The organism is Streptomyces sp. NPDC050636 (genome assembly GCF_040654775.1).
Classification (GTDB): Bacteria; Actinomycetota; Actinomycetes; order Streptomycetales; family Streptomycetaceae; genus Streptomyces.
Genome location: NZ_JBFAIP010000008.1, coordinates 1 through 57,671, shown reverse-complemented (window position 1 = coordinate 57,671; position 57,671 = coordinate 1). Strand labels below are relative to the sequence as shown.

Here is a 57,671-nt window from a genome sequence, read left to right as displayed (position 1 = left end):
CTTGCGCTTGTCCGCGCCGTAGACCCGCAGGCCGGTGGGGTAGCCGGCGGGCAGTGCGTCGACGACGGTGCCGACTGCCTTGCGGGCGGAGGCGATCCGGGTGCTGCCGGAGCCGTCGTCCTCGGCCATCGAGCCGGAGGAGTCCAGCACCATCACCATCCCGGTGCCGTCAGTGGCCGGTGCCGCCGGTGCTGCCGCCGCGACCGGCGCTGTCTGGAGCGGTGCGGCAGCGAGAGCCAGCAGCCCGCCGAGCAACGCCACCGCCCCCCTGCGTGATCGTCGAGTCATGTCCCACGTCCCCCTCGCGTCCCACAAGTCACACCACACACACCGGCTTTGCTTCTGCAAGCTATTGATGTGCGATAGCAAATTCAAGAGAGCGGGCGTCACGGTCCCGCAACAACAGCCGCCGCCCCGGCGCAGGCCCGCACGGCAGCGTCCCACGCCGCCCAGCCCACCCCCGGACGCACGAAACCCCGGTCACCTGGCGGCAACCGGGGTCCGTACGAAATGCTGTGCGTTTGGTCTCACACACCCGAACCTGCGGGCACGGAGTCGGTCGCCTCCGTCCACAGATCCTGCTCGGCGCGATCCGCCTGGATCTGGCGGTACACGAGGAGCCCGCCGATGGCGGCCAGTGCGACCAGGAGAAGCTTCTTCACCGCGCGACCTCGTCTTTCGTTGACGTAGGGGACCTATGTCGGCCGATGATACACACCGGCCGATACCGATCGGTTATCTAGGCCGAACTGAGCAACGACCTGGTCCGCGCCCCGACTTCCGCCCCCGCACAACGCATCGGCCCGGCCGGAGAAATCTCCGGCCGGGCCGATGTGTGCAGTGCGGCTACCAGGACTTGAACCTGGGGCCTCTTCCTTATCAGGGAAGCGCTCTAACCGTCTGAGCTATAGCCGCGCGCTCGCTGCAACGAAAGATTAGCGCACTTCAGAGGCGTTCCCAAAATCGGTTCCGCCGGCGCCCGGACGCCCTTCCCGCCAAGGGCTCACTCATCCTCGGCGAGGGTCAGCTCCACCCCGCCGACAAAGCCCGCCGACAGGTTGTAGATAAAGGCCCCGAGCGTCGCCAGCGCCGTCGCCAGCACCACATCGATGATCGAGATGATCGAGGTGAACAGCAGCACCCGCGGCAGCGAGAGGAACGACTGCAGATCGAAGCCGCCGCCGTCGCCGGAGCCGGTCGCCTCGCTGATCGTCCCGCCGACCGTGGAGAAGACGCCCATCGCGTTCATCACCATCCACAGCACCGCGACCGCCACGACCGTGCAGATGCCCAGCGCGATGGACAGCAGGAAGCTGACCTTCATCACCGACCACGGATCGGCACGCGCCACCCGCAGCCGGGCCTTGCGCGTCCGCGGCGCCGTACGGGCCCCTGTACGCGGTTTGCGCACCGACTGCGTGCTGTACGCCTGGGGCGGCTGGTACGGCTGATGCCCGCCCTGCGGCTCGGGTTGCGGCTGCGGCTGGGAGTGCGGCTGCTGCGGATACGGCTGACGCGTATCGGTCACGGTTACCCCCTCGTAGGAGCCCTCGTCTCGGGGGCCGTCGGACGTGGCAGAGCCACGGGCGCTGACATCCGTCACGGTCGCGGGTCCGGACGGGGGACTCTTCCTGTCTCCCGGTCCACCCGCCGCAGCGCCCGTGGCTCCACTCACGACCTACTCCTCGTGCTACTCCGCCGCGGGCTGCTCGCCCTCGGCCGCCGTGGGCTCGATCCCCTCGGCCGCATCAGTCTCGTCAGGCCCCTCGGCCCCGTCCACCTCTTCGGCCTCACGACCGGCCTCGGCGTTCCGTGCGATGCCGACCACGGCATCCCGCTTGCCCAGGTTGATCAGTTGGACGCCCATGGTGTCACGGCCGGTCTCCCGGACCTCGTTGACCCGCGTACGGATCACGCCACCGCTCAGCGTGATCGCGAGAATCTCGTCGGTCTGCTCGACCACCAGCGCGCCGACCAGCGAACCCCGGTCCTCCACGATCTTGGCGGCCTTGATGCCCAGCCCGCCGCGGCCCTGGACACGGTACTCGTCGACCGGCGTCCGCTTGGCGTAGCCGCCGTCGGTGGCGGTGAACACGAACGTCCCCGCGCGCACCACGTTCATGGACAGCAGCTCATCGCCCTCGCGGAAGCTCATGCCCTTCACCCCGGACGTCGCCCGGCCCATCGGCCGCAGTGCCTCGTCCGTCGCGGTGAAGCGGATCGACTGCGCCTTCTTGCTGATCAGCAGCAGATCGTCGGTCTCCGACACCAGCTCGGCACCGATCAGCTCATCGTCCGTGCCGTCCTCCTGCTCGCGCAGGTTGATCGCGATCACACCACCGGAACGCGGCGAGTCGTAGTCCTTGAGCGGCGTCTTCTTCACCAGGCCGCCCTTGGTGGCGAGCACCAGATACGGCATGGCTTCGTAGTCACGGATCGCCAGGATCTGCGCGATCTGCTCATCCGGTTGGAAGGCGAGCAGGTTGGCCACATGCTGACCCCGCGCATCGCGGCCCGCGTCGGGCAGCTCGTACGCCTTCGCGCGGTAGACACGACCCTTGTTGGTGAAGAACAGCAGCCAGTGGTGGGTCGTGGAGACGAAGAAGTGGTCGACGATGTCGTCTTCCTTCAGCTTCGTGCCGCGCACGCCCTTGCCGCCGCGCTTCTGCGAGCGGTAGTCGTCGGTCTTCGTCCGCTTCACGTAGCCGCCACGCGAGATCGTGACGACGATGTCCTCCTCGGCGATCAGGTCCTCGATGGACATGTCGCCCTCGAAGGGCACCAGCTTGCTGCGCCGGTCGTCGCCGAACTTCTCGACAATCGCGGCGAGTTCCTCGCTGATGATCTGCCGCTGCCGCTCCGGGGAGGCCAGGATCGCGTTGTACTCGTTGATCTTCCGCTGCAGCTCGTCGTGCTCGGCGGTGATCTTCTGGCGCTCCAGGGCGGCCAGCCGGCGCAGCTGCATCTCCAGGATCGCGTTCGCCTGGATCTCGTCGATCGTCAGCAGGCCCATCAGGCCCTCGCGTGCCACATCGACCGTCTCACTGCGCCGGATCAGCGCGATGACCTCGTCGATCGCGTCCAGCGCCTTGAGCAGACCGCGCAGGATGTGCGCCCGCTCCTCGGCCTTGCGCAGCCGGAACTTCGTCCGCCGGACGATGACCTCGACCTGGTGGTTGACCCAGTTGCGGATGAACGCGTCCAGGGAGAGGGTGCGCGGCACACCGTCCACCAGGGCGAGCATGTTCGCGCCGAAGTTGGTCTGCAGGTCGGTGTGCTTGTACAGGTTGTTGAGCACGACCTTGGCGACCGCGTCCCGCTTGAGCACGATGACCAGCCGCTGACCCGTACGCGAGGACGTCTCGTCGCGGACGTCCGCGATACCGCCGATCTTGCCGTCCTTCACCAGGTCGGCGATCTTCTGCGCGAGGTTGTCCGGGTTGGTCTGGTACGGCAGCTCGGTGACCACCAGGCACTGGCGGTTCTGGATCTCCTCGACCGCGACCACGGCGCGCATCGTGATGGAGCCGCGGCCGGTGCGATACGCCTCCTCGATGCCCTTGCGGCCCACCACCAGCGCGCCGGTGGGGAAGTCCGGGCCCTTGATGCGCTCGACGAGCGCATCCAGCAGCTCCTCGTTGGATGCCTCCGGGTGGGCCAGCGCCCACTGCGCACCGTCCGCGACCTCACGCAGGTTGTGCGGCGGGATGTTCGTGGCCATACCGACCGCGATACCGGCCGAACCGTTGATCAGCAGGTTGGGGAAGCGCGCCGGCAGGACCGTCGGCTCCTGGTTGCGGCCGTCGTAGTTGTCCTGGAAGTCGACGGTCTCCTCGTCGATGTCGCGGAGCATCTCCATCGACAGCGACTTCATCTTGCACTCGGTGTACCGCATGGCGGCCGCCGGGTCGTTGCCCGGGGAGCCGAAGTTGCCGTTGGAGTCCACCAGCGGCATCCGCATCGACCACGGCTGCGCCAGGCGCACCAGGGCGTCGTAGATCGAGGAGTCGCCGTGCGGGTGGTACGTACCCATGACGTCGCCGACGACGCGGGCGCACTTGTAGAAGCCCTTCTCGGGGCGGTAGCCGCCGTCGTACATCGCGTACAGCACCCGGCGGTGGACGGGCTTGAGGCCGTCCCGTACGTCCGGCAGCGCACGCGAGACGATGACGGACATCGCGTAGTCGAGGTAGGAGCGCTGCATCTCCGTTTCGAGCCCGACGGGCTCGACGCGCATCCCGACGCCTTCAATGGCGGCGGGCGCGCCCTCGGCGGTCACACCGTCCGGGGTCACAGGGGGGTTCTCGTCGGCCATGGTGGTTCAAAGTCCTTTCGAGCTGCGGCTGTTGTAAGGGCCGACAGGGCTCAGATGTCGAGGAAGCGGACGTCCTTGGCGTTGCGCTGGATGAACGAGCGGCGTGCCTCGACGTCCTCACCCATGAGCACCGAGAACAGGTCGTCGGCGCGGGCCGCGTCGTCCAGCGAGACCTGGCCGAGGACGCGATGGTCGATGTCCATGGTCGTCACCCGCAGCTCCTCGGCGTTCATCTCACCGAGACCCTTGAACCGCTGGATCGAGTCCTCGCGGATCCGCTTGCCGTTCTGCTTGCCGAGCTCGACCAGCGCGTCCCGCTCCGCGTCGGAGTAGGCGTACTCGAAGTCGTCCCGACCCCACTTGATCTTGTACAGCGGCGGGCGGGAGAGGTAGACGTGCCCGGCCTCGACGAGCGGCCGCATGAAGCGGAACAGGAACGTGAGCAACAGGGTGTTGATGTGCTGACCGTCGACATCGGCGTCCGCCATCAGGATGATCTTGTGATAGCGGAGCTTCTCGATGTCGAAGTCCTCATGCACACCCGTGCCGAACGCCGAGATCAGCGCCTGGACCTCGTTGTTCTGCAGGATCTTGTCGACCCGTGCCTTCTCGACGTTGAGGATCTTGCCTCGGATCGGCAGGATCGCCTGGAACTCCGGGTTACGGCCGGACTTGGCCGAGCCGCCGGCGGAGTCACCCTCGACGATGAAGATCTCGCACTTCGTCGGGTCGTTGGACTGGCAGTCGCTCAGCTTGCCGGGCAGCGACGCCGTCTCCAGCAGCCCCTTGCGACGGGTCAGATCGCGCGCCTTACGGGCCGCGACCCGGGCCGTCGCCGCCTGGATCCCCTTGCGGATGATGTCCGCGGCCTCGTTGGGGTTACGGTCGAGCCAGTCCGTGAGGTACTCGTGGACGACCTTCTGCACAAAGGTCTTCGCCTCGGTGTTGCCAAGCTTCGTCTTCGTCTGACCCTCGAACTGCGGCTCGCCGAGCTTGATCGAGATGATCGCCGTCAGACCCTCGCGGATGTCCTCACCCGTGAGGTTGTCGTCCTTCTCGCGCAACAGCTTCTTGTCGCGGGCGTAGCGGTTGATCAGCCCCGTCAGCGCAGCCCGGAAGCCCTCCTCGTGCGTACCGCCCTCGTGCGTGTGGATGGTGTTCGCGAAGCTGTAGACACCCTCGCTGTACTGGGTGTTCCACTGCATCGCGATCTCGACCGAGAGCATCCGCTCCTTGTCCTCGGCCTCCACGTCGATGACCGTGGGATGCACCAGCTCACCCTTGCGGGAGTTCAGGTACTTCACGAAGTCGACGATGCCGCCCTCGTAGTGATAGCGCACCGAGAGGGGCTTGCCCTCCTCGTCCACATGGTCCGCGCGCTCGTCCGTCAGCGCGATCGTCAGACCCTTGTTGAGGAACGCCATCTCCTGGAAGCGCCGGGACAGCGTCTCGAAGCTGTACTCGGTGGTCTCGAAGATGTCGCCGTCGGCCCAGAACGTCACCGAGGTGCCGGACTCATCCGTCGCCTCCTGCTTGGCGAGCGGCGCGGTCGGCACACCGAGCTTGTACTCCTGTGTCCAGCGGTAGCCGTCCGTGCGGACCTCGACCGCCACCCGCTGCGACAGCGCGTTCACGACGGAGACACCCACGCCGTGCAGACCACCGGAGACCGCGTAGCCGCCGCCGCCGAACTTACCGCCGGCGTGCAGCACCGTCATCACGACCTCGACGGCCGGCTTGTTCTCCGACGGCACGATGCCGACCGGGATACCGCGGCCGTTGTCGACGACGCGGACGCCGCCGTCGGCCAGGATCGTCACGTCGATCGTGTCGGCATGGCCGGCCATCGCCTCGTCGACGGAGTTGTCGACGACCTCCTGCACAAGGTGGTGCAGACCGCGCTCACCCGTCGAGCCGATGTACATGCCGGGGCGCTTGCGAACCGCGTCCAGGCCTTCGAGGACGGTGATCGCGCTGGCGTCGTACGACTTCTCCGCCGAGGAGTCGCTCATGGCGCCGGCCGGAACCCCCTCTTCAGTAGAAGCCGTGATGTTCTCGTTGAGGTCGCCGGAGTCGGCCACGAAGCGCCCTTTCTGGCACAGCACGAGCCCTTCCGCGCCTGCGGGAATCACCCCAGGAAGACAGGCGGGAGCGGCTGCGTCGTTCGACATATTCCGCGAGTGGGCGGGATTGCTACCAGTCTACCGGTAGCACTGACACTCATGGGGGTTTGCAGGTGCCTGAGTCGTCACGTGCCGCCCTGAACTGACGTCCGCCGACTCCCCATATCCGAGAAGGGGCCTCAGGACGCTCACACGGGCACTCAGCGCTTCGGGCTGTCAACCGCCGGCTACCGTGAGCGGAGTCTCATACGTCACACCCGCGCCAGGAGTGGCAAGGGCAGCCGTATCCGCCGTACCGATCAGCCGTACGTATCGCCCGGGCCCTTGCTGCCGGGCGCCCGAAGCGGGCCATAACGCCGCCCGGGACCACCGGGCCCCAGCACCTTGATCAGCTTGACGGTGCCCTGCCCCAGGTCCTGGTTCAGCCGCGCCACCAGCTGCGGCGCCAGCAGCCGCAGCTGCGTCGCCCACGCCGTCGAATCGCACTGCACCGTCAGCACCCGGGCGTCCTCGTCGTACTTCTGCGGCTCGCAGTGCTGCGCCACCTCCGGCCCCACCATCTGCGGCCAGCGCCCCATCACCCCGCCGACCGCCGCCGGGGTCTCCCAGCCGCGCTCCGTGATCAGCCGGTTGATCGCCGCACCCAGCGGCAGCGGATCGCGGCCGTCCGCCCGCGCACCCGAACGCAGCCCGCCGCGCCGCGCCTGCTTCTTCTGCTGCGCGGCCGCGCCCCGCGCCCGCGCCTGCTCCTTGGCGGCCACCAGCGCCTGACGGGCGAGATCCACACCGGAGAGCTCCGGCGGTTTGGGCTGGTCGGGCCGAGCGGCACCCTCTCCGGGGCGTTCCGGTAGCTGCTCGCCGCTCACGGGTGGGCCTTCGTCACGGCCGTACCTTCGTCACGGCACCGTCCGCGACCGCATAACGCGCCCCCGCCAGCACCCCCGGCACATCGTCGTCCACCGCCGCCGTCACCAGCACCTGCTCACCCGGCGCCACCAGCTCCGCCAGCCGCTCCCGGCGCCGCGCGTCCAACTCCGCGAAAACATCGTCGAGGACGAGCACCGGCTCATTGCCCTCGGACCGCAGCAGGTCGTACGACGCCAGCCGCAGCGCCAGCGCATACGACCAGGACTCGCCGTGACTGGCGTACCCCTTTGCCGGCAGCTGCCCCAGCTTCAGCACCAGATCGTCGCGATGCGGACCGACCAGCGTCACACCACGCTCGATCTCGCCCTTCCGGGCCTCCCCGAGCGCCGCCACCAGGACGCCGTACAACTCCTCACGCGTCGACGCGGCGGCCATCGCCTCACCCGCCGACCCGCGGTACTCCAGCGCCAGCGGCCCGCCGCCCGGCGCCAGCTGCTCATACGCCTTGTCCGCCAGCGGCTGCAACGCGGCGATCAGATCGAGCCGCTGCGCCAGCAACTCGGCGCCCGCGCGCGCCAGATGCTGATCCCATACATCAAGTGTGGACAGGTCCATCTGACGCCCGCCGTGCCGCCGCGCCAGCGCCGCCGTCTTCAACAGGGTGTTCCGCTGCTTGAGAACGCGGTCGTAATCGGAACGCACCCCGGCCATCCGCGGCGCACGCGCGGTGATCAGCTCGTCCAGGAATCGCCGGCGCTCACCGGGGTCCCCCTTGACCAGCGCCAGATCCTCCGGCGCGAACAGCACCGTCCGTACGATCCCCAGCACATCCCGCGGCCTGACCTGCGACGACCGGTTGATCCTGGCGCGGTTCGCCTTGCCGGGATTGAGCTCCAGCTCCACCAGCTGCTGCCGCTCGCCCTGCACCACCGCGGCCCGGATGACCGCCCGGTCGGCGCCCATCCGCACCAGCGGGGCGTCCGAGGAGACTCGGTGGCTACCAAGGGTCGCGAGATAGCCGACGGCCTCGACCAGATTGGTCTTGCCCTGCCCGTTCGGGCCGACAAAAGCCGTGACGCCCGGGTCGAGCGGGACCTCGACCCGGGCGTACGAGCGGAAGTCGGCGAGCGACAGATGCGATACGTGCATGGCGGTGCGCCGACCTCCCCCGGCTGTTGTTCCGTGCTTTCCCTGCGGGTGTTACTTCTTGCTCTCGACCGCGTGGCCGCCGAACTGGTTGCGCAGCGCGGCGATCATCTTCATCTGCGGCGAGTCGTCCTGACGGGACGCGAAGCGGGCGAAGAGCGAGGCCGTGATCGCGGGCAGCGGCACGGCGTTGTCGATCGCGGCCTCGACCGTCCAGCGACCCTCACCGGAGTCGGCGGCGAAGCCACGCAGCTTCTCCAGGTGCTCGTCGTCGTCCAGCGCGTTGACCGCCAGGTCGAGCAGCCAGGAGCGGATGACCGTGCCCTCCTGCCAGGAGCGGAAGATCTCGCGCACATCGGTGACGGAGTCGACCTTTTCCAGCAGCTCCCAGCCCTCGGCGAACGCCTGCATCATGGCGTACTCGATGCCGTTGTGGACCATCTTCGCGAAGTGGCCGGCGCCCACCTTGCCCGCGTGCACCGAGCCGAACTCGCCCTCGGGCTTGAGCGCGTCGAAGACCGGCTGCACCTTGGCGACGTCGTCCTTGTCGCCGCCGTACATCAGCGCATAGCCGTTCTCCAGGCCCCAGACGCCACCGGAGACACCGCAGTCGACGAAGCCGATGCCCTTGGCCTTCAGCTCCTCGGCGTGCTTCTCGTCGTCGGTCCAGCGGGAGTTGCCGCCGTCCACGACGATGTCGCCGGGCGAAAGCAGCTCGGCCAGCTCATCGATCGTCGACTGGGTGGCGGCACCGGCCGGCACCATGACCCAGACGACCCGCGGACCCCGGAGCTTTTCCACCAGCTCCTGGAGGCTGTCCACATCGGCCAGGTCCGGGTTGCGGTCGTATCCGATGACGGTGTGGCCGGCGCGGCGAATACGCTCGCGCATATTGCCGCCCATCTTGCCGAGACCGACGAGACCGAGCTCCATCAGAGACCCTCTTTGCACATAGTCGTTGCTGTACCCGAGTCCGAGCCTACGCCCGCAGGTGCGTGCACACCTGTGGGCTCAGGCGCTCATCAGGAGGGTCGGGTAAGAGCTGGTCAGCCGGTTGCCACGAAGGCGTCAGCCGGCCGGCCGCAGCCCAGGTCAGCCGCTGAGCCGCACCGGCATACTGCGATCTTGCGAGGGGCGACCCTCGCGCACCCAGCCGCCGCTCAGCCGCTGAGCCGCACCGGCATGATCAGGTACTTGTAGGCGTCGTCCGCCTCGGCGTCCTTGGCCGGCCGACCGCTCAGCAGCGCGGGCTTGGTCGAGGTCGTGAAGGACAGCTGCGCCACCGGGGAGTCGATGGCGGACAGACCCTCCAGCAGGAAGCCGGGGTTGAAGGCGATCGAGATGTCGTCGCCGTCGAGATCGGCGTCCACCCGCTCCACAGCCTGTGCATCGTCGCTGGAGCCGGCCTCCAGGATCAGCACGCCCTGCTCGAAGCTCAGCCGGACCGGCGTGTTCCGCTCGGCCACCAGCGCCACACGCTTGACGGCCTCGACGAACGGCGCGGTCTCGATCACGGCGACCGAATTGAACTCGGTCGGGAACAGCGTGCGGTACTTCGGCAGGTCGCCTTCCAGCAGACGCGTCGTCGTACGCCGCCCGGCGCCCTCAAAACCGATCAGCCCCTCGCCCGCACCGGAGCCGGACAGCGCCAGCGTGACCGTGTCGCCGCTGCTCAGCGACTTGGCGGTGTCCAGCAGCGTCTTGGCGGGGACCAGCGCGACCGCGGAGGCGTCCGGGCTCTCCGGCTTCCAGAGGAACTCACGCACCGCGAAGCGGTAGCGGTCGGTGGAGGCCAGGGTGACCGTGTCGCCCTCGATCTCGATCCGTACGCCGGTGAGCACCGGGAGCGTGTCGTCGCGGCCGGCGGCGATGGCGACCTGGGCGGCGGCCGCGGCGAAGACCTCACCGGGGACGGTGCCGGTGGCGGTGGGCATGGTCGGCAGCGAGGGGTACTCCTCCACAGGCAGGGTGTGGAGTGTGAACCGGGAGGAGCCGCAGACGACGGTCACCCGTACACCGTCGGTGGAAATCTCCACCGGGCGGTTGGGGAGCGCGCGGCAGATGTCGGCGAGCAGCCGGCCGGAGACGAGGACGGTGCCCTCTTCCTCCACCTCGGCTTCCACGGAGACCCGCGCCGAGACCTCGTAGTCGAAGCCGGAGAGGCTCAGCACGCCCTCCTCCGCCTTCAGCAGCAGGCCCGCGAGGACGGGCACCGGCGGACGGGCCGGGAGGCTCTTGGCCGCCCAGGCCACTGCCTCCGCGAGTACATCGCGCTCCACCCGGATCTTCACCGGAAACCGCCTCCTGCTGTTGCTGGCTCTCGCCCTGCTGGCCTTCTCGTGGCTGATTCGCCGGAGACCAGTCTGACGTACGCCACCGACAGTCGGTGCGGCTCGGGGTCAAGTCGGCTCGACGGAGGCCGGACACCGGCCGGCCAACTTGTGCACAGGCCCCGTTTCGAAACGAGTTCCCCGGTAGATATCCGTGGTCGTAGTAGTAGGGGCTGTGGAAACCGTGGACAACTGCTTTTGCGCAGGTCAACACGGATTTTTTGTCCACCGGCCCTGTGGGTGGCGGCAGTGGATAAGCCGGGGGTTCTGTGGACCGCCCAAAGTTCTGCACACCCGATGCACAGGGCAGGGGTACTTCTCCCCAGTGCCGTCCCCAGGTTTACCCACGTTCCCCACAGCCCAACCCATCACCTTCGTGTGACCGCTTTCACTCGGCGCGGTGAGGAGGGGTGTCGCGTTGCCGAACAGTGGACAGGGGTGTGGAGAAGCTGGGGACAACACCGGCTCTTCTGTGGGCAGCCGGTGGACAAGGCGAACCCCCTCCTGTGGACGAAGCCTTCATCCACAGCCTGTGGATTCGAGTTGGCCACAAATCCACACACGGCTGACCTCGTCCGATGCCCCGTCAGCACACCGGCCTGTGGATCCCACAGGGATAACTTTGCAGTCCCCAGGGTGTGGACGGAAGAATCTTGCCCAATCTGTGGAGAGAGGCCGTGACCGGCCACGGATTCGAACAACGCCGGTGCGTGCCACAGGTTTGGGATGGCGGCGCAGTGGGCTGGGAGCGGGCGAACGAGGTCCCCGAGAGGTCCCAGAGAGGCCGCTGAGGTTTCGCGGCGTTGTCGTCAGGTGGCTTCGTGAGGCGGCCCGAGCCGCCCGCCGCCTCCGTCGCGTCCCGGAGAACGCCGTCTCCGTGCAACGCCGTCTCCGTACGTCCCCATATGGCGAAGGGCGCCCCGGGAGCGCGTCCCGGAGCGCCCTGGGCGCCTGCGGTGGCGACGTCGGCGTGGCCGGCCGTCAGCCGTTCTTGATGCGGTTGGTGAGCTCGGTGACCTGGTTGTAGATGGAGCGCCGCTCGGCCATCAGCGCGCGGATCTTGCGGTCGGCGTGCATCACGGTCGTATGGTCCCGGCCGCCGAACTGCGCGCCGATCTTCGGCAACGAGAGGTCGGTCAGCTCGCGGCACAGATACATGGCGATCTGGCGGGCCGTCACCAGCACCCGGCTGCGCGACGACCCGCACAGGTCGTCGATGGTCAGCCCGAAGTAGTCGGCGGTCGCCGCCATGATCGCGGTCGCGGTGATCTCCGGTGCGGCGTCCTCGCCACCGGGGATCAGGTCCTTGAGGACGATCTCGGTGAGCCCCAGGTCCACCGGCTGCCGGTTGAGCGACGCGAACGCCGTGACCCGGATCAGCGCGCCCTCCAGCTCGCGGATGTTGCGCGAGATCCGGGAGGCGATGAACTCCAGCACCTCGGGCGGCGCGTTCAGCTGCTCCTGTACCGCCTTCTTGCGGAGGATCGCGATCCGGGTCTCCAGCTCGGGCGGCTGGACGTCCGTGATCAGGCCCCACTCGAAGCGGTTGCGCAGCCGGTCCTCCAGGGTGACCAGCTGCTTGGGCGGCCGGTCGCTGGACAGCACGATCTGCTTGTTCGCGTTGTGCAGCGTGTTGAAGGTGTGGAAGAACTCCTCCTGCGTCGACTCCTTGCTCGCCAGGAACTGGATGTCGTCGACGAGCAGGATGTCCATGTCGCGGTAGCGCTTGCGGAATGCGTCCGCCTTGCCGTCGCGGATGGAGTTGATGAACTCGTTGGTGAACTCCTCCGAGCTCACATATCGCACACGGGTGCCCGGGTACAGGCTCCGCGCATAGTGCCCGATCGCATGCAGCAGGTGGGTCTTGCCCAGGCCGGACTCGCCGTAGATGAACAGCGGGTTGTACGCCTTGGCCGGGGCCTCGGCGACGGCGACCGCGGCGGCGTGCGCGAAGCGGTTCGAGGCACCGATGACGAAGGTGTCGAAGAGGTACTTGGGATTCAGCCGCGCCGTCGGCTCACCGGGCCCGGGTGCGGGCGCGGGCTGCGCGGCGAGCGGGCTGGGCGCACCACTGGGTGCGGGGAGCCCGGTGCCGGGCCCGGACCGCCCTGGCGGCTGATGCTCGGAGAGATCGCGGCGCGGCTGGTCGTAGGGCGAGCGCGAACCGTCGGAGTGCTGCGGTGGCCCGGAGCGCTCGGCGGCCTGCGAGCGGTAGTCGTTCTGCGCCTGCTGGTGCTGCTGTACGTGGGAGGGCGGAGGGGAGGCGTACGGGTCGCGCTCGGGGAAGCCGCCGAGGTGCTGCTGCTGCCAGCCGTAGTCGTCGCGCGGGCCGGGGCCCATGCTGGAGTGCTGCGGCCAGGCTCCGGGCTCGGGCCGGTGCTGCTGCTGGTAATCGGGATAGGCGGGCCGGACGCTGGGCAACTCGTCGCCCTGGCGTCCGTAGCCCTGCCGTCCGTCGTGCCGGTTGTCGTAGCCGTCGTACGCATCGTGCTGCTGCTGAGACTGATGCGGCGACTGGTGTTGCCGGTGCTGCTGCGGCTGTGAGTGCTGTTGCTGCGGCGACTGGTGCTGTGTCTGCTGGTGCTGCTGAGCGGCGGGCGGCCCGGACTGCGCCGGAGGCTCCTCGGAGGAGTCGTCAACGGTGATCGCGATTCGGATCGGCCGTCCGCACTCATGGCTGAGGGCTTCGCCGATCAGCGGCGCCAGCCGGCCTTCGAGCACACCCTTGGCGAATTCGTTGGGGACGGCGAGCAGTGCGGTGTCGGCGACCAGCGCCAGCGGCTGGGTGCGCTTGAGCCAGTCCTGGTCCTTGGGCTTGAGGCCATCGGCCTCGGCTCGCAGGAGATGGTCGAGTACGCGCGGCCACACTGCAGCAAGATCGGCAGGTACATCAGCCACGGGGCACGCTCTCTCAGCAGTCCCACGAATGTGTGATTCTCAGGACGGGCGGGAAGGAATCGGAGTTCAGCCACGGTAGAGGGGCCGGGCCTGGGGATTCAAGTTGTTGTCCACAGGCTGTGCATAGTGTGTCCTGACAAGGGGGCGTCGTGCTGCCAAGGAGCCGGTTTGACCGGATGCCGCAGCCGCGCGTACCGTGACCAGGTCGAGTTGTCGATGGCTGCTGCCGCCTGCCTCCGATGGGCAAAGATCGCGCTCCTGGTGATCGTGAAGCGGTGCACTCGGGCGTTGCGAGCTACTCGTGGGCGCACGGTGACAGCCAGTCGACGCCCCACATCTGTCTCGTTTGAGACAACAAGCATTCCTGGAGCCCCCGAGTGAGCAAGCGCACCTTCCAGCCGAACAACCGCCGCCGCGCGAAGACCCACGGCTTCCGTCTGCGCATGCGGACCCGCGCCGGCCGCGCGATTCTCGCGACCCGTCGTGGCAAGGGCCGCTCCCGCCTGTCGGCCTGAGCAGCCTGACCCAAGGTCCATGACGTGCTGCCTACCGAGCATCGGCTGAGGCGGCGCGAGGACTTTGCGACCGCGGTACGCCGAGGACGCAGGGCCGGGCGCCCTCTCCTTGTCGTCCATTTTCGTAGCGGTGCAACGGACCCGCACGCAGCGGGGGAATGCGTTCCCCCGACGCGTGCGGGTTTCGTCGTGAGCAAGGCCGTAGGCGTCGCCGTCGTCCGCAACAGGGTCAAGCGGCGGCTTCGCCATCTCATGCGCGACCGGCTGGACCGGCTGCCCGCCGGTAGCCTGGTTGTCGTACGGGCCCTGCCCGGCGCGGGCACCGCAGATCACGATCAGCTGGCCCGTGACCTGGATGCCGCGCTTCAGCGGCTGCTGGGAGGGGTGCCGAGAGGCTGCAATCCCCCAGGGGCTGCGACCGACAGCGGCTGCGCCGCGGGCCCCCGGAACCCCGGACGGGACCCGGGAGGGAGCGCACAGTGAAGTACCCGCTGCTTCTTTTGATCAAGATCTACCAGTGGACCATCAGCCCCCTGCTGGGCCCGGTCTGCAAGTACTACCCGTCGTGCTCGCACTATGGCTATACGGCCATCGATCGGCACGGCGCGGTGAAAGGGACCGCGCTGACCGCCTGGCGCATCCTGCGATGCAACCCGTGGTCGCTCGGTGGCGTCGACCACGTCCCTCCCCGGAAGCGTCCGGTTTGGCATCAGCGGCTGAGGAGCCGCCTGGGCGGGCCCACCGTCCCTGAGCCCGTCGCCCAGCCCGAGACTCAGCCCAACGCCCAAGGAGCCTGATTCGTGGACACGATCCTGAATCCTCTCTATTACGCTGTTTCCTGGATCATCGTCCAGTTCCACTCGTTCTACAGCCTGATCTTCGACAAGAACAGTGGCGCGGCGTGGGGTCTGTCCATCGTCTCGCTGGTGGTGCTGATCCGTATCTGCCTGATCCCGCTCTTCGTGAAGCAGATCAAGTCGACGCGGAACATGCAGGCGCTCCAGCCGAAGATGAAGGCGATCCAGGAGCGCTACAAGAGCGACAAGCAGCGCCAGTCCGAAGAGATGATGAAGCTCTACAAGGAGACGGGCACCAACCCGCTCTCGAGCTGTCTCCCGATTCTGGCCCAGTCGCCGTTCTTCATCGCGCTGTATCAGGTCCTGAACCACATCGCGAACAACGAGACCGTCGGTGTCATCAACCAGTCGCTGCTGGACAGCGCGAACAAGGCGCACATCTTCGGTGCCCCGCTGGCCGCGAAGTTCATGGACAGCGCCGAGAAGATCGAGAGCCTCGGCGCTTCCCTGACCGATGTCCGCGTCGTCACGGTCATCATGATCGTCCTGATGTCTGCGTCGCAGTTCTACACGCAGCGCCAGCTGATGACCAAGAACGTCGACCTCACGGTGAAGACGCCGTTCATGCAGCAGCAGAAGATGCTGATGTACGTCTTCCCCATCATGTTCGCCGTCTTCGGTATCAACTTCCCCGTCGGTGTTCTCGTCTACTGGCTGACCACCAACGTGTGGACCATGGGCCAGCAGATGTTCGTCATCCGTCGTAACCCCACCCCGGGCAGCAAGGCCTTCACGGAGCGCCAGGAGCGGCTGCGCGCCCAGGGCAAGCTCGTGGAGGCCCCGGCCGAGGTCGAGGCGAAGAAGGCTGCCGAGGAGGCGCGCCAGAACCGCCAGCAGCCGAAGCGCCAGCCGAAGTCCAAGCGGCAGACCACGACCGGCGCCGCGGGTGGCGCGCAGGGTCGTACGCGTGCCGGCTCCGGGCAGGATGCTTCGAAGAAGCAGTCACTGGAGAAGAAGGCCCCGCAGGACAGCAAGGCGAACGGCGGCACCCCCGCGAAGGGCGGCTCCGCCTCCGGATCCCGCAACACCAAGTCCGGACAGCGCAAGGGCCAGCAGCGTCCCAAGCACCCGTCCAAGAAGTAAGAAGGAGTCCTTTCGTGACGGACACGAACCCTGCCACCAAGGGCACCGACACCCTGACCCGCCTGGAGCAGGAAGGCGAGATCGCAGCCGACTACCTGGAGGGGCTGCTGGACATCGCGGACCTCGACGGCGACATCGACATGGATGTCGAGGCCGACCGCGCCGCCGTGTCGATCATCAGCGACTCGACCAGCCGTGATCTGCAGAAGCTGGTGGGCCGGGACGGTGAGGTGCTGGAGGCGCTGCAGGAGCTGACCCGGCTGGCCGTGCACCGCGAGACCGGTGACCGCAGCCGTCTGATGCTGGACATCGCCGGCTTCCGGGCGCGTAAGCGTGAGGAACTCGCTGAGATCGGCGCGAAGGCGGCGGAGGAGGCCAAGGGCACCGGTGAGCCGGTGAAGCTTGACCCGATGACGCCGTTCGAGCGCAAGGTCGTCCACGACGCGGTGGCCGCGGCGGGGCTGCGCAGCGAGTCGGAGGGCGAGGAGCCGCAGCGCCGCGTGGTTGTCCTCCCGGCCTGATCTCTCAGCGCTTCCGTTGCCTTTGGCCCCGTCTGCTCGCAGGCGGGGCCAAAACTTGTCAGCGTTCTGTGTTATTCCGGGCCTATCCCGGGTTCCCGGCAGGAAAAGCAGTCCCAGAGGAAGGGCGGTTCCCGTGACGGAGGCAGCAGCGGAGCTCCCTCCTGCGCCGAAAGCGGCGCAGGAGGTATTCGGTGAGCGCTTTCCCGAGGCCGTGCGGTACGGCGAACTGCTCGCCGACGCAGGCGTGAAGCGAGGCCTCATCGGCCCACGCGAGGTGCCGCGCCTGTGGGAGCGGCACCTGCTGAACTGCGCAGTGCTCTCCGAGGTGGTGCCCGAGGGCGTCTCGGTCTGCGATGTGGGATCGGGGGCCGGGCTGCCCGGTATTCCGTTGGCCCTGGTGCGTCCGGATCTGAAGATCACGCTCTTGGAGCCGCTGCTCCGGCGTACGAACTTCCTTCAGGAGGTCGTCGAGCTGCTCGGGCTGGACCATGTCACGGTCGTACGGGGGCGGGCCGAGGAGGTCATGGGCAAGCTTCCTCAGGTGCATGTGGTGACCGCGCGGGCCGTCGCTCCGCTCGATCGTCTGGCCGGCTGGGGCGTTCCCCTGCTCCGGCCCTATGGCGAGATGCTGGCGCTCAAGGGTGACGCCGCGGAGGAAGAGCTCAAGGGTGCTCGTGCGGCGCTGAGCAAGCTCGGTGTGGTGGAGACCTCGGTGGTGCATGTGGGCGAAGGGATCGTGGATCCGCCCTCCACGGTGGTGCGGGTCGAGGTGGGCGAGAGCCCGGGCGGGGTGCGCTTTGCGGCCAAGCGGGCGAAGGCTGCACGCGTCAGTCGTGGGTCGAGGGGCCGCCGGCGCTGATGCCCTGATGCCGGAGGTGTGCAGGCCGGCGCAGATGAGGTGGGCGTGTCGCCCGCGCCATCACAAAAGGGCGAATTGCAAAAGCATCATCGAAACGCCACAAGACGGAGTGTTGCGGCTTAATCGGGCGCGACGCTGGCATCGTGTTTCACGTGAAACGTCGTTCTCTGCTGCAAGGGATTATCGGCCGTGGTCGCGCGGCTGCCGCGCCGCGTGACCGCAGGCCCGCAAGGGTCACGGAAGTATCCACAGATGTGGATTCATCCACAGGAGAACGGACCTCACTGGTTCACGACACCGAAAGCATGGCAGGCTCTGCACATTGCGAGCCTGATGTCGAGGAGAGTGAATCCTTGCGGTCCGACGCCAACATCGCGGGACCGATGACCGATCCGGTCCCCGGTCCCCGTAGCCAGTCGTTCGGGGACGACGTTTCACGTGAAACGCCGCCCCCGATGGACGACACCCCGATCGGTCGTGCAGCTCAGCTGGCGGTAGAGGCACTGGGCCGCGCGGGTGAGGGGCTGCCCCGGCCCGAACTGACCCGGGTCATGGTGGTCGCCAACCAGAAGGGCGGGGTCGGCAAGACCACGACCACGGTGAACCTGGCGGCCTCACTCGCTCTGCATGGCGCACGGGTTCTCGTGATCGACCTCGACCCTCAGGGCAATGCCTCGACGGCACTGGGCATCGATCATCACGCCGAAGTGCCGTCGATCTATGACGTGCTGGTGGAGAGCAAGCCGCTCTCCGACGTGGTGCAGCCGGTGGTGGATGTGGAGGGCCTGTTCTGTGCGCCCGCCACGATCGACCTGGCCGGCGCCGAGATCGAGCTGGTCTCGCTGGTGGCACGAGAGAGCCGGCTGGACCGGGCCATCCAGGCGTATGAACAGCCGTTGGACTACATCCTCATCGACTGCCCGCCCTCGCTCGGACTGCTGACCGTTAACGCTCTGGTCGCCGGCGCCGAGGTGCTGATCCCGATCCAGTGCGAGTACTACGCACTAGAGGGCCTGGGACAACTGCTGAGGAACGTCGACCTGGTGCGGGGCCATCTCAACCCCAAGCTCCATGTCTCGACGATCCTGCTCACCATGTACGACGGGCGCACCCGGCTGGCTTCCCAGGTCGCCGACGAGGTGCGCAGTCACTTCGGCAGTGAAGTGCTCCGTACGAGCATTCCCCGCTCGGTGCGTATTTCCGAGGCTCCCAGCTATGGCCAGACGGTGCTCACCTATGACCCGGGATCCAGCGGCTCGCTCTCCTACCTCGAAGCGGCAAGAGAGATCGCGATGCGTGGGGCTTCCCAGGCCGGGAGCCAGGGCCTGGGCATCAACTATGAAGCACAGCACAGCATGTCGGAGGGGACTCAGTGAGTGAACGACGTAGAGGGCTGGGCCGCGGGCTCGGTGCGCTGATCCCTGCGGCACCGCAGAGCACGGACCATGCCGGCCCTGCGGTGGGACGGGGAGCGACGTCACCGTCGTCCGTGCCGGTATTGGACCCGGAACGAGGAGTGGCGGCGGCCAAGGTCGCCGGGCTGCCGACGCACGGTGTTTCACGTGAAACAGAGCCACCGCCGGAGCCGGAGACAACGGCTGAGGCCGTATCGGAAGTCGCGGGCGCGCATTTCGCCGAGGTGCCGCTGGACGCGATCAAGCCGAACCCGCGGCAGCCACGCAAGGTCTTCGACGGGGACGCCCTGGCAGAGCTGGTCACCTCCATCCGGGAGGTGGGCCTGCTCCAGCCGGTGGTGGTCCGTCAGACAGCGCCGGACAAGTACGAGCTCATCATGGGCGAGCGCCGCTGGCGGGCATGCCGTGAGGCCGGGCTGGAGAAGATTCCCGCCATCGTCCGGGGCACCGACGATGACAAGCTGCTGCTGGACGCGCTGCTGGAGAATCTGCACCGGGCACAGCTCAACCCGCTGGAAGAGGCCGCCGCCTACGACCAGTTGCTGAAGGACTTCAAGTGCACGCATGAAGAGCTGGCCGACCGGATCGGGCGGTCGCGTCCGCAGGTCTCCAACACGCTGCGTCTGCTGAATCTCTCGCCGTCCGTGCAGAAGCGTCTCGCGGCGGGTGTGCTCTCCGCGGGACACGCCCGTGCTCTGCTCTCCGTGGACGACTCGGAGGAGCAGGACCACCTGGCGCACCGCATCGTGGCTGAGGGTCTGTCGGTACGCACGGTCGAAGAGATCGTGAAGCTGATGGGCTCGACCCCCAAGAGCGAGAGCAAGGCGAAGGGGCCCCGTGCGGGCACCCGGGTGTCCCCTGCGCTCACCGGTCTCGCTTCCCGGCTGTCCGACCGCTTCGAGACCCGGGTGAAGGTCGACCTCGGTCAGAAGAAGGGAAAGATCGTCGTCGAGTTCGCCTCGATAGACGACCTGGAGCGCATCCTCGGCACGCTCGCACCTGGCGAAGGACGCGTTCTGGGGAAGTCGCTGGCCGAGGAGAATCAGGACGAGGAATGAGCTGATCTTTCGGCTCGGCGGCGGGCCGTGTTCTGGAGGCCATACCGGAACACGGCCCGCCCTTTGCTCTCTGGCGGTACCCGTGCCCGTAAAGGGTGGATACGATGCGATCGGGTATGGCGCGCATCCACGTGGAGACACCTCATATCGAGGAGAGGGCCATGCGATCAGTGAGCCGCACCGGACTCATGGCGGCGGGGTTCGGCCTCGCGGCCGTCGGAGGGTTCGTTGGCGGTCTGCTCAGGGAGCGGGCGGCGCTGACGGCGCTTCGTGGTGCGGCGGGCGAGGGAAGTGAGGACCTGGCTTCATGGGCCGTCAGCTCGTACCGCTCACGCTGGACAACCTTCCAGATCTCCCCAAGCGTTGTCGCTCCTGCGTCTTCTGGGAGCTCGACCCCGTCAGCGGTGAAGCCGCAGTAAAGGCGGGCCGGCCGGAGCTGGAGAAGGAAGCCTGGATCTCGGCGGTGCTGTTGGAGTGGGGATCCTGCGGGCGCGTTGTCTATGTCGACGATGTGCCGGCTGGGTTCGTGATGTATGCCCCGCCGGCCTATGTGCCGCGCTCCATGGCCTTTCCCACCAGCCCGGTGTCGCCGGATGCGGTGCAGCTGCTGACGGCCTGGCTGACGCCTGGCTACCAGGGGCAGGGGCTGGGGCGGGTGATGGTCCAGACAGTCGCCAAGGACCTTATCCAGCGCGGCTTCAAGGCCATCGAGGCGTTCGGCGATGCCCGCTGGGCCGAACCGGCATGTGTCCTGCCCGCCGACCATCTCCTTGCAGTGGGCTTCAAGACCGTACGACCCCACCCGCGCTTTCCGCGGCTGCGGCTTGAGCTGCGGACCACGATCTCGTGGAAGGAAGACGTGGAGCTGGCTCTCGACCGGCTGCTGGGCGCCGTTCAGAAGGAACCCGCGCTGCGCCCCCTGTAGGCACGGAAGAGCGAACGGGCCCGCCCCTCGAAAGGGGCGGGCCCGTTTCACGTGAAACGTGAGGGCGTGACTCAGGCGAGGTAGTCCGCGAGGTCCCGCTCGATCGCAGCCTTCGGCTTGGCGCCGACGATGGTCTTCACGACCTCGCCGCCCTGGTAGACGTTCATGGTCGGGATCGACATGACGCCGTACTTGGCGGTGGTCGCCGGGTTCTCGTCGGTGTTGAGCTTGGCGATAACGATCTCGTCGTGCTCGGCGGCAATGGCCTCCAAGGACGGGGCGACCTGGCGGCACGGGCCGCACCAGGTGGCCCAGAAGTCCACGAGGACGGGCTTGTCGCTCTTGAGGACGACCTCTTCGAAGTTGTCGTCCGTCACGGTCACCGTGGCGCCGGCCATGGCAATCTCCTTATTGGGTGGGTGGTGGGAAGGCTGTGGGGTACGAGGGTCAGGCGGAAGCGGTCTTCTCCGGCTCGGCAACAGACTCGCCGTCCGACAGCGCCGCAAGGAATCGCTCGGCGTCGAGGGCGGCGGAGCAGCCCGTGCCGGCCGCGGTGATCGCCTGGCGGTAGGTGTGGTCGACGACGTCACCGGCGGCGAAGACGCCCGCCAGGTTCGTACGCGTGCTGGGAGCATCGACCTTGAGGTAACCCTCGTCGTCCAGATTCAGCTGGCCCTTGAACAGCTCGGTCCGCGGGTCGTGGCCGATCGCGATGAACAGGCCGGTGACCGGGAGCTCGGAGGTCTCGTCGGTCTTGACGTTGCGTAGCGTCAGGCCGGAGAGCTTGTTGTCGCCGTGGATCTCGGCGATCTCGCTGTCCCACACGAACTTGATCTTCGGGTCGGCGAACGCACGATCCTGCATCGCCTTGCTGGCCCGCAGAGCGTCGCGGCGGTGGACGACCGTGACGGACTTGGCGAAGCGCGAGAGGAACGTGGCCTCCTCCATCGCGGTGTCGCCACCGCCGATGACGGCGATGTCCTGGTCCTTGAAGAAGAACCCATCGCAGGTGGCGCACCAGGAGACGCCGCGGCCGGACAGCTCGTCCTCTCGGGGCAGGCCGAGCTTGCGGTGCTGGGACCCCGTGCTGACGATGACGGTCTTCGCACGGTGCACCGTGCCCGCGGTGTCGGTGACGGTCTTGATCTCCTCGGAGAGGTCGACCGAGACAATGTCGTCCGGCACAAGCTCGGCACCGAAGCGCTCGGCCTGGGCGCGCATGTTGTCCATCAGGTCCGGACCCATGATGCCGTCGCGGAAGCCGGGGAAGTTCTCCACGTCGGTGGTGTTCATCAGCGCCCCGCCGGCGGTGACGGCACCTTCGAAGACCAGCGGCTTCAGGGACGCGCGGGCGGTGTAGAGCGCTGCGGTATATCCCGCGGGCCCGGAGCCGATGATGATCACGTTGCGGACGTCGCTCACGGGTGTCTTCCTTGTCTCTGCCGACTGCTTGCTGGGGCTGTCTGGGAACTCTCACCCCACCCAACGGATCCTACGGGTCGAGCATTCCCGGAGTGTCACAGCGCACGTTCCGTCGCTCAGTCTCGCTGATACGAGTGGGACAGCAGAACCTTTCCGGGGACCGGCGGAGAGACGGAGACACAAGAAGAGGCTACGACGTACACGGAGACCCGCGATGGGTCGGACGGATACGGCAGTACGACGAGGTAGGCGTCCTTGCCCTCGAAGGTGCTGTGGCCGGCCGCGAGCGGAGATTCCGTACGGCCGATGCCTTGGCGCACACAAGACGGGATGGTGTCGGCCGTGCCGCGCATCGGGGTCTCGGGGGAGCTGCGAGTGCCGATCTCCGGGGACTTATGCGAATCCTTGGAAGCGAGCAGCTTGTGGACGTGCGAGCCGAGGGTCGCACGGGTCAGGCCGCCCGCACCGCCCGCACTCTTCTCCGTGACCGCGGCATTACGGTCCCCGTTGTCGGCCTGACCGCCGTCGAGGGCGGCGTTCTGGATGAGGAGGCCCCCGAAGCTGAACACTGCCGCAGCTGCTGCGGTGCCGAGCAGGACGCGGGGCCAGCGCCGTGCACGGGACGAGCGACTGGTTGGTGCCTGGCGACCCGGCCCTGAGGTCCCCCGGGGACGACCGGCCGGCCGACCGGGCTTGGTGCCGAGGGTGGGCGATTCCACATCCGTTTCACGTGAAACCGAAGCGGGGGCAGGGGCTGTTTCACGTGAAACCAGTTTTGCCGTGCTGGGAGTCGTGGCGTTGAGCAGCGCCTCGGCGGCGAGGGCGGCATCGATGCGCCCTACGACGTCGGCCGGCATACGCGTGGGGCCGGGGAGCGTACCGAGCAGCCCCCGAATCTCCTCCAGGGACGCATGGACGTCTTCGCACAGCGCGCAGTTGGCGAGATGGTCTCGCAGATCCGCGGTGCGGGACGGGGAAAGGAGTCCGTCTGTGAGATCGGAGATCTCGGAGACCTCCGGGTGTCCGCCTGTGCCGGTCGTCGACGTCACGCTCGCCCACCTCCGCCCTTCACGGCACCTGTGTCGTTCGGTCCTGCCGTCGGTGGGACGGATGTCCCCTGCGCCCGGTTCCTTCCCCTGCCCATGGGTCCGCTACCCCCGTCGTCGGTGCGCAGATGGGTGACCAAGGGGAGGAGCCGAGCACGGCCCCGCGCACAGCGGCTTTTCACCGTTCCGGTCGGCACATCGAGGATCGCGGCGGCCTCTGCGACCGGGTAGCCCTGCATATCGACGAGGACGAGAGCAGCGCGTTGCTCCTCGGGGAGCGTGCGCAGCGCTTTGAACAATTCGCGGTGCAGATCCTGGCGCTCGGCCGGGACGGCGGCGGATTCCTGCGGTTCGAGGAGCTGTTCCAGACGCTCGGTCTCGGCGACGGGCGAGGTGCGCCTGGAGGCGGCCTTGCGAGCCCGGTCCAGACAGGCGTTCACCGTGATGCGGTGCAGCCAGGTCGTCACGGCGGATTGTCCGCGGAAGGTGTGTGCGGCGCGAAAGGCGGAGACCAGGGCGTCCTGCACGGCATCGGCGGCTTCCTCGCGGTCGCCGAGAGTGCGCAGGGCCACCGCCCAGAGTCGGTCGCGGTGGCGTCGGACGATCTCCCCGAAGGCATCGGGGTCGCCCGCGACATGGCGAGCGAGGAGGTCTTGATCGCTGCAGTCATCCAGCGAGCTCACGTATTGACCCCCTCCCCTTCACGTCACCTCGGTGATACCAAGGGCGGGCATTCTCTGCCCGTGTTGCGGACTACCCTATGGCACCACAGTCAACCAGGGCCCTCTTGTTCTGGGGAGACGAGAGGCCTGTGAATATCTGCGAGCGGACTCCGAATAACCATCAGGGGATGTTTCCGCATTCTTCGCAACGCTTGACAAAGATCAGGAAGAGGGCGTCCTGATCGCTGCTGCTGTGGCGAAGGCTGCTCGCGAGAGATGACCCTTGGCATGGTTCACCTGGTCCCGAGTGCCGCGAAAAGGCCACTTGGGAGAGGCATTCTCGTCGTTTTGGTGTACCACTGATTCCGGGACAGCCTGCGAGATCGCAAACAAGTCAGCCGGTCACCGTGATTTCGGAAATTCCACCGCGGTACGACCCTGATGGCTCGCTCGGCAGTTCAGTGACGTGGATCAGCACGTACCGCGTCTTCACCGCCTTGCCGAGCTTCACCGTCAGCTTGTCACCGGCTCTTTCCGGCTTTGAGAGACGCAGCGAGAAGTCGTTGAGCGATGCTGGATTCGAAGCGGACGGGGCCGCGCCCAGGACTTCCACGGTCTGGCCCGGCCGGTACATGCTGACCTGGATGCCGGATAGCTCTTTTACGCTCCCGAGATCCACGATGATCCCGCTGCCGTCCTTGCGATTTGGCAGATTGCCGAAGTTCGGCCACCCCTTGAAACCCGCCGTCACCCACGCGGTTTCCGGGTTGCCGTCCGTGGTGTGGGAAGCCTTAGCGCCGGCGATGGGAACGTCAAGCGGAGAAAACTCGGTGGCATTCTCGATGGCCAGAGGTTTCGAGGGCTTCTGCTGCGCTCCATCTTCCGATTGAGAGGGGCTTGAGCCGCCTTGATCGTTCTCGATCTTCAACAGGGTGTCCGCGAGCTGCCAGCTGCCCAGCCCCAGCGCCGCGATGAGCAGTGCGGAGACGGACCACTTCAGCGCCCTTCCGGTGCGGCTCTGCAACGGGGGCGGTGGGGCGGGAATGGGCTGCGTCGGCCGGCCGGGTTGGTTGCGGGCCTGCGACTGTTGGTAGGTCCCCTGCTGGAACCCGGTGCGCTGGTAGGGCGGGGGCGTGGAGAAGGCCGTCTCCGGAGGCCGGATGCGCGGCATGGCCGCGACGGCCTTGGCAAGCTCCTCCGGGGTGGTGCACGGCTGCTCCTGGCGGGAAGCCGTGGCGCCGTCGTTCACCAGCGCACGCATGGCGAGCTCGGACAGCCCGCGATGGACCCCGGCCCGCACCTGGTCGGGGGCGATCAGCCCGACCCCCTTCGGCAGCCCGGCGAGACCGTATGCGTCGTTCTCGTACGGCCAGCGCTGGGTCAGGGCGGCATACAGCAGTGCGCCGATCGCCTCGGTGTCGGTGCGCTGGGGGTGATCGCAGCTGATGCCGCGCAGCGCCGCCATGACGGCCAGGCCGCGGATGCGGTACTGCCCGGACTCCGTGCGCAGCACCGAGCCGGGATTGATCCGCAGATGCGCCAGGCCCTCGCGGTGTGCGGCTGACATGGCTTGGGAGACCTGGCTGACGAGCTGGTAGGCGTCGTGTGGTTCGAGCGGGCCGTTCGCCAGCACGGTGGAGAGCTCGGTGGCGTCCGGCAGCCATTCGTGGACGACGTAGACGAGGTCGTTCTCCTCCACCGCGTCGAGGACCTGGACGAACCGGGGGTCACCGAGAAGCGCGGAGGAGCGGGCGGCAGACAGCACGGGGCGGGCCCGCGGATGGTCGGCGGGCAGGATGTGCACGCCGACGGCCCGACGCAGTTTCTCGTCGACCGCACGCCAGCTGCTGAATCCGTCCAGTCGGGTGACGCACTCCTCGAGCCGGTAGCGTCTGGCGAGTTTGTGGCCACTGTGCAGTTCGGGTGGCTGGGAGTCGGCTGCCTCGGCACGCTTCTCGTCGGTGCGTGCGGCGTCCTTTTCCCTGCCGGATACCTTCTCGGCCTCCGCACCGTCGTCCGTGGCCTTACCCGCCTTGGCGGTCAGCGGTTCATCACCGCTCGTGTCGGCCACGTCGACGGCAGCCGTGCTCCGTTCCGCCACCGTCGTTCCTGCCTCCCCATCCGTTGCAGGCTCAATGAGCCAAGACAATTGTGCCCACAGTCCGCCACTATGCACGACACACGGTGGCGGTCGATGGTTGTGCTCGGTCAGCGACCAAGCTTCGAGCGGACCATGCCCACCAGGGCGTTGAGCTCTTCGATACGCATCTTCCGCGCGGCGACGTAGAACACCACCAGCAGTGCCGCACCGCCACCGACGAGGGCGGCGAGCGAACCGAGAACCCCGGTGCCGAGCCCCTGCATGATCCCGTACACCGCGGCCCCGGAGATGAGCGTGGCCGGGATGCTGGCGCCGGCCAGCCGCGCGTACGTACGGACGACGTGCGCGGTGTCCAGGTCGCCGCCCATCCGCTTGCTCAGCCGGCGCCAGGCCACGCCGACGCCGATGATGTACGCCAGGCCGTAGGAGGCCGCCATGCCGACCACGGCCCAGCGGGCGGGCAGGACCAGGAAGCACAGGGCCGAGGCGACGGCGTTGACGGCGGCGACGATCACCGTGTTGTAGAAGGGGGTGCGGGTGTCCTCGTACGCGTAGAAGGCGCGCAGGACGACGTATTGCACCGAGAACGGGATCAGGCCGACGCCGAAGGCCATCAGCATGTAGCCCATCGTGACGCCGGCGCCGGACGAGCCGTAGACCAGCGTGCAGAGCGGGACGCCGAGGGAGAGGAAGCCGAAAGAGATCGGGACGATGGCGACGGCGGAGGTTCGCAGACCCTGGGACATGTCGTCCCGGACGGCTCCCGTGTCACCGTCGTGGGCGGATCGCGCCAGCCGTGGCAGCAGCGCCGCCATCACGGAGACGGTGATGATCGCCTGCGGCATGTTCCAGATCAGCTGCGCGCTGGCGTACGAGATGAAGCCGGTGCCCGGGTAGCCCTGCTGGTCGGCGGTGTTGCCGGCCCATGTGGAGAGCTGGGTGACGACGAGGACACCCGCCTGGTTGGCGAGAACGAACAGCACCGTCCACTTGGCGAGCTTCGCGGCCTTGCCGAGGCCGTGGCCGCGCCAGTCGAAGCGCAGCCGGAGCTTGAAGTCGGCGTCGCGCAGGTAGGGGATCATCGCCAGCGCCTGCACGACGAGCCCGAGGAGCGTGCCGATCCCGAGCAGCCGGATGCCTTCGGAGGGGATAGTGGTGACGCCGATGTGGGAGGTCTTCGCCGTGCCGTAGACATAGATGAACAGGCCGAAGGTGGCGATCATGACGATGTTGTTGAGGACCGGGGTCCACATCATCGCGCCGAAGCGGCCGCGTGCGTTGAGGATCTGTCCCATCACGACGTGCAGTCCCATGAAGAAGATCGTGGGCACGCAGTACCGGGTGAAGGCGACGGCGACTTCGTTGGCCGCCGGATCACGGGAGATGTCGAAGGAGACCAGCTTCACCAGGAGCGGTGCCGCGAACACCGCCAGGACGGTCAGGACGCCGAGGATCACGACGACCAGCGTGAGCAGCCGGTTGGCGTAGGCCTCGCCGCCGTCGTCGTCCTCCTTCATGGCGCGCACGAGCTGCGGGACGAAGACGGAGTTCAGACCGCCGCCGATGGTGAGGATGAAGATCATCGTGGGCAGCTGGTAGGCGACCTGCCAGGAGTCACCGAGGACCGCACCACCCAGCGCGGCGACGATCAAGGCCGAGCGGATGAAGCCCGTGAGGCGGGACACCATGGTGCCAGCGGCCATCAGCGCGCTGGACTTGAGCAAGCTGGAGGCGCGGCCGCCGGAGGATTTGCCGGCGGCCGCCGCGGGGGCGGGTTCCGGAGCCGGCTCGGGCTGCTGTGGCACGGCCTCAGGACCCTGCCCTCCCCCGGCGGCAGGACCCGGTGAGGGGGGTGTGGGGCGCTGGGGCTCGTATGGCTGCTGCTGGTCCCGGAAAAGATGCGCGAAGGCGTCGGTCTCGGGACGCTCGTCAGCAGCCTGGGTGATCAGTTCGTCGCCACGCGCGAACTGCGTCGTCGCGGCGGTATCACCGTAGGGAAGGTCGCGAGGCGGGCCCTGCGGTTCGGGCGGCGGAGGCGAGGACCACAACTGCGGGTTGGGGGCGTGCTGCGTCGCGGGAGGCTGTTGATAGAGCGGATGCGGTGCCTGCCCCGGAGGCGGGGGCGCAGCGCGGTCGTAGAGCGCCTCGGTGACCGGATCCTGGGGAGCCGGATCCTGAGCGTGCTGCGGGGCGCTGCGGTAGGCGTCCTGGACAAACGGGTCCTGGGCCATGGGCACCGGGGGCGTCGGAGGGACCGGCCCCGTGGGGTCGCCATGGGCGCCCCGGCCGCGGTCACCGTCGTACGGCGCATTCATCGCTGCCCCACCTCATCCGTAGCCGGCCGTCCGGCCCCGCCATATATCAACGGTCCACTTTCTCACCTGAGCCGGACGGGCCGGAGTTTTCCGAACCAGTGTCCGGCGTGGGGTCACTCGGCTGCTCGGGCTGGTCGCCGTCCGTGCCGCCGTTGTCGCCGTTCGTGCCTTCATCGTCGGCGGGACCCTCGCCGTCGTCGCCCTCGGACCCGTCTTCGGCGCGCTGGGCGGCTGCCCGCTTGCGCTGGAGGTAGATCCGCACACCGGCGAGGACGAGCAGCAGCACGCCGCCGGCGATGACGAGCATGACCGTCGCGGTGATCTCGGTGACGTTCACCTGGAACGTCATGGGGTCACCGTAGGGCTTGCCGTCCGAGGTGTAGAGCTGAGCGGTCACCCACGCGCGGCCGTTGGCGTTCGCCGTGGTGTCGAACTTGAACGACTGGCTGTGCCCGCCGTCCACCTTGATCCGCTGCGGCTTCCCCACGTCCAGACGGTTGGACTGCGAGGAGCGCAGCTCCAGCGTCATGTCCTCGACGCCCTGGACAAGGTTGTTCTGGACCGTCACCGGAATCGTCGCGCTGCGCCCGGAGAGCGTGGCGTCCGACTTCTGGATCAGGTGCACCTTCTTGGTCAGGCCGTCGAGGTAGCTCCGCACGGAGTTGCGGTACGCGGTGGCACCCACGGCGTTACCCCGCCACTCCGTCGACATCTCGCGCATTATGGCGTTCCCGAACGGGGTCACCACGCGCTCCGGCTGGGCCAGGATCACCTGGAAATCGTCCAGTGCGGACTGGGTGTCCTGGATCTGCCGGAAGGCATCGGTCGGCAGTTCCTGCCTGCGCAGCGAGGCCGGGTAGGCGGCGCTGCTCGGCACCCGGCGGGTGGCCGCGCGGTCGGGCTCGGCCTTCGCCGCGCCGCTGAGGTTCAGGGGCTGTGTCCAGCGTCCCGACTCCAGAGCCCGCAGGGCAGCGGCCATGGCCTGGGCCTGACCGGCCGAGGGCATGCGCTGTGGTGCGACGACGATGCTGCGTTGCCGGTCCGGGGCCTGGAGGTTGATCATGTGGGTCTGGGCGAGGAACTTCTGGACCGCGTGGGTGGCGTCCCCCGGCTTCGACATATCGCCCTCGAAGGCCTGGGAGAGCCCTCGGTCCGCGACGATGGCGGTGTTGCCGCCGCCGATGGGTCGGGCCGCCGTCGGGGTATAGGGCAGTCCGCCGGCCTCTCGGAGGCTGTCGCTGCGGGTGATGACGTTGTGCGCACCCGCCGAGGTGGCGACATCGACGATCGAGTTGTCGATGGCTCCGTTGACGGGCCAGGCGAAGTCCGTGCGCGGCTTGACACCCAGGATCGTGTCTACGGTCTTGGCGGAGAGTTCGGTGGCCGGGCCGAGGTGGCTGAGCGCGCTGGGGACGCTGCGGCCGTGGTGGGCGAGCGAGGCCAGGTCGGGGTCGGCGAACGGCAGCGCGATGACCTCGTGCGTCTTCACCGCCTCTTCGAGGTCGTTCAGCCACTGCTTGGCGATCGCCTGGTTCGTGCCCGTGGGGCCGTCCGGGCCGTTGACCTTGTACGCCTTGGTCATCGCGTCGACGGTGGCGAGCAGGTCGGGGTCGATGACGAAGGTCACCGGCAGGTTCTTGCCGAGCGCCACCATCTTCTGCAGACGGCCTCCGGGCGCGATCTCCGCGGCGAGGTCGTCGTTGCGGAAGACCGGCGTCTGTTGGGCGTCGGCGTCGGTCTCGGCGGTGAGATGGGTGGAGGAGATCAGCGGCCACAGGTAGGTGAGCTGGGTCTTCTTGTCGGCGTCCGCTTCCTGCCAGGGCAGGAAGGTGCGGTCGATACCGAGTAGCTGCTCGTAGGGTGCGGCCTGAGTACGTCCGGACAGAGAGACCCCGACCTGGTACACACCGTCGTCGCCGAGTTCGAGGTCCTTGACCGGCACGCTGAGCGTGAAGGGGCGGCTGGCGCCGGGCTCCAGCTTGCCGATCTTCGCCGTGTGCCCCTTGATCTCTTCGCCGTCCACACTCGCCAGGTAGCCGGTGCGCTTGGACGCCGACTCGATGGCGCTGCGGCCGCTGAGCGAAGAGCCCCGGTTCATTCCTACATGCGCGTCGGTGACCGGGGTGCTGCCGTCGTTGGTCAGCGTGCCGGAGACCGTGACCTTGTCGCCCTTCGCGGGAGCGGACGGAGACATCGCATCAATGGTGACGTCGACCGTGCGGGAGCCGGTCGGGGCCGCCTGCGCGGAGGGGGCGTGCGAAACCTGGAGCAGCCCTACGAGCAGGGGCGCTCCGGTGAACAGCGCCACGGTCCTTCGCAGCCATCGACCACGCGGCCGTTCAGTGCCCTGGAACCCTGCCGCCTCGGCCACGCGCTCGCCCGTCCCTCGTCGTCGTCAGTGGTCGTCGGATTGTGCGTCCACGAATGGTAACGAGGCCCGCAGCGGCGTGGTGCCGGGGACTGCTCCACATGATCGCGGGCGGACGGCCGGAAGCCCGTCACCTTATTTAGGTGACGCTGCGCGCGGCGCGGCCACGTACCCTGTTCTGTTGTGCCGAACGCCAACAATGACATCGCCGCCCCGCAGCCCGAGCGGACTCCGCAGTCGACGAACGCGCTGAACCATGTACAGCGCCGTGCCGTGAGCGAACTGCTGCGGGTGTCCCCCGTCGCGGACGACCTGGCCCGCCGATTCCAGGAGGCCGGGTTCACGCTTGCCCTGGTCGGCGGTTCGGTCCGCGATGCGCTGCTCGGCCGGCTCGGCAACGATCTGGACTTCACCACCGATGCCCGTCCTGAGGACGTCCTCAAGATCGTCCGCCCGTGGGCGGACGCGGTATGGGAGGTCGGCATCGCCTTCGGCACGGTTGGCTGCAAGAAGAGCTCGTTCGACATCGAGGTCACGACCTACCGTTCCGAGGCATACGACCGCACCTCGCGCAAGCCGGAGGTGTCGTATGGCGACTCCATCGAGGAGGACCTGGTCCGCCGTGACTTCACGGTGAACGCCATGGCAGTACTCCTGCCGCAGAAGGAGTTCGTCGACCCGCATGGTGGTCTGGAGGACTTGGCAGCCCGCGTTCTGAGGACACCGGGGACGCCTGAGGAGTCCTTCTCCGATGATCCACTGCGGATGATGCGTGCGGCCCGCTTCGCTGCCCAGCTGGACTTCGAGGTCGCCTCCGAGGTCATCTCCGCCATGAAGGCGATGTCGGAGCGCATCGAGATCGTCTCCGCGGAGCGGGTGCGGGACGAGGTGAACAAGCTGATCCTGGCGCCGAACCCGCGCAAGGGGCTGCGGCTGCTCGTCGACTCGGGTCTGGCCGACCGGGTGCTGCCCGAGCTGCCGGCGCTGAGGTTGGAACGTGACGAGCATCACCGTCACAAGGATGTCTACGAACACTCGCTGACGGTCCTGGAGCAGGCGATCGACCTCGAAGAGGACGGGCCCGATCTGGTGCTGCGGCTGGCGGCCCTGCTGCACGACATCGGAAAGCCCAAGACGCGGCGTTTCGAGAAGGATGGCCGGGTCTCCTTCCACCACCACGAGGTGGTGGGGGCGAAGATGACCAAGAAGCGGATGACCGCGCTGAAGTACTCCAACGACATGGTCAAGGACGTCTCGCTGCTGGTGGAGCTGCACCTGCGCTTCCACGGCTACGGAACCGGTGAGTGGACGGACTCGGCGGTCCGTCGGTACGTACGGGATGCAGGCTCGCAGCTGGAGCGGCTGCACAAGCTGACGCGCTCGGACTGCACCACCCGCAACAAGCGCAAGGCCGGTGCCCTGTCGCGTGCCTATGACGGGCTTGAGGAGCGCATCGAGCGGCTGAAGGAACAGGAAGAGCTGGACGCGATCCGCCCGGACTTGGATGGCAACGACATCATGCAGATTCTTGACATCGGCCCAGGGCCGCAGGTCGGGAAGGCGTACAAGCAGATGCTTGAGCTGCGTCTGGAGCACGGTCCGATGGACCGCGAGGCGGCGGTTGCCGCTCTCAAGGAGTGGTGGGCCGCGCAGAGCTGATGTTTCACGTGAAACAGGCGAGCGTTGAACCGCCATGTTTCACGTGAAACGAGGGGGCGGTGTTTCACGTGAAACACCGCCCCTTCGTTGTATCCGAGTGGTTCGGTTCGCTCTACTTCACGTCTGTCAGGCAGAGCACGAACTTCTTGCCGGAGCCCCTGCGACTGCGCTGCTGTTCGCCGTAGGGCGTGGTGCCCGGGGAGCAGAGAGTCGTGTCGGTGGTGTCCGGATGGACTTCCTTCACCTTGTACTTGGCCTCCGAAGTGCCGCAATCAACCACCTGGAGATCGGGGTTGATGGTGTTGCCGTTGTTCTTCAGGCAGTCCCCAACCTCAGCGGTGTCGGCGTCGTCCCAGCTCATCACCCAGATAACTCCAGCGAAGATCACGGCGATGATGAGCCCGATCACCTTCAGGATCGCCATGGGGGATCGGCGCTTGGGAGGCTGCGGCGGGGGAACGGGTGCCCCACCCTGCATGTAGGGCTGCTGTGGTGCCTGCGGGTACCCCGGCTGGGGCTGCTGTCCATACGGGACTTGCTGCTGGGGGTACGCGTAGCCGCCCTGAGGCTGGCCGTACGGAGCTTGCGGTGCTTGCGGATACGGGTTCTGCCCGTACGGCTGCTGACCGTACGGATTCTGGCCCTGAGGCGGCGTCGTCATGCGATTCCCCCGATATTGATGTGTACAGGCTCGTGTAGGACGCCCGTAAGGTATCCGGTCGGGTTGCCGCGCCACGGGCTGGGTGCCCCATCAGCAGGGGGTGTGACCCCTAGCGGCGCCCAAAGCGGACCAATCCCGCGACGACCGTCGCGTAGACGGCGGCCACAACGACTATCAGAACGGCTGACTTACCGTTCGGCGGCAGCATGAGGGCAGCGACTGCTGCCGCACCGACGAAGGCAACGTTGAACAGAACGTCGTAGATGGCGAAGATCCGGCCGCGGAAGGCATCGTCGACCGACGACTGGACCACGGTGTCTGTGGAAATCTTGGTGCCTTGTGTGCTGATGCCGAGCACAAACGCGGCTGCCAGCATTGGCACAGGAGCGAAGAGCAGGCCGAGTGCAGGCACCAACACCGCGCCCAGGGCGGCGCAGCAGGCGATCCATCCGAAGGGGGTGAGTCGCGCGATCGCCCAGGGTGTGATGAGGGCGGCTGCGAAGAAGCCCGCCCCCGACACCGCGACGGTGATTCCGAGCAGGGCGAGGCCGTCGGATTCGTTGTCGGTCCAGGCGTACCGGCACAGCATCAGCACCATGACCGTCACGGCTCCATAGCAGAAGCGGACTATGGTCATCGCGGTCAGCGCGTGGGCAGCGGAGCGCCGCTCCGCGAGATGGCGGAGGCCGTCAGTGAGCCCCCGTACGGTACTCAACAGGGCTTCCCGCAGGTGTGGTTGGAGACGCGAGGGATCGGGGCCGAGGAGCCCGGGCGCCATACGCAGAGCCGTGAGGGCCGAACAGAGATAGAGGGCTGCCGCGAGCAGGACGATGACTGCGTCCACTTCCGAGCCGACGAGGCGAACGGCGAAGGCGAGCCCGCCTCCTGCAGTCGCGGCGAGCGTTCCGGCCGTGGGAGCAAGGGAGTTGGCCATGACGAGCTGCTGTTCACCGTCGACCACACGGGGGAGCGCGGCCGACATCCCGGCCAGGACGAAGCGGTTCACGGCGGTCACGGAGAGGGCCGAGACGTAGAACAGCCAGTCGGGGACACCGACCACCATCAGTGCTGCGGTCACGGCGGCCAGCAGTGTCCGCAGCAGATTCCCGTACAGGATGACTTGGCGGCGGCGCCAGCGGTCGAGCAGCACACCGGTGAAGGGGCCGAGGAGCGAGTACGGGAGCAGCAGGACGGCCATGGCGGAGGCGATGGCCGTGGGCGAGGTCTGCTTCTCGGGTGAGAAGACAACGAAGGCGGCGAGCGCGACTTGGTAGACGCCGTCGGCGGCTTGGGAGAGGAGCCGTGCGGCCAGGAGGGATCGGAAGTCCCGTAACTGGAGTAACACGCGGAGGTCGCGCACAGCATGCATGAGACACAGCCTCACACAGCCCGCAGGCCCCCGGGCGGAAATAGCCGGGGGCCTGCGTGGAGAGGATTCGGCGGGCGCGTCAGCGCTCGACGTCACCCTTGATGAACTTCTCGACGTTCTCGCGTGCCTCGTCGTCGAAGTACTGCACCGGCGGCGACTTCATGAAGTAGGACGACGCGGAGAGGATCGGGCCGCCGATCCCCCGGTCCTTGGCGATCTTCGCGGCACGCAGGGCATCGATGATGACGCCCGCGGAGTTCGGGGAGTCCCAGACCTCGAGCTTGTACTCAAGGTTCAGCGGGACGTCACCGAAGGCGCGGCCCTCAAGGCGGACGTAGGCCCACTTACGGTCGTCCAGCCAGGCCACGAAGTCCGACGGGCCGATGTGGACGTTGTCCTCGCCCAGCTCACGGTCCCTGATCTGGGAGGTGACGGCCTGCGTCTTGGAGATCTTCTTGGACTCCAGGCGCTCGCGCTCAAGCATGTTCTTGAAGTCCATGTTGCCGCCGACGTTCAGCTGCATCGTGCGGTCCAGGACGACGCCCCGGTCCTCGAAGAGCTTGGCCATCACACGGTGCGTGATCGTGGCGCCGACCTGGGACTTGATGTCGTCACCGACGATCGGGACACCGGCCTCGGTGAACTTGTCCGCCCACTCCTTGGTGCCGGCGATGAAGACCGGGAGGGCGTTGACGAACGCGACCTTGGCGTCGATGGCGCACTGCGCGTAGTACTTCGCGGCGTCTTCAGAGCCGACAGGGAGGTAGCAGACCAGGACGTCGACCTGCTTGTCCTTGAGGACCTGGACGATGTCGACCGGGGTCTCCTCGGACTCCTCGATCGTCATCCGGTAGTACTTGCCCAGGCCGTCGAGGGTGTGGCCGCGCTGGACCGTCACGCCGGCGTTCGGCACGTCGCAGATCTTGATGGTGTTGTTCTCGCTGGCGCCGATGGCGTCCGCGAGGTCGAGGCCGACCTTCTTGGCGTCGACATCGAAGGCGGCCACGAACTCGACGTCGCGGACGTGATAGTCGCCGAACTGCACGTGCATGAGGCCGGGCACGCGGCTGTTCGGGTCGGCGTCCTTGTAAAACTCGACGCCCTGTACCAGCGAGGCGGCGCAGTTGCCCACGCCGACGATGGCTACGCGAACCGAACCCATTCCGGTTGCTCCCTGTGTTCTCGATGAGGTCCTGCGCAGCAGGCCCTCATGTGGTGGTGTCATCAGACGGATCCGGCCGGGAACCACCCCGGTGCCGGGGTAGGCCGCCCGTATCTCCTGACTGGTCCTTCTTGCCCTGCTCTGCGGGATCCGGTGCGCGTTGATCGCGCCCGGCGCGCTCACTCTCGATGAGCTCGTTCAACCAACGGACTTCGCGCTCCACGGATTCCATGCCGTGGCGCTGCAGTTCGAGGGTGTAGTCGTCCAGCCGCTCGCGGGTCCGGGCCAAAGAAGTGCGCATTTTCTCAAGGCGCTCCTCCAGCCGGCTGCGGCGGCCTTCCAGCACGCGCATCCGGACGTCCCGCGACGTCTGACCGAAGAAGGCGAAGCGGACGCCGAAGTGCTCGTCCTCCCACGCATCCGGTCCGGAGTGGGCGAGCAACTCTTCGAAGTGTTCTTTGCCCGATGCGGTCAATCGATAGACGATCTTCGCTCGGCGCCCTGTCAGTGCCGCGGCGGGTGCGCCCTCCGGGGTGCCGCCCGTCTCCTCTATGAGCCAGCCGTTCGCGACCAGCGCCTTGAGGCAGGGATAGAGGGTGCCATAGCTGAACGCACGGAAGACCCCGAGCGAGGTGTTGAGCCGTTTTCGCAGCTCATAACCGTGCATCGGGGACTCGCGGAGCAGGCCGAGGACGGCGAACTCAAGGATGCCGGAACGTCTGCTCATCCTCCACCTCCTTGGCCTCGTGCGTTCTTTATCTCGTGCTGATGTATCGACTCGATACATCCAGACGATAGAACGGTGGCCTGGGTGGGACAAGCGGGGGGACGGTGAACGGCGTCACATCACCGATTCGTGCTACGTAACCTGACGGATTTGGAGTGAATTTCAACACTGGGCAGGTTTTGGCCGTGCGTAGTCTGTGCGGCATGCAGAATGCCGGGAACCGTGGGCCGATACGTGGCGTCCCTGTCCTCGGTGTAGTGCGGCTCGCGCGTCAGGAGCGGGTCGTACATCGGGGGGACCTGAAGACAACTGCCGCCTTCAGGCGACGAGATAGCGCGCCTGCCCGAGGAGTATCCGTTCCATGAGCGAGCACCGTCGCAAACCGCCACAGCCGCAAGGTGGCGGACGTGCCGCGGCCCGACGCGCCGCGCAGCAGCCAACAGGGCGCCGTGCCACACGCGGCTCCGCCGTCGGTCCTGCGCCCGGCTCTGAGCCGCACAGTCAGGAGCGGTCGTATGGAGGGCGGGCCGAGGCCCGCCGAGCCGCACAACGTGGTGCCCGCCGGCGGGCACCCGAGGACGCGGCGATGGCCTCCGGCGGCGGCCGAGGCGGTCGACGTGGTGGAGGCCGTCGCACGGGCGGTGGCGGACATGGGCCCGAGGGAGGACGCGGTCGGGGCAGCGGCACGCCTGCCAAGAAGCGTTTCATCGACTACCCACGGTTCAACCGCACCGGCTGGCGCCGCTTTGTGCCGTCCTGGAAGCAGGTCACCGGCCTGGCCGTCACCTTCATGGGCCTGATCGTCGGAGCGGCTGGTGTCGCGCTGGCCCTGGTGCACGTCCCCAGTGAGAGTGACGCCGCCAAGCAGCAGAACAACGTCTACCTCTGGGCCGATGGCAAGGTCATGGCCCGGGACGGTCAGACAAACCGGCAGAACGTCAAGATCGCTGACATTCCGCAGGAGATGCAGTGGGCGGCGATGGCCGCGGAGAACGCGTCGTTCAGGACAGACTCGGGTGTGGACCCCATGGGTATCGCGCGCGCACTGTTCAACATGGCCAGGGGGGGCGACACCCAGGGTGGATCGACCATCACCCAGCAGTATGTCAAGAACGCGATGCTGACCCAGGAGCAAACCCTTGACCGCAAGGTCAAAGAGCTGTTCATCTCGATAAAGGTCGATTCGAGGATGAGCAAGGACGAGATCCTGCAGGGCTACCTGAACACCAGCTACTACGGTCGCGGGGCCTACGGGATCCAGGCAGCGGCGCAGGCGTACTACGGGAAGGACGCCTTCGACCTGGATCCGGCCGAGAGCGCCATGCTGGCGACCGTGCTCAAGGGCGCCGACCTGTACGACCCGGCCGGCGGTTCGGGTCCGAACTCGTCCAAGGCGGAGAACACCAAGCGCGCCAAGCTGCGGTGGAAGTGGATCCTCGACCGGGAGGTCGAGGTGAATTTCATGGACAAGAGCGAGCGGGACAAGTACCGGAAGTTCCCCAAGCCCATCACGCCGAAGCCGGTGGCCAGTAAGACCGGTCAGATCGGCTACCTGATGGACACCGCGAAGAAGTACGTGCTGAAGCACTCCAGCATCAGCGAAGCGCTGTTCGACAAGGGTGGCTACACGATCCAGACGACCTTCGACAGGTCCAAGGTCGACAAGCTCACCGCTGCGGTCACGAAGGTCAACAAGCGGTACATCAACCCGAAGCAGCGCACGAAGGACAATTACGTCCAGTTCGGTGCGGCGTCCGTGGTACCAGGAGACGGAAAGATCGTCGCCCTGTACGGCGGTGACGGCTACGACAAGGGTCACTTCAGCAATAACGCCGACACCTTCGGTGTGCCGGTCGGTTCCACCTGGAAGCCGTTCGTTCTCGCGGCGGCGATGAAGCACGGTACGACCGCGAGCGGTGGGCGGCCGATCCCCCAGACGAGCAAATACAACGGTGACGACCATCTCAAGGTGAAGGAAGCGAACGGCGAATACGTCACGAAGAGGGATAACTCGCCCTTCTACCAAGAGAACGAGAGCGATCACCCCTGGGGCTATATCTCCTTGACCAAGGCCATGGAGCAGTCCGTCAATACCCCGTTCGTTCAGCTCGGCATGGATGTCGGGATGGACAAGGTGCGGGACATGGCGAAGGCCTCGGGGATCTCGGAGGAGAGCTTCGACAAGAACCTCAACCCGTCGTTCGCGCTGGGTACCTCCACGCCGAGCGCGATTCGGATGGCCGATGCCTACGCGACCTTCGCTGCCTCGGGGACGAAGGTCGAGCCGTATTCGGTGACCAAGGTGACGCGTGAAGGCGTGGACGAGTCGGGCTTCGAGAAGCCCGAACAGGAGTCGGCGATGGATCCCAACATCGCCAATAACGTGACCGAGGTGCTGGAGAACGTCATTCAGAACGGCACGGCGAAGGATGCGAGGCGGGTGGGCATTCCGGCGGCCGGCAAGACCGGTACCACCGACGAGAACAAGTCGGCCTGGTTCGTCGGCTACACCCCAAAGCTCTCGACGGCCGTCACGATGTTCCGTGAAGACCCGAAGAACCCCCGCCAGCTGTCCATGAACGGGGTCGGTGGCTTCGACTCGATCCACGGTGGCGCACTGCCGACCGAGGTCTGGACCGAGTACATGCTGCAGGCCAACATCGGCTCGAAGGAATTCCCTCCGGCCGAGAGCCTCGGGTCGCCGGTGGACCAGGCGGGCATGCCGGCTCCCACACCGACGCCCACGCCGTCTCAGGAGCCGTCCGAGACGCCTTCCGGGACGCCGAGTGAGTCCGCGTCCCCGAGCGGATCGCCGAGCCCCAGTCCGTCCGAGACGTGCTCCACCTGGGACGTCAAGTGCGAGGACACCGGTGGGACGACAAATGGCGGCGGTAACGGACAGGGCGGTACCACAGGAGGGGAAACGAGTCCGTCGCCCGACCCAGACCCGGGCGGTGGCAATGGTGGAGGCTTGTTCGGCGGTAACGGCTCCTAGCAATCGCCGACTGTTTCACGTGAAACCGAGCGACTGTTTCACGTGAAACGCGGAGCAATGAAGCCCCCGACCCGGCTCGACCGGGCGGGGGCTTCGCCGCGTTCGGGCAGGGGGCTGTACGGCAGGATGGGGCCATGACGAGCGTGCGACAGGACGAGCCCGTACGGCCGACGCAGCGGGACGAGGTGGCGGCGGCCGGAAGCGAGCTGATCGGAGGGCCGATCGGCCGGCGTGCGCTGTTCGGAACGAACTGGCTGACGCCGGTGCGGATCATCGCGCTTGTCGCCATCGGTATGTTCGCGCTCGGCATGGTGCAGAAGCTGCCTTGCTACAACGGTGGATGGTTCTTCGGTGCCACGACCCAGTACACCCATGCCTGCTACTCCGACATCCCCCACCTTTATGCGGGACGGGGCTTCGACGACGGGCTGATCCCGTATTTCGACCGGCTGCCCGGCGACATGGAGTATCTCGAGTACCCCGTGCTGACCGGTGCCTTCATGGAGGTCGCCTCCTGGATGACCCCACACGGAGGGTCCATCCAGCAGCGCGAGCAGATCTACTGGCTGGTCAACGCCGGCATGTTGATGATCTGCGCCGCCGTCATCGCTGTGTGCGTGGCCCGGACGCACCGGCGCCGCCCTTGGGACGGTCTCCTTGTCGCCCTGGCGCCGGCCTTTGCGCTCACCGCCACCATCAACTGGGATCTGCTGGCGATCGCGCTGACCGCCGCGGGGATGCTGATGTGGGCACGGAGCCGGCCCCTGGCGGCCGGCGTCCTGATCGGGCTGGCGACCGCTGCGAAGCTGTACCCGGTGCTGCTCCTGGGGCCGCTGCTGATGCTGTGCTGGCGCTCGGGAACGTGGCGCGCGTACGGAAGAGCCGTGGTGGGGGCCACGGCATCGTGGCTTGTGGTCAATCTGCCGGTGATGATCACGCACGATGCGGCCGGATTCCACATTCGGGAGGGCTGGGCGAAGTTCTACACCTTCAGCCAGGAGCGGCCCATCGACTTCGGATCGATCTGGCTCCTGATCTCGCAGCGCACCGGCAACCCTCTGGAGAACGCCAACACCTACGCCACCTTGCTGATGATCCTGGGCTGTGGCGCCATCGGACTGCTGACCCTGTACGCGCCGCGGCGGCCACGCTTCGCCCAGCTTGCGTTCCTCGTCGTCGCGCTCTTCATCCTCACCAACAAGGTCTACTCGCCGCAGTACGTCCTCTGGCTGACCCCGCTCGCCGCGCTGGCCCGGCCCCGCTGGCGGGACTTCCTGATCTGGCAGGCCTGCGAGGTCATGTACTTCCTGGGCATCTGGATGTACCTCGCCTACACAGGCAACGGCGACAAGCATCAGGGGCTGCCGACGGAGGGCTACCAACTGGCCATCGCACTACACCTCTTGGGCACGCTCTACCTGTGCGCCGTGGTCGTACGGGACATCCTGATGCCGGAGCGCGATGTCGTCCGCAGGGATGGGGACGACGATCCGTCGGGCGGCGTCCTGGACCGGAGACCGGACGTATTCGTGCTCGGGCGGGCCTACCACGAGCCGCGGCATGCGCTGCACTTCGAGGGGCAGCCACGGGTGCGCTGGGGCGTAGTGCGGGACTGAGCCGCCAACGGCCTGGAAGGAACGGGATGGGCCCGGTGCCGCAGATATGCTCTGCGGCACCGGGCCCATGGCGTTTCTGGGGAGCCGGGTTCGGTCGGCTCAGCGGTCCACGATGCGGTCGTACTGCGTAGTGGTGTGCCGGAGATGGGCCACCAGTTCCTCGCCCACCTGTGGCGCAGGGGCATCCGCCGGCACGAACAGAATCGACACCTGCATGTGCGGGGGCTCCGCGAACCAGCGTTGCTTCCCGGCCCACACGTACGGCGCCAGGTTGCGGTTGACGGTTGCCAGGCCGGCGCGGGCCACGCCCTTGGCACGCGGCATCACACCGTGCAGAGCCTTGGGAGCCTCCAAGCCGACGCCATGCGACGTGCCGCCGGCCACCACGACCAAGTAGCCGTCGGAGGCGGCCTTTTGCTGGCGGTAGCCGAAACGGTCCCCCTTCGCGACGCGCGTGACGTCGAGCACCGAGCCGCGGTACTCGGTGGCGTCGTGGTCACCGAGCCACAGGCGGGTGCCGATCCGCGCGCGGAAGCGGGTCTGCGGGAACTGCTGCTGGAGACGGGCGAGTTCATCGGCCTTGAGGTGGCTGACGAACATGGTGTGCAGCGGGAGGCGGGCGGCGCGCAGCCGGTCCATCCAGCCGATGACCTCTTCGACCGCGTCGGACCCGTCGGTGCGGTCCAGCGGCAGATGGATCGCGAACCCTTCGAGCCGGACGTCCTCGATGGCCGCGGCCAGCTTCGGCAGGTCCTCCGGTGAGACACCGTGGCGCTTCATGCTGCTCATGACCTCGATGACGACCCGGGCGCCGACCAGACCGCCCACGCCCTCGACCGAGGAGACCGAGCGGATCGCCCGGTCGGGCAGCGGCACCGGCTCCTCGCCGTGCCGGAACGGGGTCAGGACGAGCAGGTCGCCGCTGAAGAAGTCCTTGATGCGGGCAGCTTCGTAGGTCGTACCGACCGCGAGGATGTCGGCCCCGAGGCGGGTGGCCTCCTCGGCGAGGCGCTCATGGCCGAAGCCGTAGCCGTTGCCCTTGCAGACCGGGACCAGCCCGGGAAACTGCTGGAGAACGCTCTGCTGATGCGCCCGCCAGCGCGCGGTGTCGACGTAGAGGGTGAGCGCCATGGCCGGGCCCGGAACCTTTCTCGTGGCTGGGGTGTGTTCAGGGGGTGCGAGTGGTGCGGTGGAGCGGTCAGCGACGTGCCATGTAGATGTCGAACGCCTTGTGCAGAAGCTTGTTGAGCGGGAAGTCCCACTCGCCGAGGTACTCCGCTGCCTGCCCACCTGTGCCGACCTTGAACTGGATCAGGCCGAAAAGGTGGTCGTTCTCGTCCAGGGAGTCGCTGATGCCGCGGAGGTCGTAGACCGTGGCGCCGAGCGCGTAGGCGTCGCGCAGCATCCGCCACTGCATCGCGTTGGAGGGCCGGACCTCACGCTTGTGGTTGGCGGAGGCGCCGTAGGAGTACCAGACGTGGCCACCGACGATCAGCATTGTGGCGGCTGCGACGTTCTCGCCCTCATGGCGGGCGAAGTACAGCCGCATGCGGTTGGGGTCCTCGGAGTTGAGGGCCGTCCACATGCGCTGGAAATAGCCGAGCGGCCGCGGCCGGAAGTGGTCGCGCTCCGCGGTGATCTCGTAGAGCCGCTGCCATTCGTCCAGCTCTTCGTAGCTGCCCTGGACGACCTCGACGCCGGCCTTCTCGGCCTTCTTGATGTTGCGGCGCCACAGCTGGTTGAAGCCCTTGTGGACATCCTCAAGGGAGCGATTGGCCAGCGGCACCTGGAAGACATAGCGGGGCTGCACATCGGCGAAGCCTGCGCCGCCGTCCTCGCCCTGCTGCCAGCCCATGCGGCGGAGTTTGTCAGCGACCTCGAAGGCGCGCGGCTCGATGTGGGTCGCTTCGACGTCCCGCAGGCGCTTGACGTCCGGGTTCTGGATGCCGGACTTGATCGCCGCGGCGTCCCAGCGGCGGATGATGACCGGCGGGCCCATCTTCACGGTGAAGGCGCCCTGTTGCTTGAGGTGGCCGAGCATCGGCTGCAGCCAGTCCTCCAGGTTCGGCGTGAACCAGTTGATGACCGGGCCCTCGGGGAGGTACGCGAGGTAGCGCTTGACCTTGGGAACCTGGCGGTAGAGAACCAGGCCGGCGCCGACCAGCTCGCCGGCCTTGTCGAACCAGCCCAGGCTCTCCGAGCGCCACTCGGACTTGACGTCCGCCCAGGCCGGGACCTGCATGTGGCTCGCCGCGGGCAGGCTCTGGATGTAAGCCAGATGCTGCTCTCGGCTGATGGTCCTCAGGGTCAGGCTCATGTCGGGGCGCTCCTCGGCAGGTGTGTCCCCAGTGTCGGGGCTCCGGCTCTCGCGCCGAAGCCTACTGTGAGCGGGGAGCGCCCCGGCTGAGCCGTACGTGCTTGGGTTCGAATGCGCCCTTGCCCGTGCGCTACCCGAGGACGCCGCCGAAAAGGCCGCCGTGTGCCATGCCGAGGAAGAAGCCGACGGCTGATGCCCCGAGCCCGATGATCAACAGGAAGCGTTCACCTGTCGTCGACGAGATGAACTGGCCCCAGAGACCGGTGCCGATTCCGATCAGGCCTGCCCAGGAGCTGACCAGGTGCAGGCTGGAAGAGAGAGTCGTGAAGATGGCGAGCGCGCCGAGGGCCACCGTCACAAAAGCCACGGTGTTCTCGACGGGATGCTCCTTGCCGTCGCTGTTGAGAAGCGAGAGCAGACTGCGCTGGGTCCGTGCTGCCTGTGCCATGCGGCACCTCCGATGACAGGGCGGCGCACTGTAACGCCGCTCACACCCGTTGCGTTCCAGATTGAGGGGTACAGCGCTCGGATTTCAACCGGAAGCCCTGAGGCAGGTACTCTGTACGGTCTGCGCCCATGTCTGTCCGGATGATCCGGGCGGGCTCGGTGCGGAACGCATCATGACCCTCCTGCCACGGAACGACCGTGGCCGCTGAGTCCAAAGGAGGTGGGTTCTACATGCGTCACTACGAGGTGATGGTCATCCTCGACCCCGATCTCGAGGAGCGCGCTGTCTCCCCGCTGATCGAGAACTTCCTCTCCGTCGTCCGTGAGGGCAACGGAAAGGTCGAGAAGGTCGACACCTGGGGCCGTCGTCGTCTCTCGTACGAGATCAACAAGAAGCCCGAGGGCATCTACTCGGTCATCGACCTCCAGGCCGAGCCTGCGGTCGTCAAGGAGCTCGACCGTCAGATGAACCTGAATGAGTCGGTCCTCCGGACCAAGGTCCTCCGTCCCGAGACCCACTGACCGCGTAAGCGTTCAGCGGTAACCGGGTCCGAGTAGCAGCAACACCAGCAGCCAGCAGCACACCCGCCGAGAGGTTCCCCTAATGGCAGGCGAGACCGTCATCACGGTTGTCGGCAATCTTGTCGACGACCCCGAGCTGCGCTTCACCCCGTCCGGTGCGGCGGTCGCGAAGTTCCGCGTCGCGTCCACTCCCCGCACTTTCGACCGTCAGACCAATGAGTGGAAGGACGGCGAGAGCCTGTTCCTGACCTGCTCGGTGTGGCGTCAGGCGGCGGAGAACGTCGCCGAGTCCCTCACGCGGGGTACCCGCGTGGTCGTGCAGGGCCGTCTCAAGCAGCGGTCGTACGAGGACCGCGAGGGCGTGAAGCGCACGGTCTACGAGCTCGACGTCGAGGAAGTGGGCGCGAGCCTCAAGAACGCCACGGCCAAGATCACCAAGACCAGTGGTCGCGGTGGCCAGGGCGGCGGCTTCGGCGGCGGCGGTCAGCAGGGCGGTGGCGGCCAGGGTGGCGGCGGCTGGGGCGGCGGCCCCGGTGGCGGCCAGCAGGGCGGCGGCGGTGCTCCCGCCGACGACCCGTGGGCGACCAGTGCTCCTGCCGGCGGTGGCCAGCAGGGTGGCGGCGGTGGCTGGGGCGGTGGCTCCGGCTCCGGCTCCGGCGGTGGCTACTCGGACGAGCCGCCTTTCTAGGTCCGTACAGCTGCCTCGTCTCAGCGCTGTTTCACGTGAAACAGCGCGGCGAAACGGCCAGGGCCTTGAGGGCGTCAGCACAAACTTCTTGAACTCACTGGAGAGAGACAATGGCGAAGCCGCCTGCTCGCAAGCCTAAGAAGAAGGTTTGCGTGTTCTGCAAGGAGAAGATCTCCTACGTTGACTACAAGGACACGAACCTGCTGCGGAAGTTCATTTCCGACCGCGGCAAGATCCGTGCCCGCCGAGTCACCGGCAACTGCACTCAGCACCAGCGTGACGTCGCCACGGCCGTGAAGAACAGCCGTGAGATGGCGCTGCTGCCCTACACGTCCACCGCGCGATAAGGGAAGGGTGACCGACTCATGAAGATCATCCTCACCCACGAGGTCTCCGGCCTCGGCACCGCCGGCGACGTCGTTGACGTCAAGGACGGTTACGCCCGTAACTACCTGGTCCCGCGTGGTTTCGCGATCCGCTGGACCAAGGGTGGCGAGAAGGACGTCGAGCAGATCCGTCGCGGTCGCAAGATCCGCGAGATCGCCACGATCGAGCAGGCCACCGAGGTCAAGGGCCAGCTTGAGGGCGTCAAGGTGAAGCTGGCCGTCCGCGCCGGCGACGCCGGCCGCCTGTTCGGCTCCGTCACCCCGGCCGACGTCGCCTCCGCGATCAAGGCTGCCGGTGGTCCGGACGTCGACAAGCGTCGCGTCGAGCTCGGTACGCCGATCAAGACCCTGGGCGCGCACCAGGTCTCCGTGCGTCTGCACGCCGAGGTCGTTGCGAAGCTCGGCGTCGAGGTCGTCGCCGCGTAATCGCAGCATCGCAGCACCACGCCGAAGGGCCGCACCCCGCTGATGGGGTGCGGCCCTTCGCCGTGCGCAGGTCTCCGGAAGTCCGGGATCAGTCCTCGTCCTGGGCGTGCTTGTAGAGCGCCGCGATGTCGTCGTCGAAGTACGCGGCGTAGGAGACATCGTCCTGGTCGCCGCCGCCTTCATGGCCGCCGAGGACACCGATGACCGTGCCGGTGTGGCTCTTGGGGTCGTAGTCCGCCAGCCAGGGGCTGCCGCTCGTACCGCCCTCGAAGTCGGTGCACTGGACGCGCAGCTGGGTGTCGCTGAACTTCGTGGTGCGGTTCTGGCAGGAGATCGGGGTGTTCCGGCTGGTGGGGTAGCCGGTGATCTTGACTTCGTTGTCGAAGCCGCGGTCGATGCCGAGGGTGTTGGCGCCCAGGACGTCCTGGATCTGCTCGCCGTCCTTCTTGTCGAGAAGGAGGAATGCGACGTCGAGATCCTCGTCGTTCGACTTGGCCCAGCGGTCGTCGACTATCACCTTTTTGACCTTCCACAGGCCGGTGGGCTCGTTGCCGTCGCGGTAGTCAGGAGCGAAGACGAGATCGTCCACGGGTGCCTTGGCGTCGCTGTCGTAGGCGCAGTGGGCCGCGGTGATGAGCATGTTCCGGCCGGGGCTCTGTACGACGCTGGCGGTGCAGAAGTGGTCGCCGGAGTCGTCCTTCTCGAAGACCGCGCCGACCCGGGCGTTCTGCTCGGTCCTGCGCGGCGTGTACGCGTTGCCGTCGTCGGCTGGAGCCGTCGCGGCGGGATCCTGGTCCTCGGGATCCTGGCCGGACTCGCCGGACTTACCGAAGCTGCTGCGGCCGCCGCTGACCGTACCGGCCTGGTCCGCGGCGGAGCCCACCATGACAGCTGCCCCGATGACGATCAGCATCAGGGGCAGCACGGATTTCCTGGCTAGCGGGCGCACACGGTCATTATCGACAAGCAACTTGCTGTTACGGGTCGGTTCAGCGGGAGGCCCCGGTCACAATCCACCGGCCCGATCGGGTGCGCAGCCACAGCGTCAGCATGCGCACCGTCATCATCAGCGTCATGGCCCACCAGAGGGCGACAAGTCCGCCGCTGAGGGTGGGTACGGCCAGCGCCACCGGTGCGAACAGGGCGAGTGTCACCACCATCGCCCACGCGAGATACGGCCCGTCCCCCGCGCCCATCAGGACACCGTCGAGTATGAAGACGATTCCGGAGATCGGCTGGCTGACCGCCACGACCAGGAGAGTGGTCAGCAGCGGGCCCTGCACGGCAGGGTCGGTGGTGAAGAGGGGGATGAACAGCGGCCGGGCGAGGGCGACCAGCAGGCCGAGGACCAGACCGGAGGCAATGCCCCACTGCACCATGCGGCGGCATACGACTTGGGCGCCATCCCGGTCCCCCGCCCCGAGATAGCGCCCTATTATGGCCTGTCCGGCTATGGCTATGGCGTCCAAGGCGAAGGCCAGCAGCGACCAGAGAGTGAGCACGATCTGGTGGGCGGCGACCTCGGCGTCGCCGAGCCGGGCGGCGACGGCGGTGGCGATCATCAGCACGGCGCGCAGCGAGAGGGTACGGACCAGCAGCGGGACGCCGGCCTGTGCGGAGGCGCGGATCCCGGCCGCGTCGGGGCGCAGAGAGGCGCCGTGGCGCCGTGCGCCGCGGACCACGACGACGAGGTAGGCGGCGCCCATGGCGCACTGGGCGATGACGGTGCCCCAGGCGGAGCCCGCGATGCCGAGGCCGGCGCCGTAGACCAGGCCGACGTTCAGTACCGCGTTTGCAGAGAATCCTCCGATTGCCACGTACAGCGGGGTCCTGGTGTCCTGGAGGCCGCGGAGCACGCCGGTGGCGGCGAGCACGACGAGCATCGCGGGGATGCCGAGGGCGCTGATGCGCAGGTAGGTCGTGGCATACGGGGCGGCGGTGCCGGAGGCGCCGAAGGCTTCGACGAGCCACGGGGCGGTGGGCAGCACGGCCGCGATGACGGCGGCGCCGAGGAGGAGGGCGAGCCAGATGCCGTCCATGCCTTGGCGGATGGCGGCGGGGAGATCGCCGGCGCCGACTCTGCGGGCGACCGCTGCGGTGGTGGCGTAGGCGAGGAAGACGAAGACGGAGACGGCGGTGGTCAGCAGCGCGGCGGCGACGCCGAGGCCGGCGAGCTGGGAGGTGCCGAGGTGGCCGATGACGGCGCTGTCGGCCATGACGAAGAGGGGTTCCGCGACGAGGGAGCCGAAGGCCGGCAGGGCGAGTGCGATGATCTCTCGGTCGTGGCGGCGGGCGGTGCGCCGTGGCGTCGCGGGAGCCAGTGTCATGCGGTCAATCTAATCTTCCACAGGTAAGAGATGCAACAGACTAGTGATCCTTACTTTCCGCTGTGCGGAGTTGCCTTCTGCGTGGCGTTTGTCGCGATCTTGAACAGGTTGCAGAAGTTTTTCTCCCCCACAGCCTATGGATGAGAAAACCGCAGGTCAGAGACTTGGGGACGGGCTGATTGTGTGCTTGTCCACAGAAGTTTCCCCCGTGCCGTGCACAGGATCCTGGGACTTCTCCACAGCTATGGGGCGGTCATCCACATGGCCTGTGGATAACCAGATTGGCGGACGGTGCCGGCGGGCCTACCGTGGTCCGGCACCCGCCGCCTGTTCCGGCCTGAGAAATCGTCCGAACTCGACGCGCCGTAGCCGGAGTCGGGCGTCTCGATTGTCAGAGCTGTGCCGTAAGAAAGAAGAGCACAGCAAGGTCCGCGTCGCGGACGGGAGGAGGTGCCGGGGTGAGCATGCCCGAGCCCATGGAGGACCCCTGGGCGGACTCCGGTCCGAGCGATCGGCTGCCGGCCCCCCGCTCCCGCCGAGGTGATGGCAAGGGCCGCGGTCGCGGTGACCGACAGGACCGCGACGACGACGGCGGCTCCTGGGCCGGCGGCTTCGAGCGTGTGCCCCCGCAGGATCTGGATGCCGAGCAGTCGGTGCTCGGCGGCATGCTGCTGTCCAAGGACGCCATCGCGGACGTCGTCGAGGTCCTCAAGGGTGAGGACTTCTACCGACCGGCCCACGAACTGGTTTTCCAGGCGATTCTCGACCTGTACGCCAAGGGCGAGCCGGCCGACCCGATCACCATCGCCGCGGAGCTGACCAAGCGCGGGGAGATCGCGCGGGTCGGCGGGGCCTCGTATCTGCACACCCTCGTCCAGTCCGTGCCGACGGCCGCGAACGCCGAGTACTACGCCGAGATCGTCCACGAACGTGCCGTGCTGCGCCGCCTCGTCGAGGCCGGCACCCGGATCACGCAGATGGGATACGCCGCGGACGGCGACGTCGACGAGATCGTCAACAGCGCCCAGGCGGAGATCTACGCCGTCACCGAGCAGCGGACCAGCGAGGACTATCTGCCGCTCGGCGACATCATGGAGGGCGCCCTCGACGAGATCGAGGCGATCGGCTCGCGCCAGGGCCAGATGACCGGTGTGCCCACCGGTTTCACGGATCTGGATTCGCTGACGAACGGCCTGCACCCGGGCCAGATGATCGTGATCGCGGCCCGCCCCGCCATGGGTAAGGCACTGGGCCTCGACACGCCGTTGCCGACCCCCACGGGCTGGACGACGATGGGCGAGGTCAAGGTCGGGGACTTCTTGCTCGACGCCGACGGGAAGCCGACCCGCGTGGTCGCCGCTACCGATGTCATGGTCGGTCGCCCGTGCTACCAGGTCACATTCGACGACGGCACGACCGTCGTGGCTGATGCCGAGCACCAGTGGCTCACCGATACGCGCGCCTCCCGCGCGGCTGCCCAGGAAGGCGGATCCGGCCGGCGATCGCGCCCCTCGGTCAAGACGACCAAGGAGATCGCCGAGACCGTCCGCACCCTCACAGCCGACCAGCGGATGAACCACTCCGTGGACAACGCTGCTGCTCTTGAGCTGCCGGAACGGGATCTGCCCGTGCTGCCGTACACGCTGGGAGCGTGGCTGGGGGACGGACACTCTGCCTCGGCAAGGACCAGCGGCGCCGAGGCGGGGGCCGTGTCGGCGCCGGTTCCTCAAGCCACGTGCGCCGATTGCGGAGTTCCCTGTCACTCGCCTTCCTCAAAGCCGCGCTGCTTCAGGTGCACGCAGAACCACGACACACTCCAGGCTGCTCTGCGGACCATGGGCGTCCTGGCGGACAAGCACATCCCGGAGGACTACCTGCGCGGCTCCATCGCGCAACGGAGAGCCTTGCTGGCCGGCTTGCTCGACGCCGACGGGACCGTCACGAACGCCGGGTGCGTCCAGTTCGCCTCCACCAGCCAGGTCCTTGCCGAAGGCGTCCGCGAGCTGGTCGTGAGCCTCGGCTACCGCTGCGGCGTCTCGGTCGAGCGGGTCAAGGGGCGGACCGAAGCCTCGTCCACCGCGTACCACATCGACTTCACCACTTCCGACGTCGTCTTCGGGCTGGCGAGCAAGCAGCGCGTTCACGAGGAACGCCGGCGTCCCGCTACGCCCCCGCTGAAGCAGAGGTTCATCGAGGAAGTCCGGGAGATCACAAGCGTTCCGGTCCGCTGTGTGCAGGTGGACAACGAGGCCCACATGTACCTGGCCACCCGGTCCATGGTGCCCACGCACAACTCCACCCTCGCACTGGACTTCGCGCGCGCCTGCTCGATCAAGAGCAATCTGCCGAGCGTGATCTTCTCGCTCGAAATGGGGCGCAACGAGATCGCGATGCGTCTGCTGTCGGCCGAGGCCCGGGTGGCGCTGCATCACATGCGCTCCGGCAGCATGACGGACGAGGACTGGACGCGGCTGGCACGCCGGATGCCGGATGTCTCGGCCGCGCCGCTCTACATCGACGATTCGCCGAACCTGTCCATGATGGAGATCCGTGCGAAGTGCCGCCGCCTCAAGCAGCGCAATGAGCTGAAGTTGGTGGTCATCGACTATCTGCAGCTGATGCAGTCCGGTGGCTCGAAGCGGGCCGAGAGCCGCCAGCAGGAGGTTTCGGATATGTCCCGAAACCTCAAGCTGCTGGCGAAGGAACTGGAGCTCCCGGTGATCGCGCTCTCCCAGCTGAACCGTGGCCCCGAGCAGCGTACGGACAAGAAGCCGATGGTCTCCGACCTGCGTGAATCCGGTTCGATCGAGCAGGACGCCGACATGGTCATCCTGCTGCACCGCGAGGACGCCTACGAGAAGGAGTCCCCGCGCGCCGGCGAAGCCGACCTGATCGTGGCGAAGCACCGTAACGGTCCCACGGCGACGATCACTGTGGCGTTCCAGGGCCACTACTCGCGGTTTGTGGACATGGCGCAGACGTGAGCGATCGCTGTAGACCTCATTTCCCGTTTCGGAATCTCACGACCAACGTCGGATGGATGCCGGATACGACATCGCCGTGAGACCGGCTGGAAGCTGCGGACGGCCAGCGTCACACCCTGACAGGAACGCGACGCTTGGCACCGGGCCGGCCTGGCGGCGATCACACGGATCGGCTCTGAGGTCCAAGCCGACCGCCAGCGGACGCAACGCGTCGAGCCTCCGGCTGTCTGTTGCTCACCAGCGCATTGCCGTGAAGTCGACCGGTCGAGGCCGCAGTGCACGGGTGCGACCGGTCAACGTCCGGACGCGCTCGGCCATTTCGGCCGCAGGCAGGCGCTTTCGGGAGCCGTGTCCGGGCAGCAGCCACTCGAAGTGGAGCCGGTCGGCGGTGCGGGCCAACGATGCTGCCAGTTCTTCGATGGAGTACCAGGTGACGTTCTCAGCCACCTCGATATCGTCCGTCGAACGTGACCAGTAGAAGCTGTCGCCGCTGAAGCAGTAACGCTCGTCGGCGACGTAGAGCACGCTCCCCCTGGTGTGGCCGGGGAACGGATGGGCGAGTACGCCGTCGGCGATTTCCACGGTGTGAGTGCCGCGCAGGATGCGATCGGCGTCGGGAGCGGCGTCCAGGTCGCCTTCGTGGATCCACAGCCGGGCTCCGAAGCGGTCGGCGTAGCGGCGGCCGTGCGCTGCATGGTCCCGATGAGTGAGGAGCACGTCGGTGATGGAACCGAGCGTCTCGTACCGAGCGGCCAGGTCTTCGCTCCAGCGAGGGGTGTCCACCATCATCAGGTTCCCCGAAGGGCGCTGTAGGAGGTACGAGTTGGCGGCGGCGGTGTGTGGAGAGTTGTGCCCGCAGAGAGAGACGGTGTCGTCGAGGCGCATGGGAAAGGGGTCCAGCGCCGGATCCAGCCGATGCGAGGAATGCCGGATGGAGCGGGTGTGGCAGGCGAACGCAGCGGCGTGCAGCCGGCGCTCCTCCGCCTCGCTGTGCGGCTGACGCAGGATCTCGGAGCGTCCGCCGACCTCGCTGATCAAGCCCGGCGCGAGTTGCCTGGCGACGTCGCAGTTCGTGCAGCGATCGTCTACGTACCATCCGGCCCCTTCGGGTGCGGTCGTCATTGCCCCAGCGGTCCCCTCGGCTGATGTGGAGTGGTCAGTGGGTGCGTCATTCACGGCGTGACTCACTTCTTGTACGGCTTGTACCGGTGTCTCGTAGCAAAGGGGTATCCCGGCCGCTGATAAAAGTGGAAGGGGCGTCGGCCCTTGTTTCTGCTGGTTGCTGCGGTTCTGCCGTGAGCGGGTTTTGGCGCAGGCATGACAAAAATGACCATCGGCGTCACCGACCTCGTCAACCGCGTCAATGTCACCACCAAGCAGATAGGTCACCACCAAGCAGATAGCGAGCCCGCAGCCCTGGGAGTGACATCGACCTGCGGGCCGGGCGGATCGGGTCCGCCCCGACGGCTCCGGACGACGTCGCTTTGACCTTCAGGTTGGTTGAAGCTCGACAATCCCGTTCATGGACGACGACACCGAAGAACTGCTGAGCATCGGCGTGTTTGCGCGGCGGGCGGGCCTGACGCCGAGTGCGCTGCGGTTCTACGACGACTGCGGGGTGCTGCGGCCGGCTCGGGTGGATGCCGTGACGGGCTACCGGTACTACGCGGCGGGGCAGGCGACCCGTGCTGTGCGGCTGCGGCGGTTGCGGGAGGCGGGGCTGCCGCTGGTGGATGTCGCGATCGTTTTGGACGGGTCCGGGGAAGCGGCACGTGGTGTGCTGCGGGCGCATCTGGAGCGGACGCGGCGGACGGCGGACGAGGCGCGGGCGGTGGTCGACGGGTTCCTGGGCGAGGTGGCGGCGGACGAGGGAAGCTGCGGGATCCAGGCGCGGGCTCGGGTGGGCGGTGCCGAACTCGCCAGCGCGGTACGGCAGGTGGGGCCCGCGGCGGCGGTCGGGGCGGCGCGGGACGAGTTTCCGGTGCTGGGCTGTGTCCTGCTCGAACTCGTCGATGGCGAGGTGCGGTTGGTGGCGACGGACCGCTATCGGCTGGCCGTGCGAGTGCTGCGGTCCGCGGTATTCGAGGGTGGGCCGCGGCGCGTGCTGATCGGTGCGGAGGCTGCGAGGGGTCTGGCGGAGTGGGCCGTGCGGCAGGCGACGGTCGACGTGGAGTGTGCGGCGGACGGGCGCGGGATCCTGCTGCGGAGCGGGGAGGACTGCTGGGAGGTGGTGGAGGGCACCGGCGGTGGTGGGGGTGTTGGCAGCGACGACGGGGCGTTTCCGGACTACCGGTTGATGCTGGACGGGCTGGAGGCCGGGCGGCACCGAATCATCGTCGACCGGGGCGGGCTGCGGGACGCCGTCGCTGGGCGGGCCGGTGTGGTGGTGCTCGGTGGGGGCGCAGATGACGCGGCGGGGCACGAGGCAGATCAGGAGCTTGAGGTGGCGGGCGGGGAGCGGGCTGCCGTCCGGCTGCGGGCGGTCCGCACGGGGCCGGCGCTGCGGATCGCCTTCGACCCCGCAGTACTCGTGCCCGTGCTGGAGGCCGGAGTGGGGCCCGATGTGCTGCTGGAGATCGCTGCGGCGGACCGGCCCGTCCTGGTCCGTTCCGCCGACCAGGGGAGTTTCACGACGTTGGTGATGCCGGTGAGCGAGTGTGCCGATGCCGGTCGCACCGCGGAATGAGCGTGCGGACAGGGCGCGGGGGACGACTGATGGCTGATGAGCGGAGAGGGCGGATGGATCCGGAACTGCCTGTTGTACGGCTGTGCGTTGAGGGCATGGAGGCCGAGGCGGAGGGGCGGCCCGATGTGGCACAAGGCCTCTTCCAACGGGCCTGGGACATCGCCGCTGATGACTACGAGGCGTGTATCGCCGCGCACTATCTCGCGCGGCACCAGAGCACGCCCGAAGACACGCTCCGCTGGAACCAGGAGTGCCTGGACCGGGCCGACCTGGTGGGCGACGAGCGGGTGCGGAGCTTCTACCCGTCGCTGTACGTGAACATGGGTCAGGGCCACCGCGAGCTCGGCCAACCGGCCCTGGCGCATGCGTACTTCATGCAGGCCCTGGAGCGCATGCACGAGGTTCCCGAGGGGCATTATGGCCACTGGATCCGGTTCGCGATCGCCGAGGGCTTGCGGGGCACGGCATCGGTGGCGGACTCCGATTGGGAGGGTGATTCCGGCAAGCGGCGGGCCTTCGACGAGGGCATCGACGGGCGTGTGCGGGAGCTGCTGGCACGGTGGTGTGCCCGGGCCGATCTCAAGGCGCTCGGCCTGACGCTCCCGGCCTATCTCGGCTACCTGGGTACCGACGAGGACCGTATGCGGCTGCGGACCGCGCTGCACTCGGTGCATGCGGCACGCTGGCTGCCGGAGGACGAGCAGACGGTGCTGGGTGACGTGATCGGGGCGCCTGCGCTGCGGTGACGACGGAGGGTAGGCGATGGCCGGATCGGAAGGCTCGGCCCGCCGGGCCGATGGCGCTGGTGTCGGGGGCGGCGGCCGGGAGAGGGTGATCCGCGGCGGGCGTCCGCCCGCCGATGAGTTGTACCGGCCGTCGAGGAGCGCTATGACCATTGCACCGTCCGCGGAGTCCCATGAGCACGAGCCGCGGGAAGACGGGGTGCCTGATGTCCGGAATGCCAGGGTGCCCGATGTCCGGGCGGCCGAGGCACCCGATGTCAGGGAGCCGGCACGGAGACCCGCCGACGGATGGGCGGGGACGGCCGATACGCCGGACGCGTTCGAGGAGCTGATGCCTGAGACACGGCGGGCGCTGCTGCGGCGATTGGCGATCGGCCAGACCGAGGGGCGGGCGCCTTCGATGATGGGGGCGGTCGTCCGCGGCGGGCGAGCGAGGTGGACGGGCGCCCGGAGCTCGGTGGAGGGGGAGGTGCCGCACGGCGACGTGCAGTACCGGATCGGTTCGATCACCAAGACGTTTGTGGCGGTGATGGTGCTGAGGCTGCGGGACGAAGGGCTGCTGGGGCTTGCGGACCCGATCGGCGAATACCTGGAGGGCACTCCGGTGCCGGACGCCACGATCGCTCAACTGCTCTCGCACAGTTCGGGGTTGGCGGCGGAGGCGCGGGGGCCGTGGTGGGAGCGGACGCCGGGCGAGCTGCGGCCCGAGCAGGGTGATCTCTTCGGCGAGCGGCCGGTGCGCCTGCCGGCCGGACGGCGGCACCACTACTCCAACCCCGGCTATGCGCTGCTGGGCGCGCTCGTTGAACGGCTGCGGGGAGGCACGTCGTGGGGCGAGGTGCTGCGGCGCGAGGTGCTGGAGCCGCTGGGCATGGACCGTACGACGCTGCGGCCGCAGATGCCGCACGCGGGCGGCTGGGCGGTGCACCCGTGGGCCGATGCGCTGCTGCCCGAACCGGCCCAGGATACCGGGCTGATGGGCCCGGCGGGCCAGCTGTGGTCCACGCTGGAGGACCTGTGCCGCTGGGCGGCGTTCCTGTTGCGGGGCGATGAGCGGGTGCTGGGTGAGTCGAGCGTCGCCGAGATGCGGACGCCGGCGGTGCCGCCGGAGGGCGACGGCTGGGACGCGGGCTACGGCCTGGGGTTGCAGCTCGTACGGAGGAGCGGGCGGCGGCTGGCGGGGCACACCGGCTCGATGCCGGGTTTCCTGGCGTCGCTGTGGATCGACGTCGAGGAGGACGTTGCCGGAATCGCCCTGGCCAACTGCACCTCGGGGCCCGCCGTCAGCGCCGTGGCCGCCGACCTGCTGGAGCTCGTGGCCGACCGCGAGCCGAGGATTCCGGAACCGTGGCGCCTGCTGCCCGGCCCGCTGGACCAGGAACTGCTGGCGCTGACCGGGCCCTGGTACTGGGGGGCGAATCCGTTCGTGCTGCGGTTGAGGGCCGAGCGCGGGTTGGAGCTGGTGCCACTGTCGGGGGCGGGGCGTGCCTCGCGGTTCCGGGCGGAGCCGGACGGCACCTGGACCGGGCTCGACGGCTACTACGCGGGGGAGACGCTGCGGGTGGTGCACGCCGAGGACGGTTCGGTCAGCCATCTGGATCTGGGGACCTTCGTTCTTACCCGTGGACCGTACGAGCCCGCCGGGCCGGTACCGGGTGGGGTGGATGCCGAGGGCTGGCGGGTGTGAGCGGGCACGGCATGGCAGGGAAGACGGAAGGGCGGAGTCCCCGAAACCCGGTGCCGGTGGGGCCGGTGTCCGTCGGGCCCGGGAGCGGGGCTCGGGCCGTACGGGTGTCGTAGGCGGACGTACAGTCGGGCGAGTTGTCCGGAGCCGCCCCGGCGGGTGGCTCGCTACCGCTGGAAGGCCACTGTGACTGTCGAGACCGCGAACTCCGACGCCCCGGTTCTGCTTGACCTGCCGCCGCTCGACGCGGCCCACTTCGCGCGGATCGAGGACAAGGTCGCAGCGCTGCTGCGCACCCGCTGCGATGTCGTGGCAATGCAGGGCGAGGCGTTGCTGCCGCTGGAGGCCTGTATCCGCTCGGCCGTACGCCCCGGCAGCACCGCTCTCAACATCATCACCGGCCCGTACGGCGAGACATTCGGCGGCTGGCTGCGCTCCTGCGGCGCCGAGGTCGTCACCATATCCGCGCCCTTCACGGGTGCGGTGAGCCCGCAGCAGGTGGCGGACGCGCTGCGGGAGCACCGTGAGATCGACTTTGTGAGCCTGGTGCACGCTGAGGCGGCGACCGGCAACACCAACCCGGTCGCTGAGATCGGCGCGGTGGCGCGTGAGCACGGGGCGCTGCTGATGCTGGACGCGGTCGCGTCGGTCGGCGCCGAGCCGCTCCTCACCGATGAGTGGGGCGTGGATCTGTGTGTCATCGGCGGGCAGAAGGCACTGGCCGGACCGGCCGGTGTCTCCGCGGTGTCGGTCAGCGCCCGTGCCTGGGAGCGCATCGCGGCCAATGAGCAGGCGCCGCGGCGCTCGTACCTCTCGCTGACGGACTGGAAGGAGCGCTGGATCGACGGCGGACGCACGGTCCTGCCGCACGCTCCGGCACAGCTGGAGATGCTCGCCCTGGAGCAGGCCGTGGACCGTGTCGAGTCCGAAGGCCTGGACATGGTCATCAGGCGGCACCGTGCGGCCGCAGCGGCGGTCCGTGCGGGTGTACGGGCGCTTGGCGGGCCGGTGCCGTATGTGATCAGGGACGAGGACGCGGCACCGGCGGCGACGACGGTTCGCGCTCCGGTGGACCTGGACGCCCGCGAGGTGGTGTCCGCCGCGCTCGCCGCCGATGGCTCGGTGCCGCTGCAGGCCGCTGCAGGCGCTCTGGCCAAGGAAATGATCCGTGTGAACCACTACGGTCGCGCTGCGGACCGCGCTGTGGTGCTGGCCTCGCTGGCGGCCCTGGCCGCCGGGCTGCGGGCGCTGGGTGCGGATGTGGAGGAGGACGCGGCGACCGGGGCGGCGGGCGCGGCGTGGGATGAGGTACTCGCCGTGCGCTGAGCGGTGTTGCCGATGGATGTCGCGGGGTGGGGTCGCGTTTCACGTGAATGGGCGCGATTCTGCCTGTCCTTCCTTATCTTCTGGGCGCAACGGCAATCTGGCCGGCGGTGGCGCTCGCGC

Annotated in this window: 48 protein-coding genes and 1 tRNA gene (1 of these 49 running past the window's edge); 21 read left to right on the top strand and 28 right to left on the bottom strand. The window is 67.8% G+C overall.

Features of this window, described 5'->3' with window-relative positions; translation table 11 throughout:
• The 11 genes from AB0I10_RS10695 to dnaA all read right to left on the bottom strand — a co-directional run.
• Positions 1 to 288, bottom strand: partial view of a VWA domain-containing protein gene (locus AB0I10_RS10695; protein ID WP_363152014.1) — the start only. It extends 1,644 nt beyond the left edge of the window; 288 of the gene's 1,932 nt are visible here — the first part of the coding sequence; the start codon lies at positions 286 to 288; its stop codon lies beyond the left edge, outside the window.
• Positions 289 to 527: 239 nt separating this feature from the next.
• On the bottom strand, positions 528 to 662 hold the full coding sequence (locus tag AB0I10_RS10690; RefSeq protein ID WP_003958712.1) for a DLW-39 family protein: 135 nt from the start codon (positions 660 to 662) through the stop codon (positions 528 to 530).
• Positions 663 to 841: 179 nt separating this feature from the next.
• Positions 842 to 915: transfer RNA gene (locus tag AB0I10_RS10685), tRNA-Ile, on the bottom strand.
• Between the two features lie 88 nt (positions 916 to 1,003).
• Positions 1,004 to 1,603 (bottom strand): DUF3566 domain-containing protein, encoded by a 600-nt coding sequence (locus AB0I10_RS10680; RefSeq protein WP_363152013.1) that lies wholly within the window; start codon positions 1,601 to 1,603, stop codon positions 1,004 to 1,006.
• A gap of 87 nt (positions 1,604 to 1,690) precedes the next feature.
• Complete coding sequence (gyrA, locus tag AB0I10_RS10675) at positions 1,691 to 4,315, bottom strand: DNA gyrase subunit A (RefSeq protein ID WP_363152012.1); 2,625 nt, start codon at positions 4,313 to 4,315, stop codon at positions 1,691 to 1,693.
• Positions 4,316 to 4,365: 50 nt separating this feature from the next.
• The gene (gene gyrB / locus AB0I10_RS10670) at positions 4,366 to 6,420 is read right to left on the bottom strand and encodes a DNA topoisomerase (ATP-hydrolyzing) subunit B (protein WP_363152011.1); all 2,055 of its coding nucleotides are present in this window, start codon (positions 6,418 to 6,420) and stop codon (positions 4,366 to 4,368) included.
• 317 nt (positions 6,421 to 6,737) lie between these two features.
• Positions 6,738 to 7,304 (bottom strand): DciA family protein, encoded by a 567-nt coding sequence (locus AB0I10_RS10665; protein WP_363152009.1) that lies wholly within the window; start codon positions 7,302 to 7,304, stop codon positions 6,738 to 6,740.
• A 13-nt stretch (positions 7,305 to 7,317) separates the two neighbouring features.
• Positions 7,318 to 8,454, bottom strand: a complete 1,137-nt coding sequence (gene recF, locus AB0I10_RS10660) for a DNA replication/repair protein RecF (protein WP_363152008.1) — start codon at positions 8,452 to 8,454, stop codon at positions 7,318 to 7,320.
• Between the two features lie 51 nt (positions 8,455 to 8,505).
• Complete coding sequence (gnd, locus tag AB0I10_RS10655; RefSeq protein WP_363152007.1) at positions 8,506 to 9,384, bottom strand: phosphogluconate dehydrogenase (NAD(+)-dependent, decarboxylating); 879 nt, start codon at positions 9,382 to 9,384, stop codon at positions 8,506 to 8,508.
• 227 nt (positions 9,385 to 9,611) lie between these two features.
• Positions 9,612 to 10,742, bottom strand: a complete 1,131-nt coding sequence (gene dnaN / locus AB0I10_RS10650) for a DNA polymerase III subunit beta (RefSeq protein WP_363152006.1) — start codon at positions 10,740 to 10,742, stop codon at positions 9,612 to 9,614.
• Positions 10,743 to 11,762: 1,020 nt separating this feature from the next.
• Positions 11,763 to 13,679: a chromosomal replication initiator protein DnaA gene (gene dnaA / locus AB0I10_RS10645; RefSeq protein WP_363152005.1), complete on the bottom strand. Its 1,917-nt coding sequence runs from the start codon at positions 13,677 to 13,679 to the stop codon at positions 11,763 to 11,765.
• Between the two features lie 377 nt (positions 13,680 to 14,056).
• Between dnaA and rpmH the strand changes: the two genes are divergently transcribed.
• From rpmH to AB0I10_RS10600, 9 genes are all read left to right on the top strand, one after another.
• Entirely contained in the window at positions 14,057 to 14,194 is a 138-nt protein-coding gene (rpmH, locus tag AB0I10_RS10640; RefSeq protein ID WP_030990579.1) for a 50S ribosomal protein L34, read from the top strand.
• Between the two features lie 24 nt (positions 14,195 to 14,218).
• Entirely contained in the window at positions 14,219 to 14,677 is a 459-nt protein-coding gene (rnpA, locus tag AB0I10_RS10635) for a ribonuclease P protein component (RefSeq protein ID WP_363152003.1), read from the top strand.
• Positions 14,674 to 14,991, top strand: a complete 318-nt coding sequence (gene yidD / locus AB0I10_RS10630) for a membrane protein insertion efficiency factor YidD (protein ID WP_006604423.1) — start codon at positions 14,674 to 14,676, stop codon at positions 14,989 to 14,991. The genes rnpA and yidD overlap by 4 nt, the downstream gene beginning before the upstream one ends.
• A 3-nt stretch (positions 14,992 to 14,994) precedes the next feature.
• The gene (gene yidC / locus AB0I10_RS10625) at positions 14,995 to 16,134 is read left to right on the top strand and encodes a membrane protein insertase YidC (protein ID WP_363152002.1); all 1,140 of its coding nucleotides are present in this window, start codon (positions 14,995 to 14,997) and stop codon (positions 16,132 to 16,134) included.
• 14 nt (positions 16,135 to 16,148) lie between these two features.
• Entirely contained in the window at positions 16,149 to 16,655 is a 507-nt protein-coding gene (locus tag AB0I10_RS10620) for a R3H domain-containing nucleic acid-binding protein (RefSeq protein ID WP_363152001.1), read from the top strand.
• Positions 16,656 to 16,788: 133 nt separating this feature from the next.
• A complete protein-coding gene (rsmG, locus tag AB0I10_RS10615; protein WP_363152000.1) occupies positions 16,789 to 17,514 on the top strand; it encodes a 16S rRNA (guanine(527)-N(7))-methyltransferase RsmG in 726 nt (241 codons plus the stop codon).
• 305 nt (positions 17,515 to 17,819) lie between these two features.
• Positions 17,820 to 18,890 carry a ParA family protein gene (locus AB0I10_RS10610; protein ID WP_363152121.1) on the top strand — a complete coding sequence of 357 codons (1,071 nt, stop codon included), beginning with the start codon at positions 17,820 to 17,822 and terminating at the stop codon, positions 18,888 to 18,890.
• Positions 18,887 to 19,987, top strand: a complete 1,101-nt coding sequence (locus AB0I10_RS10605; RefSeq protein ID WP_363151999.1) for a ParB/RepB/Spo0J family partition protein — start codon at positions 18,887 to 18,889, stop codon at positions 19,985 to 19,987. Before AB0I10_RS10610 ends, AB0I10_RS10605 begins: the two co-directional genes overlap by 4 nt.
• Before the next feature lie 307 nt (positions 19,988 to 20,294).
• Entirely contained in the window at positions 20,295 to 20,912 is a 618-nt protein-coding gene (locus AB0I10_RS10600) for a GNAT family N-acetyltransferase (protein ID WP_363151998.1), read from the top strand.
• Between the two features lie 71 nt (positions 20,913 to 20,983).
• On the opposite strand, the gene trxA is transcribed toward AB0I10_RS10600, so the two are convergent.
• From trxA to AB0I10_RS10565, 7 genes are all read right to left on the bottom strand, one after another.
• On the bottom strand, positions 20,984 to 21,310 hold the full coding sequence (gene trxA, locus AB0I10_RS10595; protein ID WP_030615259.1) for a thioredoxin: 327 nt from the start codon (positions 21,308 to 21,310) through the stop codon (positions 20,984 to 20,986).
• A gap of 49 nt (positions 21,311 to 21,359) precedes the next feature.
• The gene (gene trxB, locus AB0I10_RS10590; protein WP_363151997.1) at positions 21,360 to 22,334 is read right to left on the bottom strand and encodes a thioredoxin-disulfide reductase; all 975 of its coding nucleotides are present in this window, start codon (positions 22,332 to 22,334) and stop codon (positions 21,360 to 21,362) included.
• A gap of 116 nt (positions 22,335 to 22,450) precedes the next feature.
• Positions 22,451 to 23,383 (bottom strand): zf-HC2 domain-containing protein, encoded by a 933-nt coding sequence (locus AB0I10_RS10585; protein WP_363151996.1) that lies wholly within the window; start codon positions 23,381 to 23,383, stop codon positions 22,451 to 22,453.
• Complete coding sequence (gene sigM / locus AB0I10_RS10580) at positions 23,380 to 24,063, bottom strand: RNA polymerase sigma factor SigM (RefSeq protein ID WP_363151995.1); 684 nt, start codon at positions 24,061 to 24,063, stop codon at positions 23,380 to 23,382. Before sigM ends, AB0I10_RS10585 begins: the two co-directional genes overlap by 4 nt.
• 373 nt (positions 24,064 to 24,436) lie before the next feature.
• Positions 24,437 to 26,143, bottom strand: a complete 1,707-nt coding sequence (locus AB0I10_RS10575; RefSeq protein WP_363151994.1) for a protein kinase family protein — start codon at positions 26,141 to 26,143, stop codon at positions 24,437 to 24,439.
• A 107-nt stretch (positions 26,144 to 26,250) separates the two neighbouring features.
• Positions 26,251 to 28,458: a murein biosynthesis integral membrane protein MurJ gene (murJ, locus tag AB0I10_RS10570; RefSeq protein ID WP_363151993.1), complete on the bottom strand. Its 2,208-nt coding sequence runs from the start codon at positions 28,456 to 28,458 to the stop codon at positions 26,251 to 26,253.
• Positions 28,459 to 28,504: 46 nt separating this feature from the next.
• Positions 28,505 to 30,766 (bottom strand): DUF6049 family protein, encoded by a 2,262-nt coding sequence (locus AB0I10_RS10565; RefSeq protein WP_363151992.1) that lies wholly within the window; start codon positions 30,764 to 30,766, stop codon positions 28,505 to 28,507.
• Between the two features lie 243 nt (positions 30,767 to 31,009).
• On the opposite strand from AB0I10_RS10565, the gene AB0I10_RS10560 reads away from it, so the two are divergent.
• Positions 31,010 to 32,485 (top strand): CCA tRNA nucleotidyltransferase, encoded by a 1,476-nt coding sequence (locus tag AB0I10_RS10560; protein ID WP_363151991.1) that lies wholly within the window; start codon positions 31,010 to 31,012, stop codon positions 32,483 to 32,485.
• 112 nt (positions 32,486 to 32,597) lie between these two features.
• Here the strand turns inward: AB0I10_RS10560 and AB0I10_RS10555 are convergent, their stop codons facing one another.
• From AB0I10_RS10555 to AB0I10_RS10540, 4 genes are all read right to left on the bottom strand, one after another.
• Positions 32,598 to 32,909, bottom strand: a complete 312-nt coding sequence (locus AB0I10_RS10555; RefSeq protein WP_363151990.1) for a hypothetical protein — start codon at positions 32,907 to 32,909, stop codon at positions 32,598 to 32,600.
• A gap of 346 nt (positions 32,910 to 33,255) precedes the next feature.
• A complete protein-coding gene (locus AB0I10_RS10550) occupies positions 33,256 to 34,515 on the bottom strand; it encodes an MFS transporter (protein ID WP_363151989.1) in 1,260 nt (419 codons plus the stop codon).
• A 79-nt stretch (positions 34,516 to 34,594) separates the two neighbouring features.
• Complete coding sequence (locus tag AB0I10_RS10545) at positions 34,595 to 35,677, bottom strand: inositol-3-phosphate synthase (protein ID WP_363151988.1); 1,083 nt, start codon at positions 35,675 to 35,677, stop codon at positions 34,595 to 34,597.
• Positions 35,678 to 35,723: 46 nt separating this feature from the next.
• The gene (locus tag AB0I10_RS10540; protein WP_363151987.1) at positions 35,724 to 36,404 is read right to left on the bottom strand and encodes a PadR family transcriptional regulator; all 681 of its coding nucleotides are present in this window, start codon (positions 36,402 to 36,404) and stop codon (positions 35,724 to 35,726) included.
• 748 nt (positions 36,405 to 37,152) lie between these two features.
• On the opposite strand from AB0I10_RS10540, the gene AB0I10_RS10535 reads away from it, so the two are divergent.
• Positions 37,153 to 39,399, top strand: a complete 2,247-nt coding sequence (locus AB0I10_RS10535; RefSeq protein WP_363151986.1) for a transglycosylase domain-containing protein — start codon at positions 37,153 to 37,155, stop codon at positions 39,397 to 39,399.
• 134 nt (positions 39,400 to 39,533) lie between these two features.
• Positions 39,534 to 41,015, top strand: a complete 1,482-nt coding sequence (locus tag AB0I10_RS10530) for a glycosyltransferase 87 family protein (protein ID WP_363151985.1) — start codon at positions 39,534 to 39,536, stop codon at positions 41,013 to 41,015.
• Positions 41,016 to 41,114: 99 nt separating this feature from the next.
• Here AB0I10_RS10530 and AB0I10_RS10525 read toward each other — a convergent pair whose 3' ends face one another.
• The 3 genes from AB0I10_RS10525 to AB0I10_RS10515 all read right to left on the bottom strand — a co-directional run bounded on the left by AB0I10_RS10525 (position 41,115) and on the right by AB0I10_RS10515 (position 43,780).
• Positions 41,115 to 42,146: an alanine racemase gene (locus AB0I10_RS10525; protein WP_363151984.1), complete on the bottom strand. Its 1,032-nt coding sequence runs from the start codon at positions 42,144 to 42,146 to the stop codon at positions 41,115 to 41,117.
• 67 nt (positions 42,147 to 42,213) lie between these two features.
• Positions 42,214 to 43,332: a peptidoglycan bridge formation glycyltransferase FemA/FemB family protein gene (locus tag AB0I10_RS10520; protein WP_363151983.1), complete on the bottom strand. Its 1,119-nt coding sequence runs from the start codon at positions 43,330 to 43,332 to the stop codon at positions 42,214 to 42,216.
• 130 nt (positions 43,333 to 43,462) lie between these two features.
• On the bottom strand, positions 43,463 to 43,780 hold the full coding sequence (locus tag AB0I10_RS10515; protein ID WP_363151982.1) for a hypothetical protein: 318 nt from the start codon (positions 43,778 to 43,780) through the stop codon (positions 43,463 to 43,465).
• Between the two features lie 230 nt (positions 43,781 to 44,010).
• Between AB0I10_RS10515 and rpsF the strand changes: the two genes are divergently transcribed.
• The 4 genes from rpsF to rplI all read left to right on the top strand — a co-directional run bounded on the left by rpsF (position 44,011) and on the right by rplI (position 45,801).
• Positions 44,011 to 44,301, top strand: coding sequence for a 30S ribosomal protein S6 (gene rpsF, locus AB0I10_RS10510; RefSeq protein WP_003978891.1), 291 nt, complete (start codon positions 44,011 to 44,013; stop codon positions 44,299 to 44,301).
• Positions 44,302 to 44,383: 82 nt separating this feature from the next.
• Positions 44,384 to 44,989 carry a single-stranded DNA-binding protein gene (locus tag AB0I10_RS10505; RefSeq protein WP_363151981.1) on the top strand — a complete coding sequence of 202 codons (606 nt, stop codon included), beginning with the start codon at positions 44,384 to 44,386 and terminating at the stop codon, positions 44,987 to 44,989.
• A 110-nt stretch (positions 44,990 to 45,099) separates the two neighbouring features.
• A complete protein-coding gene (rpsR, locus tag AB0I10_RS10500) occupies positions 45,100 to 45,336 on the top strand; it encodes a 30S ribosomal protein S18 (protein ID WP_003978893.1) in 237 nt (78 codons plus the stop codon).
• 18 nt (positions 45,337 to 45,354) lie between these two features.
• Positions 45,355 to 45,801, top strand: a complete 447-nt coding sequence (gene rplI / locus AB0I10_RS10495; protein ID WP_363151980.1) for a 50S ribosomal protein L9 — start codon at positions 45,355 to 45,357, stop codon at positions 45,799 to 45,801.
• A gap of 88 nt (positions 45,802 to 45,889) precedes the next feature.
• Here the strand turns inward: rplI and AB0I10_RS10490 are convergent, their stop codons facing one another.
• On the bottom strand, positions 45,890 to 46,750 hold the full coding sequence (locus tag AB0I10_RS10490) for a trypsin-like serine protease (protein ID WP_363151979.1): 861 nt from the start codon (positions 46,748 to 46,750) through the stop codon (positions 45,890 to 45,892).
• Positions 46,751 to 46,790: 40 nt separating this feature from the next.
• Positions 46,791 to 48,128, bottom strand: coding sequence for an MATE family efflux transporter (locus tag AB0I10_RS10485; RefSeq protein ID WP_363151978.1), 1,338 nt, complete (start codon positions 48,126 to 48,128; stop codon positions 46,791 to 46,793).
• Between the two features lie 464 nt (positions 48,129 to 48,592).
• On the opposite strand from AB0I10_RS10485, the gene dnaB reads away from it, so the two are divergent.
• Positions 48,593 to 51,112, top strand: a complete 2,520-nt coding sequence (dnaB, locus tag AB0I10_RS10480) for a replicative DNA helicase (RefSeq protein ID WP_363151977.1) — start codon at positions 48,593 to 48,595, stop codon at positions 51,110 to 51,112.
• Positions 51,113 to 51,346: 234 nt separating this feature from the next.
• Here the strand turns inward: dnaB and AB0I10_RS10475 are convergent, their stop codons facing one another.
• Positions 51,347 to 52,234, bottom strand: coding sequence for a ferredoxin (locus AB0I10_RS10475; protein WP_363152120.1), 888 nt, complete (start codon positions 52,232 to 52,234; stop codon positions 51,347 to 51,349).
• A 400-nt stretch (positions 52,235 to 52,634) separates the two neighbouring features.
• On the opposite strand from AB0I10_RS10475, the gene AB0I10_RS10470 reads away from it, so the two are divergent.
• From AB0I10_RS10470 to AB0I10_RS10455, 4 genes are all read left to right on the top strand, one after another.
• Complete coding sequence (locus AB0I10_RS10470) at positions 52,635 to 53,798, top strand: MerR family transcriptional regulator (RefSeq protein ID WP_363151976.1); 1,164 nt, start codon at positions 52,635 to 52,637, stop codon at positions 53,796 to 53,798.
• A gap of 53 nt (positions 53,799 to 53,851) precedes the next feature.
• Positions 53,852 to 54,544, top strand: coding sequence for a hypothetical protein (locus AB0I10_RS10465; RefSeq protein WP_363151975.1), 693 nt, complete (start codon positions 53,852 to 53,854; stop codon positions 54,542 to 54,544).
• A gap of 328 nt (positions 54,545 to 54,872) precedes the next feature.
• Positions 54,873 to 56,228 (top strand): serine hydrolase domain-containing protein, encoded by a 1,356-nt coding sequence (locus AB0I10_RS10460; RefSeq protein ID WP_363152119.1) that lies wholly within the window; start codon positions 54,873 to 54,875, stop codon positions 56,226 to 56,228.
• A 183-nt stretch (positions 56,229 to 56,411) separates the two neighbouring features.
• Entirely contained in the window at positions 56,412 to 57,551 is a 1,140-nt protein-coding gene (locus AB0I10_RS10455; protein WP_363151974.1) for an aminotransferase class V-fold PLP-dependent enzyme, read from the top strand.
• Positions 57,552 to 57,671: the final 120 nt, after the last annotated feature.

Coding starts and splice junctions, on each gene's coding strand:
- AB0I10_RS10545 (WP_363151988.1), bottom strand. CDS start 35,677: ATGGGTTCGGTTCGCGTAGCCATCGTCGGCGTGGGCAACTGCGCCGCC.
- AB0I10_RS10520 (WP_363151983.1), bottom strand. CDS start 43,332: ATGAGCCTGACCCTGAGGACCATCAGCCGAGAGCAGCATCTGGCTTAC.
- dnaB (WP_363151977.1), top strand. CDS start 48,593: ATGCCCGAGCCCATGGAGGACCCCTGGGCGGACTCCGGTCCGAGCGAT.
- rpsF (WP_003978891.1), top strand. CDS start 44,011: ATGCGTCACTACGAGGTGATGGTCATCCTCGACCCCGATCTCGAGGAG.
- AB0I10_RS10550 (WP_363151989.1), bottom strand. CDS start 34,515: ATGCATGCTGTGCGCGACCTCCGCGTGTTACTCCAGTTACGGGACTTC.
- AB0I10_RS10505 (WP_363151981.1), top strand. CDS start 44,384: ATGGCAGGCGAGACCGTCATCACGGTTGTCGGCAATCTTGTCGACGAC.
- AB0I10_RS10460 (WP_363152119.1), top strand. CDS start 54,873: ATGCCTGAGACACGGCGGGCGCTGCTGCGGCGATTGGCGATCGGCCAG.
- AB0I10_RS10485 (WP_363151978.1), bottom strand. CDS start 48,128: ATGACACTGGCTCCCGCGACGCCACGGCGCACCGCCCGCCGCCACGAC.
- recF (WP_363152008.1), bottom strand. CDS start 8,454: ATGCACGTATCGCATCTGTCGCTCGCCGACTTCCGCTCGTACGCCCGG.
- AB0I10_RS10555 (WP_363151990.1), bottom strand. CDS start 32,909: ATGGCGATCCTGAAGGTGATCGGGCTCATCATCGCCGTGATCTTCGCT.
- AB0I10_RS10525 (WP_363151984.1), bottom strand. CDS start 42,146: ATGGCGCTCACCCTCTACGTCGACACCGCGCGCTGGCGGGCGCATCAG.
- AB0I10_RS10540 (WP_363151987.1), bottom strand. CDS start 36,404: ATGAGCAGACGTTCCGGCATCCTTGAGTTCGCCGTCCTCGGCCTGCTC.
- trxA (WP_030615259.1), bottom strand. CDS start 21,310: ATGGCCGGCGCCACGGTGACCGTGACGGACGACAACTTCGAAGAGGTC.
- AB0I10_RS10475 (WP_363152120.1), bottom strand. CDS start 52,234: ATGACGACCGCACCCGAAGGGGCCGGATGGTACGTAGACGATCGCTGC.
- rplI (WP_363151980.1), top strand. CDS start 45,355: ATGAAGATCATCCTCACCCACGAGGTCTCCGGCCTCGGCACCGCCGGC.
- AB0I10_RS10515 (WP_363151982.1), bottom strand. CDS start 43,780: ATGGCACAGGCAGCACGGACCCAGCGCAGTCTGCTCTCGCTTCTCAAC.
- AB0I10_RS10610 (WP_363152121.1), top strand. CDS start 17,820: ATGGCAGGCTCTGCACATTGCGAGCCTGATGTCGAGGAGAGTGAATCC.
- AB0I10_RS10600 (WP_363151998.1), top strand. CDS start 20,295: ATGGGCCGTCAGCTCGTACCGCTCACGCTGGACAACCTTCCAGATCTC.
- AB0I10_RS10530 (WP_363151985.1), top strand. CDS start 39,534: ATGACGAGCGTGCGACAGGACGAGCCCGTACGGCCGACGCAGCGGGAC.
- AB0I10_RS10465 (WP_363151975.1), top strand. CDS start 53,852: ATGGATCCGGAACTGCCTGTTGTACGGCTGTGCGTTGAGGGCATGGAG.
- murJ (WP_363151993.1), bottom strand. CDS start 28,458: ATGAATGCGCCGTACGACGGTGACCGCGGCCGGGGCGCCCATGGCGAC.
- AB0I10_RS10470 (WP_363151976.1), top strand. CDS start 52,635: ATGGACGACGACACCGAAGAACTGCTGAGCATCGGCGTGTTTGCGCGG.
- gyrA (WP_363152012.1), bottom strand. CDS start 4,315: ATGGCCGACGAGAACCCCCCTGTGACCCCGGACGGTGTGACCGCCGAG.
- gnd (WP_363152007.1), bottom strand. CDS start 9,384: ATGGAGCTCGGTCTCGTCGGTCTCGGCAAGATGGGCGGCAATATGCGC.
- rpsR (WP_003978893.1), top strand. CDS start 45,100: ATGGCGAAGCCGCCTGCTCGCAAGCCTAAGAAGAAGGTTTGCGTGTTC.